Origin of the sequence: Herbaspirillum sp. BH-1, from assembly GCF_002870055.1 — a bacterium.
Lineage (GTDB): Bacteria > Pseudomonadota > Gammaproteobacteria > Burkholderiales > Burkholderiaceae_D > Herbaspirillum > Herbaspirillum frisingense.
Genome location: NZ_PKOI01000030.1, coordinates 1 through 40481, shown reverse-complemented (window position 1 = coordinate 40481; position 40481 = coordinate 1). Strand labels below are relative to the sequence as shown.

Sequence of the window (40481 nt, the reverse complement as noted above, 5' to 3'; positions counted from 1 at the left end):
CATGAGGGCGTGGGTGTAGGGGTGGGCGGGGCGGTCGAAGAGGTCCTCCACGCTGCTCTGTTCCACCACCTGGCCGGCATACATCACTACCACCCGTTCGCACATCTCGGCCACCACGCCCAGGTCGTGGGTGATCAGCAGGATGGAGGTCTGCTGCTCGCGCTTGAGGTCGCGCATCAGGTCCAGGATCTGGGCCTGGATGGTCACGTCCAGGGCGGTGGTGGGTTCGTCGCAGATGAGCAGCTTGGGCTTGCACAGCAGTGCCATGGCGATCATCACGCGCTGGCGCATGCCGCCGGAGAGGCTGTGCGGGTATTCGTCCACCAGTTGCGCGGCCCGTGCCAGGCCCACGCGTTCCAGCATGGCCAGCACGCGGGCATCGATTTCCTGGCGCGCCAGGCCGGTGTGGATGCGCAGCATCTCGGCCAGTTGTTCGCCGATGCGGTGCAAGGGGTTCAGGGAAGTCATCGGTTCCTGGAAGATCATGGCGATCTCCTTGCCCCGGATGCCGCGCAGGGCCTCATCCTCGGCCTGCAGCAGGTCGCGCCCGTCGAAGCGGATCGCGCCTGACAGGCGGGCCTGGCTGGCCATGGGGAACAGGCGCAGGATGGACAGCGCGGTCACGCTCTTGCCGCAACCGGATTCGCCCAGCAGGCCGACCGTTTCGTCGCTGCCCAGCGAGAAGGAGACACCATCGACCGGCGCCACGCGCCGGCCATGGCTCAGGAATTCTATTTTCAGTTTGTCGATTTCCAGCATGGGTATTCCTTGGCGGCTCACTTGGTGACTCACTTGGTGATGCCATCAGCGGCTCAGTTTTGGATCAAAGACTTCGCGGATGCCGTCGCCCAGCAGGTTGAAGCCCAGCACCACCAGGAAGATCGCCAGCCCCGGCCACATGGCCAGCATCGGTGTGGTGTTCAGGTAGCCCTGGGCGATGTGCAGCATGGAGCCCCAGCTCGGGTCTTCCGGCTTGGCGCCCAGGCCCAGGTAGGACAGGCCGGCTTCGGCGATGATCGCGGTACCCATGGCGAAGGTGGCCTGGATCACCAGCGGTGCCAGCGAATTGGGCAGGATGTAGCGCCACATGATGCGCAGGTGGCCGGCGCCGATGGAGCGGGCCGCCATCACGTAGTCGAGGTTGCGGATGGTCATGGCCTGGCCGCGCGCCAGGCGCACGAAGGACGAGGTAAAGCCGATACCCACCGCCACCATGGCGTTGTAGAAGCCGCCACCCAGTGCGGCCGCCAGTGCCAGCGCCAGGATCAGGGAGGGGAAAGCCTGCAGTGCATCGACCACGCGCATGACGATGGCATCGACCGCGCCACGGTAGTAGCCGCTGACGATGCCGATGGGCACGCCCAGGGAAAACGCCAGCCCCACCGAGATCAGCGCCGCCTGCAGCGAGATGCGCGAGCCGAAGAGCATGCGGGTGTAGATGTCGCGGCCGAGGTCGTCGGTGCCCAGCCAGTGTTCGGCGCTGGGGCCGGCCAGCAGGTTGCCGTAGTCCTGGTCGAAGATGGGGTCGTAGTGCGCCAGCAGTGGCGCGGCCAGTGCCAGCACGATCAGCAGCCCGATGATGAGGGCGCCGATCAGCGCCAGCCGATTGCCGGCGAAGCGGCGCAGGGTGCGCCAGCGCGGCAGTTCGGGCAGGGCCTGGGAGGACGTCGTGTTGGTCGTGTTGGTGGAGGAGTTCATGGTCGGGCCTGGCAGGGTGGGCGGGGATGCATGGTGCTCATGATGCTCATCGTGATCATCGTGAAATACGCGGATCGATCACGCTGTAGAGCAGGTCCACGCCCAGGTTGACGATCACCACCATGACGGTGGCGGCCAGTACACCGGCCTGCACGGTCACGTAGTCGCGCTGGAAGATGGCGTCCACGATCATCTTGCCCATGCCGGGAATGCCGAAGATGCTCTCGGTGATCACCAGTCCACCGAGCATGCCCGAGACCATCAGACCGCTGGCGGTGAGCACCGGGATCATGGCGTTGCGCAGGGCGTGGCCCAGCACCACCTGCCAGTCGCGCAGGCCCTTGGAGAAGGCGGTGCGGATGTAATCCTCGTTGAGCACTTCCAGCAGGCTGCTGCGCACCATGCGCATGAGGATGGCCGATTCGCGCAGGCCGGTCACCACCATGGGCATGATCATGGCGATCAGGTTGGCGTGCCAGTCCACGCTCAGTGGCACGAAGCCCGAGGCCGGCAGCCAGCCCAGCTTGACCGCGAACAGGATGATGAACAGCATGCCCAGCCAGAAGTGTGGCACCGACATGCCGAACAGCGCGATCAGGGTGCCGATGGCATTGGCCCAGCCACGCGGTCGTGCGGCCGAGAGGATGCCGGCCGGCACGGCGATGATCACCGCTACCAGGAAGCTGCCGATGGCCAGTTCGATGGTCACCGGCAGGCGTTGCCACAGGGCGTCGGCCACCGGGGTGTTGTCGATGAAGGAGCGGCCCAGGTCGCCGTGCAGCACGGCCCACAGCCAGCGCCCGTACTGCACCAGCAGCGGATCGTCCAGGCCCAGTTTCAGGCGCAGGGCGGCCGCCGCTTCCGGCGTGGCTTCCATGCCGAGGATGGCGGCCACCGGATCGCCCGGTAGCACCGCCAGCAGGGAAAACACCACCATGCTCACCAGCAGCAGGGTGGGGAGGGACAGCAGGAGACGCTTGAGCAGCTTGGGCATGGCTTGTTTTCGAAACGACTTGAAACGACTTGAAACGACCTGAGACGACCTGAGACGACCTGAGACGACCTGAGACGACCTGCGATGGCGTGCGACTACTTGGACACGGTGGCAGTGCGGATCACGCCGTCGGGCACGTACTGGAAGCCCTTGACCGACTTGGCGATGCCGAACAGCACGTTGTCGTGCACGGTGTAGATGTAGGGCACTTCCTTGACCAGGATGGCCATGGCCTGGTCGTAGAAGCCCTTGCGCTTGGCCTGGTCGCCTTCCACCCGGGCCTGCTGCAGCAGGTCGTCCACTTCCTTGGCGCCGAAGTGGGAGTAGTTCAGCGAGCCATTGGTGGTGACGAAGTCATAGATGTTCTGGTCCGGATCGGGACGTCCGCTCCAGCCCACGAAGAGGCCTTCGAAATTGCCGGCCTTGCCGGCCTCGATCTGGGTGGCCAGCTCGGTCTTTTCCAGCGTGACGCTGATGCCGGCGGGGCGCAGCATGCCCTGGATCATCTGGCCGACCTGCAATTCATCCGGGGTGGTGGGCAGGGTCAGCTTGAAGCTGAAGCCGCCTTCCTTGCCGGCCGCCTTCAGCAGTGCCTTGGCACGCGCCACATCGACCTTGGGCGGGACATCGCTGGGGCCGTTGGCGAACTGCGCCTTGGAGAAGGGCGAGTGACCGGCGGCCACCGCGTTGTTATAGACCACCTTGGCGATGGCGTTGCGGTCGATCAGGATGTCCACGGCTTCGCGCACTTCCTTCTTGTCGAAGGGTGGCTTGCCGGTATTCATGTAGAAGCCGCGGAAGCCCAGCGAGGGCTTGTTGAGCACGGTGTAGCTGGCGTTGGCGGGGACGTTGGTGATTTCCTTGTAGGGGAAGCGATTGCTGATGTCCACCTGGCCGCTGCGCAGGTTGTTGAAGGCGACGTTGACGTCCGGCATGATCTTGTAGACCACCTCGTCCACCTTGGGCAGGCCGGCGCGCCAGTAGTCGGGATTCTTCTTCAGGGTGATGGTGGCGCCCTTGAGCCGACCTTCATAGCTGAAGGGGCCGGTACCGACCGGATGGTTGACGTAGTCGTCGCCGTATTTCTTCACGGCCGCCGGCGAGGACATCATGCCGGCCCGGTCGGTGAGGATGGAGAGGAAGGGCGCGAAGGGCGTGGAGAGATCCAGCTTGATGGTGTGCTCGTCCACCACCGTGATCTTGCTGACGTACTTCAGCTCGTTACGGCGCAAAGAGGTCTTTTCCTGGCCGCGCAGCAGGTTGAATTCCACCGCCTTGGCATCGAAGGGCGTGCCGTCCTGGAACTTCACGCCCTTGCGCAGAAAGAGGGTATAGGTCTTCTGATCCTCCGAGACGGTCCAGCGCTCCGCCAGCATCGGCACGATCTTGCCTTCGCCATCCAGGTCCACCAGCTTGTCGAAGATGCTCTGGTAGACGATGCGCTCATTGAGCATCGAGGACTGGGTCGGATCAAGCTTGCCGGGATCGGCGTCCAGGGAAATGTTCAGGGTCACTGCCAGGGCCGGCAGGGAACAGGCGGCAAGCACCGCCGAGGACATCGTGGACAACAGGAAACGGGAGACGCGCTGGTTCATTCGGTGTTCCTTTCAAGGGTCATCACGCACTGGTCGCAGCCGGCTGGCGTTCCCACGCCGCTCGGCGCAGGGGAATGTCGTCAGGCCATCGCGGCAGCTTAAGCGATGAGAACGGTGAGGGCAAGGACGGATACGTCAATGTATACAACAAAGAAGACATGCATGAACCGTGCCATGTCTGCCCGGATCGGGCGCAACTTGCGGGCTGCCTTGCAGCACTTGCCTGGTCGGCCGGAGAGGCCTCCGGGCGGTGCTTCGTGCCGTGATTCATGGCAGGGCGTAGTGAGGTTCGCCGCTGGAGCAATGCCCTGCGGCGGTGCGCGCGAGGCTATCGGATGTGGGCAGGTGATGGGGCAAGATCATGTTGCGGAATGACCTCGCAAGAGCGCATTAAAAGATTTTTCATTAAATCGCTTGCTATTTAATTTTGGCCTCGTTAAACTGCGTCCATGAATTCGAAAACAGACAAACGCAAGGCGGCCCCGCTACTGGATGCCCAGTTGTGTTTTGCGCTGTACTCGACTTCGCTGTCGATGAGCAAGCTCTATCGCAAGCTCTTGCGCAACATGGGCATCACCTATTCGCAGTATCTGGTGCTGATGGTGTTGTGGGAGCAGGACCAGTTGACGGTCTCCGAGATTGGCGAGCGCCTGGTGCTGGATTCGGCCACGCTCACGCCCTTGCTCAAGCGCATGGAAGCGCAGGGACTGCTGACCCGCGAACGGGCGGCCAGCGATGAGCGCCAGGTGGTCATTTCCCTGACGCCCGAAGGCGACGCACTGCGTGAGCAGGCCGTGGAGCTGCCGAGGGAAGTGTTGAGGGCGACCGAGTCCACCGCCGCCGAACTGATGGCGATGAAGGAAGAATTGATGGAGCTGCGCGCCCGCTTGCACAAGAACACGGGCGAGTGAGCGAGAGGGATGTAACGGCGATGCCGGCGTCCCTTTTTTAAGGTGGTATAAGTAGTGCGCTATATAATAGTGTGATAAATTAATTGCATCGGCAATCTCGGTGGTGATCGATGGTGATTGATGGTGAGCAAGGTATATCGCCCAGGTTTGCAGGCCACGCTGTTATACGCAGAGCCAATGGTTCTAATAAGTAGTTTGCTATTTAATAGTGATTTAGTTGTATGGGCTTTCCATGCAGTTTTCGACCCTTGGGGTCAGTGTTTAGAAGTAGCTGGTTGTTGTTCCCTCGTTGAAATTTCCCGGTGCAGATGCACCAATCCGACCATAGAAAAAGGAAGAAGATCATGAAATCGTTCAAGCAACTCGCCGCCGTCGCCGCCATCGGTCTGGTATTCGGCAATGCCTACGCAGCTGGTGACGCCGGTGTCGAGCCGACCACCCAGTCCTTCCTGCAAGCCCTGGAAGCGGGCGGTGGCAAGCCCCTGGAACAGCTCTCCCCGAAAGATGCACGTGCCGTGCTGGTGGGGGCGCAAGCCGGCGTGAAGCTGGAACTGCCCAAGGCGGATGTGTCGGAAAAGACCATCACCGCCGACGGCCAGGAAATCAAGCTGACCATCGTGCGTCCGGCCGGTTCGGCCAAGAAGACGCTGCCGGCCTTCATGTTCTTCCACGGCGGTGGCTGGGTGCTGGGCGACTTCCCGACCCACGAACGTCTGGTGCGTGACCTGGTGGCCAACTCCGGTGCCGTGGCCGTGTTCGTGAACTACACCCCGTCGCCGGAAGCCGGTTACGGTGCGGCGATCAACCAGGCCTACGCCGCCACCAAGTGGGTGGCCGCTCATGGCAAGGAAATCAACGTCGATGGCAAGCGCCTGGCCGTGGCCGGCAACAGCGTCGGCGGCAACATGGCCGCGGTCGTGGCCCTGATGGCCAAGGACAAGGGTGGCCCCGCACTGCGTTCGGAAGTGCTGATGTGGCCGGTGACCGATGCCAACTTCGAGACCGGTTCCTACAACCAGTTCGCCAATGGCTACTTCCTCACCAAGAACATGATGAAGTGGTTCTGGGACAGCTACACCACCGACGCCGCCAAGCGCAAGGAAATCTACGCTTCGCCGCTCAATGCTTCCCAGGCTGAGTTGACCGGCCTGCCGCCGACCCTGATCCAGACCGCCGAAAACGACGTGCTGCGTGACGAAGGCGAAGCCTACGGTCGCAAGCTGCAAGCCGCCGGTGTGGCTGTGACCAGCGTGCGCTACAACGGCATGATCCACGACTTCGGCCTGCTGAACGTGCTGGCCAAGGTACCTGCCGTGCAGACCGCAATGCGTCAGGCTGGCGAGGAACTGAAGTTCCGCCTGAAGTAATCGCCTGACCGGAAGTGCCGGACCGCTGCATCGGCCGCGGCCAGCTTCAAGCACAACGCCCCCGAACGACAGTGTCGTCCGGGGGCGTTGTGTTTTCCGTCGCCGCCGCGTTCAGCGCGGCATCAGGGGATCAGAACTCAGGGCTCAGGGCCGGGGACTTCAGGCCAGGACCTTGGTCAGCCAGGCGCCGATATCAGCCACTTCTTCGCCACACACCGAGTGCTGCATGGGGTAGTCATGCCATTCGACCTTGTGGCCCAGTTGCGTGAGCAGTTCGCGCGATTTGACGGCGCGTTCCAGCACCACCACCGGGTCCATGGTGCCATGCGCCATGAAGATCGGTGTGTCATGGTTGGCACCGTGGTGTTCGGCCTCGATGGTGGCTGCCAGCGGCAGGTAGCCGGACAGGCACATCAGACCGGCCAGTCGCTCCGGATGGCGCAGGCCGGTCTGCAGGGTCATGGCGCAACCTTGCGAGAAGCCGGCCAGCACGATGCGCTCGGCCGGGATACCACGCGCCTTTTCGTTGGCGATCAGCGCTTCGACGGCGGCCTGCGAGGCGCGCAGGCCGGGTTCGTCTTCGCGGCGCACCAGGTCGGGGGCGAAGATGTCGTACCAGGCGCGCATCACGTAGCCACCGTTGATGGTCACCGGCATGGTGGGCGCGGTGGGGAAGATGAAGCGGATCGGCGGGCAGCCGGAGAGGTCCAGCTCGCGCACGATGGGCACGAAGTCCGACCCGTCGGCACCCAGGCCGTGCAGCCAGATGACGGCAGCAGTCGGGTTGGGGGCGGTTTCGATCTGTATCGTTTCGAGTTGGGCGGCCATGGGTGAGGTTTCCTGATTGCTTGTGAGTTGACGGTTGGCGCTTGACGGCACAGAGCAGGCAGTGGATTTGTGTCTGCCGCCGGGGCGGCGCACAATACGGTGTTGTCCGTCGTCCAGTGTCGCTGCGAGCTAGTCATATTGCGATGGGCTCACATCATACGATGAACACCGCGCAAATGCTGCCGCGCCGAACGAGGATGCTTCCATGAATTGCCGACCATTGATCCGCCACCTGCTGGCCACCTGCGCCGCATTGCTGATGCTGGCGCCCGTGCAGGGGCATGCCGAGGCCGAGGGACGGCTGTTCCAGCCCGTGGGCGAAAACCTGATGATCGCGCCGCCGCCGGGTTGGCGGCTGGCCTACATGAATGGTGATCCGGAGGGCGATTACGTGGTCGACTTCCTGCCCGCCAACGAGGCGCACGATTCCTGGCGCGAGGGCTATATGGGCGTGCAGCGCCGCAGTTTTCCCGACGCCGGCCTGCTGGCCAACATCCGGGCGCGCAATGTGACCGTGCCGCAGGTGGCCCTGAGCGAGGTGATGCAGGGTGCCCAGCGCAATTGCCCGGGGCGCTTCGTGCCGATGTCGCAGAAGGATGGCAGCACCAACAATATCCCGCTGTCGGTCAGCGGTGGCTTCTGCGACCGCGTCGGTCCCTCGGCCCCGTATGGCGAGGGGACGGTGCTGGCGGTCTATCAGGGCAAGGAACGGCTGTTCGTGGTGCAGTTCAGCTGGCGGCCGCCGACCGAGAACGCACTGAAGCAATACCCTTACCGGATCAGCCCGGCGGGTCTGCAGCAGTTCCTGGATCTGCTGAACGCGGCCACGCTGTGCGGCGGGCCGGATGAAGGGAAGTGTCCGAACTAGCGTCTGTTCACACTGAATCTGCTTTCGCAGATTCAGTGTGAACATGCCCTAGGGTTTGGTCGCCGGCCGGATCGCCGACTTGGGGCGGAAGGCCTTGCAGACGGTGTCGTCGGTCTCGATGTAGGGGCCACCGATGAGGTCGATGCAGTAGGGGATGGCGGCGAAGATGCCCGGCACCTTGACCTTGCCATCGGCCTCCTTCAGGCCTTCCAGTGTTTCGCGGATGGACTTGGGCTGGCCCGGCAGGTTCAGCACCAGCGCAGCGTGGCGCTCGGTCTCGCGGATCACAGCCACCTGGCGCGACAGGATGGCAGTCGGCACGAACTGCAGGCTGATCTGCCGCATTTGCTCGCCGAAGCCCGGCATTTCCTTGGTGCCGATGGCCAGCGTGGCTTCGGGCGTGACGTCGCGGCGCGAGGGGCCGGTGCCGCCGGTGGTGAGCACCAGGTCGCAGGCGGCGACGTCGACCAGTTCCATCAGGGTCTGTTCGATCTGGGCGCGTTCGTCGGGGATCAGGCGGGTTTCGATCTGGAACGGGGTGGTCAGCGCGCTGCCCAGCCATTCCTGCAGGGCCGGGATGCCCTGGTCCTGGTAGACCCCGCCGGAGGCGCGGTCCGAGATCGAGACCAGTCCGACCCGCAGCACCTCGCGCTGGCCGGCCTGGGCTTCAACGCTCATCGTCGTCCTGCTGATCCTGGTCCTCGACCGCTTCGCCCTTGGCCAGGTTGGCCTGGGTCTGCAGCTGCTTGAGGATCTGGAAGATTTCGCGGTAGGCCTTGGGCGGCTTGTGCTCGGACTGTTCCTTGCGGGCATTGCGGATCAGCGTGCGCATGTGCTGCGCATCGACCTCGGGATGGCGGTCCAGCAGTTCGGTCAGGGCCTGGTCGTCGGCCAGCAGCTTTTCGCGGCGGCGCTCCAGTGCGTGCATGGCGGCGGTTTCGGCCTTGGAGGCGCCGTGCCAGCTGTCGATGGTCTTCTGGATGATGGCCAGTTCATCCGGCTCCAGTGTGCGCATCTTCTTGCCCACGTACTGCATCTGGCGGCGACGGCCTTCGTGGTCCTTGATCTGCTGGCATTCGAGGATGGCATCGCGCACGTCTTCCGGCATGGGGACGCGCTTGACGCGGTCGCGCGGTTCGGCGACCAGCGATTCGCCCAGTTTTTGCAGGGCATCCATCTCGCGCTTGAGTTGGGACTTGGAGGGGCGGTCGTATTCCTGTTCGAATTCGCTGGACTGGAATCCGACAGCGCCGCGGTTGGCATTGGGCATATCGTGACTTCGAGAAATAAAGCTTAACGACTGCTATGATAACCGTTTTACCCGCATTTCAGAGAAAACAGGCTCATGAGCGATACCCCATTTACGCACAGTCAGGATCAGTTGAAGCAATTGGCGCAGGATGTCCTGCGTTATGCCCGTGACAAGGGCGCCTCGGACGCCGCCGTCGATATCAGCGAAGGCAGTGGCCTGTCGGTAGCGGTGCGCAAGGGCAAGATCGAGACCATCGAGCAGAACAAGGACAAGGGCATCGGTGTCACGGTGTTCCTCGGAGAAGGCCGCCAGGTACGGCGCGGCAATGCCAGCACCTCGGATTTCTCGCAGCAGGCGCTGAAGGAAACGGTGGAAGCGGCCTACAACATCGCCCGCTTCACCTCCATCGATGACTGCGCCGGCCTGCCCGAGGCCGAGATGCTGGAAATGGCGCCGCGCGACCTGAAACTGTTTTCGCCATGGAACATTTCCACCGAAGAAGCTGTGGCGCTGGCCCAACGCTGTGAGGCAGCGGCGCTGGAGACCGATCCCCGCATCAGCAACAGCGAAGGGGCCGGGGTCTATGTGCAACACTCGCATTTCATCGCAGCCAACAGCCGTGGCTTCATGGGCGGCTACCCGTTCTCGCGCCACACCATCTCGGTGGCGCCCATTGCCGGCAAGGGCGCGGGCATGCAGCGCGACGACTGGTATTCCTCCAAGCGCGACCCCAAGCTGCTGGCCAAGCCGGAAGCCATCGGCCGCTACGCCGCCGAACGCGCGCTGGCGCGCCTGAATGCACGCAAGCTGAGCACCCGCAAGTGCCCGGTGCTGTTCGAGGCACCGCTGGCGGCCGGTTTGCTGGGCGCCTTCGTGCAGGCGGTCTCGGGTGGTGCGCTGTATCGCAAGTCCACCTTCCTGCTGGATTCGCTGGGCCAGCAGGTCTTCCCCGAGCACATCCAGATCCTGGAAGATCCGCACGTGATCGGTGCCGTGGGCTCGGCGCCCTTCGATGAAGAAGGCGTGCGCACCGTCAAGCGCGAAGTGGTCAAGGATGGCGTGGTGCAGGGCTATTTCCTGTCCACCTATTCGGCGCGCAAGCTGGGCATGCAGACCACCGGCAACTCCGGCGGATCGCACAACCTGACACTGCGCTCGGACCTGACCACCAAGGCCGACACCTTCAAGGGCATGTTGAAGAAGATGGGGACCGGCCTGCTGGTGACCGAGCTGATGGGGCAGGGCGTGAACTACGTCACCGGCGATTATTCGCGTGGCGCCTCCGGTTACTGGGTCGAGAACGGTGTCATCCAGTACCCGGTGGAGGAGATCACCATCGCCGGCAACATGAAGGACATGCTGCGCCAGATCGTCGCCGTGGGTAACGACACGCTGGTGCGCGGAACCAAGGAAACCGGTTCCATCCTGCTGGAAAACATGACCATCGCTGGCGACTGAGCCCGGTGCAAGCCGCAGCGCCCGTCAGGGTGTTGCGGTGCCACGGCCGCAGCCGCCCTGACCGGGAGGCAAGCCTTGGACGACATCCACATCCGGCGCGGCTATCTGCCAGGCGCCATCGGGCGGGTAGCCGAGCTGCACGCCGCCTATTACACCGAAAACTGGAGCTTCGGGGTCTACTTCGAAGCGCGCATCGCCACCGAGCTGGCCGCCTTCATGAGTCGCTACGACGACAGCCGCGACGGTTTCTGGACCGCCGCCGTTCACGGGCGCGTCGAGGGCTCGCTCACCATCGATGGCCAGCATGCACAGCAGCAGGGCGCCTGGCTACGCTGGTTCATCGCCTCCGAAAAACTGCGCGGGCGCGGCGTCGGCGATGCCCTGGTGGCCGAGGCGGTGCGCACTTGCGCCGAGCGGGATTATCCTTCCATCTACCTGTGGAGCTTCGAGGGACTGCACGCAGCAAATGCGTTATATGAACGACATGGCTTCGTGCTGGCCGAGCAGCGCATCGGCTCGCATTGGGGCGTGAAGCTCAACGAGCGGCGCTACGAGTTGCTGCTGTGAGGCTGCTGTGAGGCTGCGGTGAGGCGATCTGCAGGGCGCACGCTGCGGCGCTAGAATGGCGGATTGGCGCACCTGCGCAACTTCCGGATTGCATCCCTCGCCACATGGCCCAACACACCGCCGCCGCCCACTCCAGCGGCCAAGTCCTGCCGTTCCGTGAATCCCTGCTGGCCACGCTCGGTATCTGCTTCGTCATCATGCTGGTCGCGCTGGACCAGACCATCGTCGGCACCGCATTGCCCACCATCGTGGCCGAGCTGAAGGGCTTCGAACTCTATGCCTGGGTGGCGACGGCCTATCTGCTGACCTCGGTGATCACGGTGCCCATCTTCGGGCGGCTGGGTGACTATTTCGGCCGCAAGCCCTTCGTGATCGCATCCATCGTGGTCTTCGTCGGTGCCTCGGCCCTGTGCGGCATGGCCGACAGCATGTTGTTCCTGGTGCTGGCGCGCGGCCTGCAGGGCATCGGCGGGGGCATGCTGGTGGGGACCTGCTTTGCGTCGATTGCCGACCTGTTTCCCGATCCCCGCGTGCGGCTGCGCTGGCAGATCATCCTGTCGGCCTCGTTCGGCATCGCCACTGCCGTGGGGCCGTCGCTGGGCGGCTTCCTCACGCAGGGCCTGGGCTGGCGCTGGGTGTTCTACTGCAACCTGCCCATCGGCGTGATCTCGCTGTTCTTCGTCTGGCGCTTCGTGCCGCACATCCGGCATATGCAGCATGCGGGCAAGATGCGGCTGGACTGGCCGGGCGCGCTACTGATCTCGCTGTCGCTGGGCAGCCTGCAATTGCTGGTGGAGCTCTTGCCCAAGCGCGGCATCACCGGCGGCATGCTGGCCTTGCTGCTGCTCTCGGTGGCAGCGTTCTATGCCTTGTGGAAGTGGGAGCAGCGCGCCGCGCAACCCATCCTGCCCTTCGAGATGCTGCGTGACCGGGCGCTGGCCAGCCTGTTCCTGCTATCGGTGCTGGCCGGCTTTGCCATGTTCTCGCTGCTGATGTATGCGCCGCTGCTGTTCCAGGGCGGCTTCGGCCTGAGCCCGCGTGAGGCCGGCCTGCTGATCACGCCGCTGGTGGCCTGTATTACCGTGGCCAGCATCGTCAATGGCCGCATCATCACCCGCATTCCCAACCCCAACCTGATGATGAACCTGGGTTTCGCCCTGATCGCCGCCGCCTGCCTGGGGGTGGTGCTGTGCGACCGCAATACCGGCAACGGCTTCCTGCTGGCGGTGATGCTGGCCGGCGGTTTCGGGCTGGGGCTGGTCTTGCCCAACCTGACGGTGTTCGCCCAGCAGGCTGCGGCCCGCGAGCACCTGGGCATCGCCACCGCCTTGCTGCAGTCCCTGCGCATGATCGGCGGGATGCTGGGGACCGCCATCACCGGCACGCTGGTCAGCCAGATGTATGGTGCCGGCGTGCAGAAGGCGCTGGAGGGCGATCATGCCGCCCAGTGGCTCAAGGATTTCAGCGACCCGGAAGTGCTGGTCAACCACGACATCCAGTCGGTGCTGCTGGCCCAGCTGATGCAGGCCGGCCACAATGGCTCGGCCTTGCTGGATGCGGCCCGTGACGCGCTGGTCGGGGCCATCCACATGGGCATCGCCATTGCCATCGTGGCCGCGCTGGTGGGCCTGTGGATGGTGCGACGGGTGCCGCCGATCCGCTTCGATCAGGACAAGAAGGTGGAGCCTGTCATGTCGGAGTGATCCTCCCGGCGAAATGAACAACGGACTGCAATGTGAGTTGCAGTCCGTTTTTTCTTGCCCATGCAGATCGGTCGTCGGGCTTATTCGGCCTTCTTCACCACCGCATAACGTTCCAGCGTGCGCTCGCGCGCCTGGGCGTGGTCCACGATGGGACGCGGATAGTTCTGGCCCAGCGTCACGCCCGCATCCATGCGCTCGTCCGGCGTGGCTGTCCACGGCGCGTGGATGCGTTTGTCGGAGAGCTTGGCCAGCTGCGGCAGATAACGGCGGATGAACTTGCCGTCGGGGTCGAACTTCTCCGACTGCGTGACCGGGTTGAAGATGCGGAAATAGGGCTGGGCATCGCAGCCCGAGGACGAGGCCCATTGCCAGCCGCCGTTGTTGGCAGACAGGTCGAAGTCGTTGAGGTGGATGGCGAAATAGCGCTCACCCCAGCGCCAGTCGATGCCCAGGTCCTTGGTCAGGAAGCTGGCCACCACCATGCGCAGGCGGTTGTGCATGTAGCCGGTCTGGTTGATCTGGGCCATGGCCGCATCCACCAGCGGGTAGCCGGTGCGGCCTTCGCACCAGGCGGCGAACAGTTCTTCGGCATGCGGGCCCTGTTCCCAGCGGATGGCGTCGTACTCTGGCTTGAAGGCTTTTTCAGTCACACGCGGATGGTGGTGAAGGATCATGAAGTAGAAATCGCGCCAGGTCAGCTCCGACAGCCACACCGCCGCCCCGGCCGCCCCCTGGCCGGCGTGCATGGCCTGCATGGCCGCGCGCGCCAACGTGCGGATGGACACGGTGCCAAAGCGCAGGTGGACCGACAGGTAGGACGGCCCCTTCACCGCCGGGAAATCACGCGCCGTACCGTAGGCCCCGATACGCCCCAGGAAATCGTCCAGCAGCGCCTGGCCCCCGGACATGCCGGTGGGGATCTTCAGTTCCTGCAGATTGCTGGGCTCAAAACCGAGTTGCGCATGGGTGGGTAGGGTGTGGTCCAGTCTGGCAGGCGGTTTGGCCAGCGCTTTGAGGTATTTTTCCACCGGATAGGGTTTCAGGTAGAAGTCGCCACCGGCGGCTGCCAGCTTGGCCATCCAGGCGTTCTTGTAGGGCGTGAAGACCGAGAAGGGCTTGGCCGACTGGGTCAATACTTCATCTTTTTCGAAGATGACCTGATCCTTGTAGCTGAGCAGCAGTGCGCCTTGTTTCTTCAGTTGTCGCGCTACCAACTGGTCGCGCTCGATGGCGGCCGGCTCATAGTCGGCATTGGTGAAGACCGCCTGCACCTCCAGTTCGGCCGCCAGTTCGGTGATGCGCTGGGCGGCTGAACCATGCAGCACGATGAGACCACCACCGGCCTTGCGCAAGGCGGCATCCAGCTCTGCCACGCTGGCCAGCAGGAAGTCGATGCGACGGTCGCGGCTGACCCCTTCGGCCTCGAGGGCGTCCAGGATGTCGGTATCGAAGACGAAAGCGCACCAGACGTTGGCGCTCTGCGACAGCGCGTGATACAGGGCCGCATGGTCGGTGTGGCGCAGGTCGCGGCGGAACCAGACCAGGGAATTCTCGAATTGGGACATTGCGTTCGCAGAATGAGGGTTGATGAGGGTGGCGCCCGGGAAGAAAAGCTCGCTTTCCGAGGCTCGCTACTGATCGGTAGCGTCTGCCCCGGATGATAAAAGATTTCTGCCGATTTGACGCAAGGCATCTCAAGTGCGACATCACCTGACCGATAATGATTCATCCGCATGGGGATGCGGAAGCGGGGAGTGACGCGGTCGCAATGTCTGCGTCTCACACAATGGGAGATGGAAAAGCAATGAAGAATATGACAATCGGCGTCCGCCTGGGGTTGGCGTTTGCGGCGGTCCTGGTGTTGATGGCAATGATCACCGGCATCGGCATCTGGCGCCTGCAGGCCGTAGGCAAGCTCAACGACATGATGGTCAACGATGCACTGGTCAAGGAGCGGCTGGTCAATACCTTCTACAAGTCCATCGAGATCAACGTCGGGCGCATCGTGGCTGCGGCCAAGAATGCCGACCCGGAACAGCAGAAGTTCTACAAGCAGGAAATCGGCGCCACCATCAGCAAGAACAATGAGCTGGTCAAGCGCATGGAAGAACTGATCACCGATGACGCCGGGCGGGCCGGTCTGAATGAGATCAACGAGCGGCGCAAGGTGGTGCTGGCCGCCAACGCCGCCGTCTTCAAGGAAAAGGATGCCGGTAACGAGGAAGCCGCCCGCAAGGTGGTCGACGAGCAGCTGTTGCCCAGTACGCGGGTCTACCTGGCCGCCATCGAAAAGCTGGCGAACATGCAGACCGAGCGCATCCAGGGCCTGACGGTGGAGATCGATGGCCTGTTCCGGACGGCGCGCATCGTGATGGCGACCCTGGGGGTGATCGCCATCCTCCTGGGAGTGGTGCTGGCGCTGGCCATTACGCGCTCCATCACGGCACCGCTGAACAAGGCGGTTGACGTGGCCAGCCGCGTGGCCAAGGGCCAGCTGGACAATCAGATCGAGGTCAGCCGGGGTGACGAAACCGGCCAGCTGATGCGCGCCTTGAAGGAAATGAACGACAACCTGGTGGGCATCGTCAGTCGCGTGCGCCAGGGGACCGACACCATTGCCACGGCCTCCACCGAAATCGCCCATGGCAACCTGGACCTGTCCAACCGCACCGAACAGCAGGCCAGTTCGCTGGAGGAGACCGCCTCGGCCATGGAAGAACTGACTTCCACCGTGAAGCAGAATGCCGACAATGCGCGCCAGGCCAACCAGCTGGCGGTCTCCGCCTCGGAGGTGGCGGTGCAGGGTGGTTCGGTGGTGTCCGAAGTGGTGGCGACGATGGGGTCGATCAACGATTCCTCGCGCAAGATCGTGGACATCATCGCGGTGATCGATGGCATCGCCTTCCAGACCAACATCCTGGCCTTGAACGCTGCCGTCGAAGCGGCCCGCGCCGGCGAGCAGGGCCGCGGCTTTGCCGTGGTGGCGTCGGAAGTGCGTACACTGGCCCAGCGCTCGGCCAGTGCGGCCAAGGAAATCAAGGAATTGATCGGCGATTCGGTCGGCAAGGTCGAGGCCGGCAGCAAGCTGGTCGAGCAGGCCGGCACGACCATGGAGGAAGTGGTGGCCAGCGTGCGCCGGGTGACCGACATCGTGGGCGAGATCACGTCTGCCTCGCAGGAGCAGAGTGACGGCATCGAGCAGGTCAACCAGGCCATCAACCTGATGGACGAGGCGACCCAGCAGAATGCAGCGCTGGTGGAGCAGGCCGCCGCCGCAGCGCGCCAGATGCAGGAACAGGCCGCTGCCCTGAGCGAGACGGTGAGCGTGTTCCGGCTGCGCGGGTAGCTAGGGAAGGAGGGCAAAGCGCGCAGGCGCTTTGCTCGTGTGCCCCAAAACACAAAAGGCCGACTGACTTGCGTCAATCGACCTTTTTTGTTTGGTGCCCACGGAGGGACTCGAACCCCCACACCTCGCGGCACATGGACCTGAACCATGCGCGTCTACCAATTCCGCCACGTGGGCTGCGCTGTAAAGCGAAGAACGTAATTATAGAGGGTATTCGCTGGCTGTCAATACTTTTCTTGATCTCCTAGGTGTTTTTTCGTTGTAATACGAAAGCTTGACCCCCTTCTTCCTCCGTATTGCGGTTAGGTAAATGGCAGCAACTCCGTTACACTAGGGGCTTCCATCGGTCCGGGCGATGCTTGCCCCGGCATTTATAACAATTGCGCGAAACGAAACTTTTGAGCCAATTTCCCTATTCCATTCCCAGCCGGGAAGAGATCCTCGGCATCCTGCGCACTTCGTCCGGCGCGCAAAACGCTGCCGCACTGGCAGCCGCGCTCGGCGTCAAGCCTGAAGAAATGGATGGCCTGACGCGCCGCCTCAACGCCATGGAGCGTGACGGCCAGATCAAGCCGGATCGCGCCGGTCATTACAAACTGACCCATTCACCCGACTTCATCCTGGGCCGCGTTTCCAGCCACCGTGATGGTTTCGGTTTCCTGCTGCCCGATGATGGCAGCGCCGACCTGTTCCTGCCCGAGAAGGAAATGCAGAAGGTCATGCACGGGGACCGCGTCCAGGCCCGCATCGTCGGCACCGACCGTCGCGGCCGTCCGGAAGGGACTATCGTCGAAGTGGTGGAGCGCGCCAACAGCCACGTGATCGGTCGTCTGCTCAACGAGAACGGCGTATGGGTGGTCGCCCCCGAAGACAAGCGCATCGGCCATGACGTGCTGCTGGCCGGCTCGCCGGGCAAGGCCAAGGCCGGGCAGGTGGTCAGCGTCGAACTGACCGAGCATCCGTCACGCTATACCCAGCCCGTGGGCAAGATCGTCGAAATCCTCGGCGACATCGACGACCCCGGCATGGAAATCGAAATCGCCGTGCGCAAGTACGGCGTACCGCACGAATTCTCGGAAGCGGCCAAGAAGCTCTCGGCCAAGCTGCCCAGCGAAGTCAAGGCGGCCGATCTGAAGGACCGGGTCGATCTGCGCGATGTCCCGCTGGTCACCATCGACGGCGAAGATGCCCGCGACTTCGATGACGCGGTCTATTGCGAACCGGTCAAGATCGGTCGCACCAAGGGTTACCGCCTGATCGTGGCGATCGCCGACGTCAGCCATTACGTCAAGCCCAACGATGCCCTGGATACCGACGCGCTGGAGCGCAGCACTTCGGTCTATTTCCCGCGCCGGGTCATCCCGATGCTGCCGGAGAAGCTCTCCAACGGCCTGTGCTCGCTGAACCCCGATGTCGATCGCCTGACCCTGGTCTGCGACGCCGTGATCACCGCCAAGGGCGAGATCAAGGCCTACCAGTTCTATCCTGCCGTGATCCATTCGGCGGCCCGCCTGACCTATACCGAAGTGGCCTCGATCCTGGGCAATACCAAGGGCCCGGAGGCGGCGCGCCGGATCGGTCTGGTGCCGCACCTGACGCACCTCTACGAAGTCTTCCAGGCGCTGCTGACGGCGCGCCAGGCGCGTGGTGCCATCGACTTCGAGACCACCGAGACCTACATCGTCTGCAATGCCGCCGGCAAGATCGAGAAGATCCTGCCGCGCACCCGCAACGATGCGCACCGCCTGATCGAAGAGTGCATGCTGGCGGCCAACGTGTGCGCGGCCGACCTGTTGAAGTGTCACGATCACCCGGCGCTGTACCGTATCCACGCCGGCCCGACCAAGGAAAAGCTGACCCAGCTGCGGACCTTCCTCAAGCAGGTGGGCCTCACCCTGGGTGGGGGCGACACCCCCAGTGCGTCCGACTATGCGGAGCTGATGCCCAAGGTCAAGGCGCGTCCGGATGCGGTCCTGATCCAGACCATGCTGCTGCGCTCCATGCAGCAGGCGGTCTACAGCCCCGACAACATCGGTCACTTCGGCCTGTCCTACGAGTCCTACGCGCACTTCACCAGCCCGATCCGTCGCTATCCCGACCTGCTGACCCATCGTGCCATCAAGGCCGTGCTGCAGGGCAAGCGCTACGAGCCCAAGGGTATCGACAGCAGCGCGCTCAATACCTCGATCTCGCCGGCCGCCCGCAAGGCGCAGGCACTGCAGCGCGCCACCGACAAGGCCGCCGGCAAGAAGCCGCGTGGCGAAAGCGCCCTGGCGATCTGGGAAGCGCTGGGCCTGCACTGTTCGGCCAATGAACGTCGCGCCGACGAGGCCTCGCGTGACGTGGAAGCATGGCTGAAGTGCTACTTCATCCGCGACAAGCTGGGCGAGGAATTCACCGGCACCATCGCCGGCGTGGCCACCTTCGGCATCTTCGTGCAGCTCGATGCGCTCTATATCGAAGGCCTGGTGCACGTCACCGAACTGGGGGCCGACTACTTCCAGTACGACGAAGCGCGCCACGAACTGCGCGGCGAACGCACCGGCATCCGCTACCAGCTGACCGATCGCGTGACCGTGCAGGTCAGCCGGGTCGACCTGGATGCACGCAAGATCGATCTGTCGCTGGTCAACGAACCGGGCATCCGCACCCTGATCAAGAATGAAGCCAAGCGCGCCGAAAGTGCCGCGCGTGGCAAGTCTGGGTCGGCCAGGAATGCGGCCGGGAACGGCGCCGGCGGTGACGCCGGTCAACCGGCAACCCGCGCCAAGAAGGGCGCCGCGCCCAAGCCGGCCGCCGTGGCCGCCAAGGGCAAGGGTGCCAAGGGTGGTGCCCAGGCCAAGACCGGCGCCAGCCACGCCCGCGCCGGCGAAGCCGACCGCAAGCGCGCCGCCGCCAAGGGTTTCAACAAGGGCGGCAAGAAGAAGCGATGAGCATGTCCCCGGCCGCCAGCTGCCCAGGCAGCCTGCGACCGGGTTTGATGGAATGATTTGACCGCAAGACGAAAGACACAAGCAGGATTTATGAAGAGCAAAATGATTTTCGGCTTCCATGCCGTGACCTCCCGCATCCGCCACGAGGCTTCCTCGGTGGACGAGATCTACGTGGATGCCGAGCGCCGCGACCGCCGCATGCTGGATATGCTGCATGCGGCCAAGGAAGCCAATGTGCGCATCATCCAGGCCGACGACCAGCGTCTGTCGGCCATGGTCGGTACGCGCCGTCACCAGGGCGTGGTCGCCAAGGCCGCCACACTGTCGCTGGCGCGCACCCTGGATGAACTGCTGGACGCCGTGGTCGGTCCGCCGCTGCTGCTGATCCTGGACGGCATCACCGATCCGCACAACCTGGGCGCCTGCCTGCGCGTGGCCGACGGTGCCGGCGCGCACGCCGTGATCGCCCCCAAGGATCGCGCCGTGGGCCTCAACGCCACGGCCATGAAGGTCTCCAGCGGCGCCTCCGATACCGTGCCCTACATCACCGTCACCAACCTGGCGCGCACCATGCGCGACCTGAAGGAGCGCGGCGTCTGGATCATCGGTACCACGGACGACGCCGAGAAGGGCCTCTACGAGGGCGACTTCACCGGCCCAACCGCGCTGGTCATGGGTTCCGAAGGCGAGGGCATGCGTCGCCTGACCCGCGAGACCTGCGACGTGCTGGTCAACATCCCCATGTTCGGTTCGGTCGAGAGCCTGAACGTGTCGGTGGCATCGGGCGTGTGTCTGTACGAGGCGCGACGTCAGCGCTTGCCCAGGTAAGTCCGGTCATCCCCGCATGACAACATCGCCGGACTTTGCGTCCGGCGATTTTTTTTGTCGTTCCACCCCGCAGTTCGTTCAACGTTTCAGGAATCCACCATGTTCAGCCGACTCAGAGAAGACATCGCCAGCATCCGTGAGCGCGACCCCGCCGCACGCAATAGCTGGGAGGTGCTGACCTGTTATCCCGGCCTGCATGCGGTGATCCTGCATCGCTGGGCCAAGGCCTGCTGGCACGCCGACCTGAAGTGGCTGGGGCGCTTCATCTCGCAACTGGGGCGTACGTTCACCGGTATCGAGATCCATCCCGGCGCCACCATCGGCCGCCGCGTCTTCATCGACCACGGCATGGGCGTGGTCATCGGCGAGACCGCTGTGGTCGGTGACGATTCCACCATCTACCAGGGCGTGACCCTGGGCGGTACCTCGCTGTCCAAGGGCGCCAAGCGCCATCCCACCCTGGGACGCGGCGTCATCATCGGTGCCGGTGCCAAGGTCCTGGGTGGATTTACGGTGGGCGACGGCGCCAAGGTCGGCTCCAATGCGGTGGTGACCAAGGAAGTACCGGCCGGCGCCACGGCGGTCGGCAACCCGGCGCGCATCGTCGAGCGTAATCCCGCGGCGGTCGAGCGCGACCAGGCGACAGCCCGGCTGTTTGCGGCCTATGGCGTCATGCCCAATGGCGACGACCCGCTCTCCAAGGCGCTGCATGGCCTGATCAACCAGGTGGCGGCGCAGGAGCAGCAGCTCGAGGTGGTGCTGGCTGCCTTGAAGAGCGCGGGGATAGGGTGTCGACGACTGGAAGAAACAACGCACTTCGACGCCGCCCAGTTGAACCGGCTGGTGGATTGAAGTGAGGTCGGAGTCCGCAGCCGGGATCATGCCGGCTGCGGTGGGAGGCTGGGCAGGGGAGCGGTGATTCAGGCGATCTCGTCGCCCTGGGCATCATGCCGGTGCAGCACGCCGTCGGCGCTCAGGCTGATCCAGCCACCGCGCGGCGTCTCGACATCGTATTCCCAGTCCGGCAGGACGTAGCGCAGTCTGTGAATCTCACCGTCCTCCAGGCGATGCAGGGCGGGGCGGTGGGTGTGGCCGTGGATGAGCACGTCGCTGCCGGTCTGCGCGAAGAGCGCGGCGATGGCATCGGCATTCACATCCATGATCGCCATTTCCTTGTTCTGGTTGGCGTCCTGGCTGTTCTTGCGGATGCCTTCGATGATGGCCTTGCGCTGCGCCAGCGGCATCGCCAGGAATTGCTGTTGGTAGGCCGGCTGCCGCACCTGGGCGCGGAAGGCCATGTAGGCGAGGTCGTCCGTACACTGGGCGTCGCCGTGCGCCAGCGACAGGCGGCGACCGGCCAGGGTGACCACCGTCGGGTCGTCCAGCAGCGTCATCCCTGCGGCTTCCGCAAAGCCCTGGCCCACCAGGAAGTCACGGTTGCCGGCCATCCAGAACAGTTGCACGCCTTGCGCCTGCACGGCCTTCAGGGCATCGGCGATCTGCCGGTTGTAGGGCGTGACCAGATCGTCATCGCCGGCCCAGTACTCGAAGATGTCGCCCAGCAGGTAGAGCTGCTGCGTGCGCGTCGCCTGGTGCTGCAGGAAGGACAGGAAGGCCGCCGTGGTACGCGGCAGGGAGGCTTGCAGATGGAGGTCGGAAACAAAAAGCGCAACCGTCGGTTGCGCTTTTTGCATGAACTGGAAATCAGTCATGGTCGGGGTGAAGAGGGTCTGGCTCAGACCACTTCGGCCTTCTCGATCACCACGTCTTCCGCCGGGACGTCGGCGAACATGCCGGCGCGGGTGGTCTTGACGCCCTTGATCTTGTCGACCACTTCAGTGCCTTCGACGACCTTGCCGAAGACGCAGTAGCCCCAACCGTCCTGGCCCGGGAAATCCAGGAAGCTGTTGTTCTTGACGTTGATGAAGAACTGCGCCGAGGCCGAGTGCGGGGCGGCGGTGCGGGCCATGGCCAGGGTGTAGGGCTCGTTCTTGAGGCCATTCTTGGCTTCGTTCTCGATGGGTTCTTTGGTTTCCTTCTGCTTCATGCCGGGTTCGAAGCCGCCGCCCTGGATCATGAAACCGTCGATGACGCGGTGGAAGATGGTGCCGTTGTAGTGACCTGCATTGACGTAAGCCAGGAAGTTTTCAACGGTCTTCGGCGCTTTTTCCGCGTCCAGTTCGATTCGGATGTTGCCGTGGTTGGTGGTGAGCAGAACTGCCATGTTGAATCCTTTGCTTTAGGGTAAAAATAAAAAAACGAGGCGGGCAACGCTGGCCCGCCTGGCATGCCGGTGCGGTTCAGACCTACTTGACGATGCTGGCCGATTCGATCACCACCGGAGTGGTCGGGACATCACCGCCGCCGGTGCGCACCTGCTTGATCTTGTCGACCACGTCGGTGCCGGCGATCACCTTGCCGAACACCGCATAACCCCAACCATCCTGGCCCGGATAGTCCAGGAAGCGGTTGTTGGCGACGTTGATGAAGAATTGCGCGGTGGCCGAGTGCGGTGCCGAGGTGCGCGCCATGGCGATAGTATAAACCTCGTTCTTCAAACCGTTATTGGCCTCGTTCTTGATAGGGGCATCGGTGGGCTTTTCGCGCAGGTTCTGGTCCATGCCGCCGCCCTGGATCATGAAGCCGTTGATGACGCGGTGGAACACCGTGCCGTTGTACTGGCCCTTCTTGACGTACTTCAGGAAGTTGTCCACCGAAACCGGGGCTTTTTCCGGGTTCAGCTCGACGGTGATGTCGCCCATGCTGGTTTTCAGCAGCACGCGGGGCGCGTCAGCGGCCAGCACGGGAGAAGCCAGCGTAGCCGACAGGGACAGGGCTGCCGCTACGCGCAGCAGGTGACGACGAGAAATGATCATGCGTTGCCTTCGTAAATGATTTTCCATTGCGACCCTTCACGCACCCAGTACTGGCGCTTGCGGATCGCGTTCTTGCTCTTGCCGACGGCACTCTCCTGGGTGAAGGTGCTGACGATCATGTCTTCCGGTGTGCCGGGATAGCGGAACAGGCTGACATCGCGCAGTTTGACACTGGTATAGCGCGCGCCGTTCAGGCTCTTCTGCTGGCGGCCGAACCAGGTGCTCAGGTTTTCGCCCTGGGCCGAGCGGAATTCGGGGGAATAGTACGACAGGACCTTGTCGGCATCGGCGTTTTCCAGCGACTGGCCCCAGTCTTCCAGCATGGCGCTGGCGGCGTCACGCTGCCTGGCCCATTCGCTCTTGTCCACGAACTGCACGTGCTGGCTGATCACCACCACCGTCCGGCCGACCTCGGCGGTGGAATACAGGCTCTGCAGGTCGGGATTGGCCAGCACCACGCAGCCGTCGGAGGACAGCGGCGGGCGGCTGAAATTGTCCGAGGGCGTGCCGTGCAGCCAGATGCCATAACCGCTGCGGCCGTTGCGCTTATCCCATTCATTGGGGTAGGACAGGGGCAGGGCGCCAGTGCCATAGAAATCGGGCAGCTTGGGGCCGGGGATACGGTTGTTGACGTAGTACACGCCGATGGGGGTGCGCTGGTCGCCGGATTTGCTCTTGTTGGCCCCGAAACGACCCTGCGAGACGTAGTAGTCGGTCAGGTACTTCAGCTCGCCACCCTGGTTCTCATAGACGTACAGGCGCGAGCGGGTGGTGTCGACCACCAGCACGTTCTTCTGGTCGTCGCCGACCTGCAGCACGGCCTTGGGAATGAGATGTGGATCCGGCTTTTCCTGCAGCGAGCGGATGCGCACCATGGCCTCGTCGCGCAGTTCCTTGAGCTTGTCGGCCGGGCCGTCAGCCATGGCGCCGAAGTTGCGTACCGGTCGCGCATGCATCAGCAGCAGGTCGCCCCGTACCAGATGGCCCAGGCGGAAAGTGGGATAGGCCGCCACCAGGGCATCGGCCTTGACCTGGGCCTCGCGCAGGCGATTGGCGCCGAGATCCTTGTAGATATCGATCAGCAAGGCCTCCGGATCAGGCTTGGCCTCGGCCGCGCCGGCCGGACTGCTCTGCGGCGGAATGGAAGAAGAAGAGGCCACGCTGCCCATCGAAGGCAGAGCTGCCAGACACAACATCAGCAGGCGTCCCAGCATGCGCATGGAACGCCCTTGCAAAGCGCTAGCCACCAATTACCCTCCCGATCGTTCCTGTTTGATCAGCCATCGATTGCCCTGTTTGACGAATATCAGGGTCTTGCGGCTGTCCACCGTCAGCCGATCCGAATTATATATCTGGCGATAGCGCACGGTGGCGGTGTTGCCGCTGATGCTGACCGTGGCATTGCTGACCTTGACGCTGATGCGACCCTTGTCCTCGATGCGGGCGCGGCGTTCTTCGGCCCATTCCTTGCGGGACGCGCCCTTGGGGGTGTCGAAGTCGCTGGCGTAGTGGCCCAGGTAGCTGCGTACATCCTTGTCGCTCCAGGACTTGGCCCAGCCGTTGAGGGCCGCCAGGATCGCTGTCTTCTCCTGTTCGGCACCGGCTTCGGCCTTGGCCTTTTCCTTGTCGGCGCGGGCCTTGTCAGCCTTGGCCTTCTCGGCAGCGGCCAGCTTGTCGGCGCGCGCCTTCTCGGCGGCCGCCTGGGCGGCTTTTTCCTTCTCGGCGCGGGCGGCCTGTTCCTTGGCCAGCTTGTCGGCCTTGTCCTTTTCCTTCTGGGCCAGCAGTTCGGCCTGCTTTTGCTCGGCGGCAGCCTTGTCGGCAGCGGCCTTTTGCGCGCGAGACTGCTCGGCGGCCAGTTGTTCGGCACGCGCCTTGTCGGTGCGCGCCTTGTCTGCCGCGGCCTTGTCAGCGGCAGCCTTTTCCGCAGCTGCCTTATCCGAAGCGGCCTTGTCGGCAGCAGCCTTGTCCGCTGCGGCCTTGTCGGCCTGTGCCTTTTCCTTGTCGGCGGTGGCCTTGGCAATGGCAGTCTTTTCCGCTTCGGCCTTGTCGGCGGCCGCCTGCTGGGCCGCTTTTTCTACCGCCAGGGCCTTGGCGCGCTGCTGCTGTTCGGCGGCGCTGGCGTCGGCCTTGGCCTTGGCATCGCGCTGGGCGCTGGCCGCCGAGGCCAGGCGCGGCACGGTGCCACCGGTGGTGTTGCCGTTCAGCGAGCGCAGCAGGGTCAGCTTGGGTTGCGGCACGTTGGCGCCCGGGTCGATCTGCAGCGCCTTGTCATAGGCCTGGCTGGCCAGCTTGGCATAGACGTCGCCCAGGTTTTCCAGTGCCGTGGCATAGGTCGGGTTGGTGCGCATGGCCATGTCCAGCGCCGCACGGGCCTTGTCATACTGGCCGTCGGCCGCGTACAGCACGGCCAGGTTGTTGTAGGGCTCGGGCAGGTCGGGGAAATCCTCGGTCAGCTTGCTGAACACCGCGATGGCCTCGGCAGAACGGTTTTGTTCTGCTAAGATCAGCCCCTTCGTGAAACGCAGTTGCGCATCGCGCGGGTGTTTCGCCAGTACGGCATCGGTCTTGGTCAGTGCTTCGGCATACTGTCCTGCCCGCATCAGCTTGTTGATGTCAGACATTTCACTGGCATGCGCGAGCCCGGCAGGCACCCCGAACAGGGCGGCCACCAGGCTGGACAACACTGCTGTCTTGTGGGCAGTCTTGCTGATCAAACCGCGCAAACCATGAATGGATGTCTGTTCTTGTGATTCTGGGGCCATGGTTTTATCGATGCTATACTCGAAGAAATTCGAAGAAAGCTGGCATTTTATAACAAACAAGTAAGACAAAAAGAGGTTTGGCTACCGTGACCCGTTCATGTTGCAACTGCTGTTAGAACAATGATCCCCGGCAGGGGCATGCCAGCGCCAGGAGGCTTTCCGGCGCGGCCCCACGCAATCGCATGAACCCGGCGCCCCCAGCGGTCACGCCAACCCAAGAATTCCCATCCCATGAGCGAGCTCAAGATTTACAACACGCTAGCGCGTGATAAGCAGACCTTTTCCCCGATCGAACCCGGCAAGGTGCGCTTGTACGTGTGCGGCATGACCGTCTATGACTATTGCCATATCGGCCATGCACGGGTGCTGGTGGTGTTCGACATGGTGCAGCGCTGGCTGCGCGCCTCCGGTTACGACGTGACCTATGTGCGCAACATCACCGACATCGATGACAAGATCATCAAGCGTGCCCTGGAAAACGGCGAAACCATCAGCCAGCTGACCCATCGCTTCATCGACGCCATGAACGAGGATGCCGGCGCCCTGGGCGTGCAGCGTCCCGATCACGAGCCGCGCGCCACCCAGTACGTGCCGCAGATGCTGGACCTGATCGGCAAGCTGGAAAAGAACGGCCTGGCCTACAAGGCCAGCGATGGTGACGTCAATTACTCGGTGCGCGACTTCCCCGGCTACGGCAAGCTCTCCGGCAAGTCGCTGGACGACCTGCGCGCCGGCGAGCGCGTCGATGTCAACACCGGCAAGCGCGACCCGCTGGACTTCGTCCTGTGGAAGGCGGCCAAGCCGACCGAGCCCGACGAGGCCAAGTGGGATTCGCCCTGGGGCTGCGGCCGTCCGGGCTGGCACATCGAGTGCTCGGCCATGTCCAGCGACTTGCTGGGCGACCATTTCGACATCCACGGCGGCGGTCAGGACCTGCAGTTCCCCCACCACGAAAATGAAATCGCCCAGTCCGAAGGCGCGCACCAGCACACCTTCGTCAATTACTGGATGCACAACGGCTTCGTGCGCATCGACAACGAAAAGATGTCGAAGTCGCTCGGCAATTTCTTCACCATCCGTGACGTCCTGAAGCAATACGACCCGGAAGTGCTGCGCTTCTTCATCCTGCGCGCGCACTATCGCAGCCCGCTCAATTATTCGGATGCGCATCTGGACGACGCCCGCCAGGCCTTGACCCGTCTGTATACCGCATTGAAGGATGTGCCGCCCGAGGCCGGCGGCCTGGTCGCCGACGAAGCCCACGCCCAGCGCTTCGCCGATGCCCTCAACGACGACTTCAACACCCCGGTGGCGATCTCGGTGCTGTTCGAGCTGGCCAACGAGGTCAATCGCAGCCGCTCGCCGGCACAGGCGCGCCAGTTGAAGGCGCTGGCCGGCATCCTGGGCCTGCTGCAGCGCGCGCCGGGCGAATACCTCAAGGGCGGGGTCAGCGCAGCCGGTGGCCTGGACGAAGCGGCCATCGCAGCCCTGATCGACGCCCGCAAGGCGGCCAAGGCCGGCAAGAACTTTGCCGAAGCCGACCGCATCCGTGCCGAGCTGACCGACGCCGGCATCATTCTGGAAGACAAACCGGGCGGCCTGACCGAATGGCGGAGAGCTTGATTTGAATACCAACCGAAAAGCCAGCGAGCTCGATCCCAGCCTGATCGTCCCGGCCTACTGGGAAGAGGCCAAGGCCGAGCTGATGAAGCGCGACCGCATCATGCGCAAGCTCATCCCGCAGTTCGGGGACCTGCAATTGACGGTGCGGGGCGATGCCTTCACCACGCTGGCACGTTCGGTGATCGGCCAGCAGATTTCGACCAAGGCCGCCAATGCGGTCTGGCAGCGCTTCCTGGAAGCCTGCCCGCGCTGCACGCCGGGTCAGGTGATCCGTACCGGCCCCGAGGCGCTCGCTGCCTGCGGCCTGTCCAAGCGCAAGGCCGAATATATTCTCGATCTGGCGGCCCACTTCAAGGCCAAGACGGTACATCCCGACAAATGGGCGGAGATGGAAGACGAAGCCGTCATTGCCGAGATGATCCAGATCCGCGGGATTGGCCGCTGGACAGCCGAGATGTTTTTGATATTTAATCTGCTGCGCCCGAACGTGCTGCCGCTGGATGACCTGGGATTGCTCAAGGGCATCAGCGTCAGTTATTTCTCGGGCGAGCCTGTCTCGCGCAGCGATGCGCGCGAAGTCGCCGCGAACTGGGAACCGTGGCGCACCGTGGCCACCTGGTATCTGTGGCGCAGCCTGGATCCGCTGCCATCCGATTATTGATCCAAGGGGAAGAGGGCGCGGAGGCCTCTGGTGTATACTCCGCTCCTCTCAAGATTTAAGGCAAACCGATCCATCCGGGACCATCGCGCCGCAACCCGCACCGGGGCGGCCTCCCGCCGATGATCGGACTTGTTGAAAAGGAACACAATGAGTAAATCGACAACGACTTTTCTGGGCTTCGAGCAGGCCATCGCCGAGCTGGATGCCAAGATCGAAGAGTTGCGTTTTGTGCAGGACGACTCGGCCGTCGACATCTCCGAAGAGATCGAACGCCTGGTCAAGAAAAGCCAGCAACTGACCAAGGACATCTACGCCAAGCTGACCCCCTGGCAGGTATCGCAGATCGCGCGCCATCCGCAACGTCCCTACACCATGGACTACGTGCGCGAAATCTTCACCGACTTCCACGAACTGCACGGCGACCGCACCTTCGCTGACGACCAGTCCATCGTCGGCGGTCTGGCCCGTTTCAATGGCCAGGCCTGCATGGTGATCGGCCACCAGAAGGGGCGCGACACCAAGGAACGCGCCATGCGCAACTTCGGCATGCCCAAGCCCGAAGGCTATCGCAAGGCCATGCGCCTGATGAAGGTCGCCGAGAAGTTCGGCCTGCCCATCTTCACCTTCGTCGATACCCCCGGTGCCTTCCCTGGCATCGATGCCGAAGAGCGCGGCCAGTCCGAAGCCATCGGCCACAACCTGTACGTGATGGCCGAGCTGAAGGTGCCGCTGATCGCCACCATCATCGGTGAGGGTGGTTCCGGCGGCGCGCTGGCCATCGCCGTGGGCGACCAGGTGCTGATGCTGCAATATGCGACCTACTCGGTGATTTCGCCGGAAGGCTGCGCTTCCATCCTGTGGAAGACCGCCGACCGCGCTGCCGACGCCGCCGAGGCACTGGGCCTGACCGCCCATCGCCTCAAGGCCATCGGCCTGATCGACAAGATCGTCAACGAACCGCTGGGCGGCGCCCATCGCGACCCCAAGCAGATGGCCGGCCTGCTCAAGCGCGCACTGTCGGATTCGCTGCGCCAGTTCCAGGGCATGAAGACCAAGGACCTGCTGGCTGCCCGTCACGAAAAGCTGATGGCCTACGGCAAGTTCAAGGAATTGAATTCGGCGGAATAATTTCCCCACCGTTTCCGCTTCCCACGTTCAGGCGCCAGCGATTGCTTCGCTGGCGTTTGTCTTTTCAGCTGCCGCGTTTCCCATGTCCGATCATCCTTCCGCCTCCCACGACAAGACCCTGGCCAGCCTGATGCAGGCCCTGCAGGCCACGCTGGCGCTGGCCGGGTTCGATGCCCGTCGCGACACCCTGGCCGTGGCCTACAGCGCAGGGCTGGATTCCACCGCGCTGCTGCAGGTGGCCGCGCATTGGGCGCAGCAGGCGGGTGGCAGGCTGGTGGCCTTGCACGTCCATCATGGGCTCAGCCCTCATGCGGACGCCTGGCTGGCGCACGCACAGGGCTTTTGCGACGCGCGCGGTCTGGCCTTTCAGGCCGAGCGGGTACAACTGCAGCAGGTTGCCGACAGCGGCGTGGAAGAAGCGGCGCGCCTGGCGCGCTATGCCGCTCTGGGGCGCCTGTGTCGCCAGCAGGGCGCGCGCCTGCTGCTGACCGCGCATCACCTCGACGACCAGGCCGAAACCGTGCTGCTGCAACTGCTGCGCGGCAGCGGCCTGGCCGGTCTGTCCGGCATGGATCGCTGCAATGCTGCGCCAGCCTTGCTGGGGGATGCGGATACCCAGATGGCGCGGCCGTTGCTGGGTGTGACGCGGGCGCAGCTGGAGAGCGTCGCGCAGGCGCTGTCGCTGACCTGGATCGAGGATGAATCCAACCACGATCCGCGCTACGCCCGCAATGCCTTGCGTCATCAGGTGATGCCGGCGCTGGGGCAGGTCTTTCCCGGCTACCAGCAGCGACTGGCGCGCGCTGCGGGCCATGCCCAGGGCGCGCAGGAATTGCTGCGTGAAGTGGCCCAGGCGGACCTGGAGCAATGTCGGCAGGACGATCACCTGCGCATGCCGGCGCTGCGCCAGTTGAGCGAGCAGCGCTTCCTCAATCTGATGCGCCACTGGTTTGCGCTGCGCGGCATGCGCATGCCCTCGGCGGCCTGGATGCAGGAGATGCGCAGTCAACTGCTGCAGGCCGACGTCGAGGCGCAACTGTGTGTCTCGCATCCCGATGGCGAAGTACACCGCTATCGCGACCGCGTCTTCCTGGCCCCGCGCCGCAAGCCACCGGAAGAGGGCGAGTCCCTGCAATTGCGCTGGCAAGGCCAGGCCCAGGTGCATGTGCCGGCCTTCTACGGCACGCTGCATTTCGAGCCTGTTTCAGGTACCGAGGCTGATGCCGATGGCCGGGGCGGCTTCGATCCGGCCTGGCTGCAGTCGCAATCCCTGCTGGTCTGTGGTCGCAGCGGTGGCGAGCGTGTCAGGCTGGCACACAACCGGCCGGCGCGCAGCCTCAAGCAGCAATACCAGAGCGCCGATGTCCCCGCCTGGGAGCGCCCCTACCTGCCGCTGGTGTGGGCCGGCGACACCTTGCTCCTGGCCGCCGGCATCGGCATGGACTGCAGTCGCTTCGTCACACAGGGCGAACGTATCGCCTTGCGCTGGCAGCCTGACTGAATTCTTGGCTCCAATGATCTAAACAATATAAAAAAATACCGCACCCTGGCCTTTGGCGAGGGTGCGGCATCCCTGTCATCCCTGACATGGGTGGGCGTGGCTGAAGATCAACCGCGTCCGGTCTTGCTCCTTGCGGACGGCTTACTTCTTGGCGCCGTCGGTGGCCGGCTTGGCTTGCTCGCCGGTGGCTTCCTTCTTGTCAGTCTTGGCTTCGGCCTTCTTTTCCGACTTCTTGTGCTTGACGTGATGCTTGGCCTTGGGCGCAGCCTCGGTCTTGGCGGCTTCGGTCTTGGCCGGGGCGGCGGCCGGTGCTGCGGCAGCGCCGGTCTGGGCGAACACGGGCAGGGTCAGGGCCGACAACAGGGAGGCAACGATGATGGTCTTGGTGTTCATGATGGTGTCCTTTCAAGGAGACGAAAATCGGTTCGGATGGGGTGTGTCAGTGTTCGGTCGTACGGTGTACTGCAGGATTACTTGGTCTTGGCAGCAGCTGGTGCGGCGGCCGGTGCAGCCTCGGCTGCGGGCTTGGCTTCGCTGCCGGCGGCCTTCTTTTCGGCCTTCTTGTGCTTGGCGTGATGTTCGGACTTGGTCTTGGCCTTGGCCTTGGTCGTCGCCTCGGTCTTGCCTGCTTCCGCCTTGGCCGGTGCGGCCGTGGTCGCAGCTGGCGCGGCAGTGGCAGGTGCGGTGGCGCCGGTCTGGGCAAACACCGGCAGGGCCAGCGCGGTCAGCAGGGAAGCGACGATGACGGATTGGGTTTTCATGGCAATTTCCTTTAGAAAGTGGTTGTTACGCTCGGCGCTTGATTTTGCGTAATCGCTTCATCATTTCCTTGCGCCTTGCTTCCTATAACGAGCCGCCGACGTGCAGGACGACGTCAAAGTGTTTCAATTCATCGTGGATTTGTAAGCAATCGTTGCGGCTTTGCTTATAATGAGCACCTTCACTTTTTGCCTCACCGAGCGCCTCATGGACTACCAGACCTGGTTCACCTTCTTCGCCGCTGCATGCGTCATCGCCATCTCGCCCGGTTCGGGCGCGGTCCTGTCCATGAGCCACGGTCTCAATTACGGCGTGCGCCGCACCAGCGCCACCATCCTCGGGCTGGAGATCGCGCTGGTGGTGATCCTGGTCATCGCCGGGGCTGGCGTCGGTTCGCTGCTGGTGGCCTCCGAAACCGCCTTCAACGTCATCAAGGTGGCCGGTGCGCTGTATCTGATCTATCTCGGTTTTTCGCAATGGCGCGCGCCGGTGCCGACCGAGCAGCAGGGCGAAGCGCTGGACGCGGCCAATGCCGCCGCCCGCGCCAATCGTGGCCAGCTCTGGTGGCAACGTTGCATGACCGGTTTCCTGACCAATGCCACCAATCCCAAGGGCATCGTCTTCATGGTGGCCGTGCTGCCGCAGTTCATCGACCACCAGCGTCCCCTGTGGCTGCAACTGCTGGTGCTGGCGGTGACCATGGTGGTGGTGGACCTGGTGGTAATGCATGGCTACGCGTTCGCGGCCAGCCGCCTGCAGCGCTTCTTCCGCAGCCAGAAGGCGATCAAGGCGCAGAACCGTTTCTTCGGTGGCGTGCTGATGCTGGTGGGCGCGGGACTGTTCTTCTTCAAGCGCACCCAGCACTGAATCACGGGCGCAGGCTCACGCGCCCAACAAAAAACCCGCAAGTCGCAAACTTGCGGGTTTTTTTCATCCGGGCAGGCCGCTGAGGCCGATGGAATGGCCTGCGCCTGCCTTTTCCTTCACTTCAGCTTCATTTGTCCTTTTTCAAACACGACGACATGAAGGCCTTGCGCTCGTCACCCTTCTTGCCGGCGGCGTCGGCGTTGCACTGCTTCATCTTGTCCTGCTGGGTGGCCGGCTTGGGCTGCTCCTTCTTCAGGCAGGACGACATGAAGGCCTTGCGGTCGTCTCCTTTCTTGCCGGCAGCGGTGGCGTCCGCATTACATTGCTTCATCTTGTTCTGCTGGGCGTTTTCCGCCATGGCGGGACTTGCCACCAGCAGCGGAGCGGCCAGTGCGAAAGAGGTGATGGCGATGAGCAATTTTTTCATTGAATACTCCCTGGGCAGTGTGGATTCGTCTGTCTGAAAATTCAGACGGGAGCATTACAGCATGAAAGTTTGCGACTGCCTAGCGCACGCAGTTCAGGTCACCCTCCTGGCAACCGGCCAGGGCCTTGAGCTCATCGGCGCGCTGCCGGGTCTTGTCGGCCAGGCAGGTCTGCAGGGCCAGCGTGGCCGCCGAGCCGCCGGCGCTGGCGGAGCTCTCGAACCGGCAGGACAGGTCGCGGTATTTCAGCCAGGCCAGTTGCACTTCGCGCAGCTGGTTCTGCTGGGCCTTGCTCAGCTTCTCGCGGTAGGCCAGATAGGTGGCATTGAGGTCGCTGTCGTTCTGGGTCAGGGTCTGCGAGGCGCAGGCATTCATTTCGGCCTGGGTGGCGGCCTTGCTGCAATCGGCGGCGTAGCTGGCGCCGGCGCACAGGAACAGCAGGGCGCCCAGCAGGGGCAGGGGGGCTTTCATCGTCAGGAAACTCCGTCATGGTTACCGGATGCTCGGGATAGAATTGCATTTTGCCTGTCTTAGAAGACAGTGCAGGGTCACGGTTCTCCCAGGCGTGCAACGAAATTGCAACAAGCCGTATCCGACCCTGCCGACAAAGGAGAAACACATGGGATTGAGCTGGTTGTCTGCCATCAAGTTGATTCCCTGGGGCGATGTGGTCCAGGCCACCCCGGGCATCGTCAAGGGCGCACGTGACCTGTGGTCGCGCACCCGCAAGGCCAAGTCGGCAGTGGAGGCGCAGGAGGCCATGCCGGCCGCCAGCGATGCCGAACTATTCGCCCAGCGCATCCGGCAGCTGGAGGCCGAACAGCTGGAAGCCAGCCAGTTGATCAACACCCTGGCCGAGCAGAATGCGCAACTGGTCGCCACCATGGACCGCATGCGTTCGCGTCTGCGCATGTTGACCGCCGGTTGCGTGCTGCTGGCCGTGGGGCTGGTGGCGCTCTGGTTGCGTTGAGGCTGCAGGCGGCGTGGAATCGGTATTCCCGCGATGGTGCAGGTATGGCCTGCGCATTTTCTTCTTCCTTTCTTCTTCCTTTTTTCCTGGCGACTGAATGTTCCAACAAGCATTGCGCATGACCCTGCGCGACTGGCGTACCGGTGAACTCCGCTTCCTGCTGATCGCCCTGATCGTGGCGGTGGCGGCCCTGTCGTCGGTGGGTTTCTTCGTTGACCGCATGCGGGCCGGCATGGCCCGTGACGCCCACCAGTTGCTGGGGGCCGACCTGCTGGTGGCGGCCGACCAGCCGCTGCCGCCGCAATGGGTGCAACAGGCCGGCCAGCAGGGGCTGTTGCAGGCCCAGACCCAGGTCTTTCCCAGCATGGCGCAGGCGGGCGAGGGCGATGCGGCACGTTCGGTCCTCTCGTCCATCAAGGCTGTCACGCCAGGCTATCCGCTGCGCGGCCAGCTCAGACTGCGCGCCGCCGATGGCAGCGACCGGCCGGCCGAAGGCATTCCACAGCCGGGGACGGTGTGGGTGGACCCGCAGATCCTGTCGCAACTGGACGTCAAGCTGGGCGATACCATCAAGCTGGGCGACTTGCCGCTGAAGATCGCCGCCATCATCTCGGTGGAACCGGACCGCGGAAGCGCCTTCGTCAACTTCGCGCCGCGGGTGATGCTGGGCCAAGCCGATCTGGCCGCCACCCATCTGGTGCAGCTCGGCTCGCGGGTGACCTACCGGCTGCTGATCGCCGGCCCGGCCGTGGAGGTCCAGCGCTACCAGAAGCAGATCGAGCGCCAGATCGACGCCGAGAAGCTGCGCGGCGTGCGCCTGGAGTCATTGGAAAACGGTCGTCCCGAGATGCGCGCCACGCTGGACCGGGCCGAACAGTTCCTCTCGCTGGTGGGCCTGCTCTCGGCCATGCTGGCGGCGCTGGCGGTGGCCATGGCGGCGCGTCGCTTCATGCTGCGCCATCTGGATGCCTGCGCCATGCTGCGCTGTTTCGGCATGACCCAGGCGCAGGTGACGCGGCTGTACCTGACCGAATTCATCGTCATCGGCCTGGTCGCCAGCGTGATTGGCATGCTGGTCGGCTTTGCCGCGCATTTTGCGCTGCTGCAGTGGCTGGGCAGCTTCATGCCGACCGCCTTGCCGGCGCCGGGCTGGGCGCCGGCGGTGCAGGGCGTGGCCACCGGTCTGCTGTTGCTGGTCGGCTTTGCGCTGCCGCCCATCCTGCAGTTGCGCAATGTGCCGCATAACCGGGTGATCCGGCGCGACCAGGGCGCACCGCAGGCGATGACGGTGCTCACCTATGTGTTGGGGACGCTGGTCTTTTCGGGCTTGCTGTTGTGGCAGGCCGGTGACCTCAAGCTGGGCTTGCTGACCATTGCAGGCTTCCTCGGTGGCTTCGGCCTGTTCGCGCTGGTGGCCTGGCTGTGCCTGCGGGCGCTACGATCCATGCGCGGCCTGGTGGATCGCCAGAGCTGGCGCTTTGCCATCGACGGCCTGCAGCGTCGACCGGCAGCCGCCGTGATGCAGGTGGTGGCGCTCGGGCTGGGCCTGATGGCGCTGCTGCTGCTGACCGTCATCCGTGGCGACCTGGTAGGTGCCTGGCGCCAGGCCACCCCGGCCGACGCGCCCAATCGTTTCATCATCAACATCCAGCCCGACCAGCGCCAGGCGGTGCAGCAGGTGCTGCAGCAGGGCGGGGTGAAGGACGCCGCCCTGTATCCGATGATCCGCGGCCGCCTGGTGCAGATCAACGGACGCCCGGTCAACCCGGCGGATTACCAGGAAGATCGCGCCAAGCGCCTGGCCGATCGTGAATTCAACCTCTCCACCATGGCCGAGATCCCGCCCGGCAACGGCATCGTCGCCGGCCGCTGGTACGACGATCGCCAGCCGGAGGCCTCGGTGGAGCGCGGCCTGGCGCAGACCCTGGGCATCCAGTTGGGTGATCGCCTGCAATTCGACATCGCCGGCCAGTTGGTGGAGGCGCCGGTGACCAGCCTGCGCAAGCTGGAGTGGGGTTCCTTGCGGGTCAATTTCTTCGTGATCCTGAACCCGACCCTGATGCGCGATACCCCGCAGAGCTGGATCACGGCGGTGCATCTGGATCCGCAGCAGGAAGCCCTGGGCAATCGCCTGACCCGCGACTTCCCCAATCTCACCGTGGTCGATATCGGCAGCGTGCTGCGCCAGATCCAGGAGGTGGTGGGACAGGTGATTTCGGCGGTGGAGTTCCTGTTCCTCTTCACGCTCTGCTCGGGCGTGCTGGTGCTGTATGCGGCCCTGGCCGGTTCGCAGGACGAGCGGGTGCGCGAGGCCGGCCTGTTGCGCGCCCTGGGCGCCACGCGCCAGGAGCTGTCGCGGGCGCAGCGCATCGAAGTGCTGCTGGTGGGTTCGCTGGCGGGACTGCTGGCGGCCAGCGGTGCGGCCGGCATCGGCTGGGCGCTGGCGCATTACGTCTTCAATTTCGACTGGAGCTTCAGCCCGCTGGTGTGGGTGGCCGGCATGGGCTTGGGTGCAGCCTGCTCGGCGTTGGGCGGCTGGGCTGGACTGCGTCACGTGCTGCGTCGTCCGCCCCTGCAGACCTTGCGCGAAGCCTGAGCCGAGGCAGGTCAAACGCCCTGCAGATCGCAGCCGGCCGGCCCGACGATGGCAGGGCGGCTGCGGTATCATGGCGGTCTTATGCAAATCGAAGATCCCAACCAACCCACCACGTTCGAACTCATCGGCGGCGCTGAAAAACTGCGCGAGATGGTCGACCGCTTCTACGACCTGATGGACCTGGAGCCGGAGTTCGCCGGCATTCGCGCGCTGCATCCGCCTTCGCTGGAGGGCTCGCGCGAGAAGACCTACATGTTCCTCTCCGGCTGGACCGGCGGCCCCAGCCTGTACATGGAAAAATTCGGCCATCCGCGCCTGCGCGCACGCCACCTGCCTTTCCCCATCGGCATCTCCGAGCGCGACCAGTGGCTGCGCTGCATGACCTGGGCCATGCAGGACGTGGGCCTGCCCGACGAGCTGATGAAACGCCTGCTGACGGCGCTCTACCAGACCGCCGACTGGATGCGCAACAAGCCCGAGTAAGCCCCCATGAACACATTCGAAATGATCCTGGCCGGCCTGGTGGTGGTCGGCATTGTCTTGCAGGTACTGGTGCTGCTGCGTGGCGGCTCGCGCGACGATCCGGGTGCTGCCATCGAGGACATGCTGCTGCAACTGCAGCAGGAGCTGCAACGCCACCAGCAGAACACCGGCGAGCGCATCGAGCGCGAATTGCGCAGCCAGGTCCAGGCCAGCGCCCAGAGCACGCGCCAGGAGCTGGGCAGCAACTTTGCCCAGTTGCAGCAGACGCTGGCCACGCAGATGTCCAGCGTGGCCGGCCTGCAGAACCAGCAGATCGACGGCTTCGCACGGCAACTGGTGAAACTGAACGAAACCAACGCCCAGCAACTGGACAGCATGCGCCAGTCCATGACGCTGCAGGCACAGGTCAACCGCGAAGAGCAGGCGGTTTCGCTCAAGCGCTTCGGCGATACCCTGAACCAGCAACTGTCGGCACTGACCGAATCCAATGCCCAACGCATGGGCGAAGTGCGGGCCACGCTGGAAGCCCGCATCAAGGATCTGCAGAACGACAACGCGCTCAAGCTGGAAGAGATGCGCAAGACCGTGGACGAGAAGCTGCACGCCACGCTGGAACAGCGCCTGGGTGAATCCTTCAAGCTGGTCTCGGATCGCCTGGACAAGGTGCATCAGGGCCTGGGCGAGATGCAGCAGCTGGCCACCGGCGTGGGCGATCTCAAGCGCGTGCTGACCAACGTCAAGACCCGTGGCACCTGGGGTGAAGTGCAGCTGGAAATCCTGCTGGAACAGATGCTCACGCCCGAGCAGTACGCCAAGAACGTCGAGACCGTGCGCGGCACCGGCGAACGCGTGGAATTCGCCATCCGCCTGCCGGGAGCGAAGGAAGAGGGCGAGCCGGTGTGGATGCCCATCGACGCCAAATTCCCCAAGGAACAGTACGAACGCCTGGTCGATGCCGCCGAGCGCGCCGACGCCGATGGCGTGGCCAGCGCCGGCAAGGAGCTGGAGCGCGCCGTGCGCAACGAGGCCAAGACCATCGCCGAGAAATACCTCTCGCCCCCGCTGACGACCGATTTCGCGATCCTGTTCCTGCCCACCGAAGGCCTGTATGCCGAGGTGATGCGCCGACCGGGCCTGTCCGACGATCTGCAGCGTAGCTGCCGGGTGACCATCGCCGGGCCGTCGACGCTGTCGGCACTGTTGAACAGCCTGCAGATGGGCTTCCGCACGTTGGCGCTGGAGAAGCGGTCCTCCGAAGTGTGGCAGGTGCTGGGTGCGGTCAAGACCGAGTTCGGCAAGTTCGGCGAAGTGCTGGCCTCGACCAAGGCGGCGCTGGAACGCGCTGCCCGCAACATCGATCAGGCCGAGACCCGTACGCGCCAGATGAACCGCAAGCTCAAGTCGGTGGAGGCGCTGCCGGCGGAAAGTGCGCAGAAGCTGCTGGGGACGGCAGAGCTGGACCTGGGCGATACCGACGAGGCGGTCTGAGCGGCTGATGCTTCGGCCAGAAAACGAAAAAGCGCGGCCTTGGCCGCGCTTTTTTCATGCCGGGGCAGTTTCAGACCAGCCCGTCGAACAGCACCACCGAGACTTCTTCGCCGGCAGCCACGTCGCCGCGTTCATGCTCCAGTTCGAGGATGCAGTTGGCGTCCGACATCGAGCGCAGGATGCCCGAGCCCTGCATGCCGGTCAGGCGCACGCTCCAGCGGCCATCGGCGTCGGGCGCCAGGATGCCGCGCTGGTATTCGGTGCGACCGGCCTTCTTGCGGATGGGCGTGGCGGTCGTCACCCGCAGGCGTGGCAAGGGCCGGGACTCGGCACCGGCCAGCCGCAGCAGGGCGTCGCGCACGAAGAAGGAAAAACTGACGGTCACCGCCACCGGATTGCCGGGCAGGCCGAACAGGTAGGCATCCCGCCCACGCGAGCTGATGCGGCCAAAGGCCAGTGGCCGGCCGGGACGCATGGCGATCTTCCAGAACGTCATTTCACCCAGGCTAGCCATGATCTGCCTGGTGTAGTCGGCAGCACCCACCGACACGCCACCGGAGGTGATGACGGCGTCGGCCTCTTCGCAGGCACTGCGAAAGGCTGCCTCCAGCGCTACCGGATCGTCCGGCACCACGCCCATGTCCAGCACCTCGCAACCCAGGCGGGTCAGCATGCCGTGCAGGGTGTAGCGGTTGGAGTCATAGACGCAGCCTGCGTCCAGCGGCTCGCCCACCGAGCGCAGTTCGTCACCCGTGGAGAAGAAGGCCACGCGCAGGCGGCGCTGCACCGGAACCTCGGCGATGCCCAGTGAGGCCAGCAGGCCGATGTCGGAGGGCCGCAGGATGCGCCCGCGCGGCAGCGCCACGCTGCCTTGCATCAGGTCTTCACCGCGCAGGCGGCGGTTGTCGCCGGGCCGTACGCGCCCGGCCGGCAGGGTCACGCCCTGGTCGTCGGCGTCGGTGGTCAGTTCCTGCGGGATGACGGTGTCGCACCCGGCAGGCATGGGAGCGCCGGTCATGATGCGCACGCACTGGCCGCGTTGCACGCTGCCCTCGAAGCGCTGGCCGGCATGGACCGCGCCGACGATCTGCAGGCGCTGCGCCTGGCCGTCGGCGATGTCTTCGCCGCGCAGGGCGTAGCCATCCATGGCCGAGTTGTCGTGGGCCGGCACATCGATGCGGGAGATGATGTCCTGTGCCAGCACCCGCGAGAGTGCGCTGCGGATGGCCAGCTTTTCCACCGTCTCGATGGGGGTGATGAAGTCCTGGATCACGGCCTGGGCACGGGCCACGGTCATGGCGTGGGGGTCATAGCCGCTGATGCAGCTGACGATGTCGTTCAGGGAAGGATGGGTCATTGTTCTTCTTCGAGCCGTTGCAACTCCGGCGCGGTGTTGATGTTGCTGAAGGCGTGTTCTTCGGGGAATTCCACTTCCACGCAATGGAGGGTGGCGAACCAGCGGTCCATCTTGCGTTCACCCGTGGCCAGGAAGGCGTCCAGGGCGTCGCGGGTGCTCCTGGAGAGCAGGGCGCACACCGGATGGCGTTGCCGGCCCTGCGCGCCGGTGGTGACGGCGATGGCGGCCTCGGCGCCGGCCTCGGCAATGGCATCGGCCAGGTGCGCCACCAGGTCATAGGGGATCAGCGGTGCATCGCAGGGGGCGCAGGCCAGCCAGGGGGTGGTGCAGTGGGCCAGACCACTCTGCAGGCCCGCCAGTGGGCCGGGGAAGCCGGCTTGCAGATCGCTCCAGACCGGATAGCCGAAGCTGGCGTAGTGCAGTTGCGAGCGGTTGGCATTGACGGCCAGGGTGCCGACCTGCGGCGCCAGCCGCTCCAGCACGTGCTGGACCAGGGGCTTGCCATGCAGCGGTTGCAGGCCCTTGTCCACCCCGCCCATGCGCGTGCCGCGTCCGCCGGCCAGCACCAGGCCGGTGATGTGGCTGGCGCTCAGGGTGTTGGGGGTGGAAGAGGCCATGGCGGGTGAGGACTGGGGGC

At 64.2% G+C, this 40481-nt stretch carries 38 protein-coding genes, 1 tRNA gene and 1 pseudogene; 19 read left to right on the top strand and 21 right to left on the bottom strand.

The features are described 5' to 3' along the window. The 4 genes from HBH1_RS23700 to HBH1_RS23685 form a co-directional block, all read right to left on the bottom strand. On the bottom strand, nt 1–759 hold a 759-nt coding region (locus HBH1_RS23700), incomplete at its 3' end, for an ABC transporter ATP-binding protein (RefSeq protein ID WP_102664609.1). 45 nt (nt 760–804) lie between these two features. Next, complete coding sequence (locus HBH1_RS23695; RefSeq protein WP_006463583.1) at nt 805–1698, bottom strand: ABC transporter permease; 894 nt, start codon at nt 1696–1698, stop codon at nt 805–807. Between the two features lie 55 nt (nt 1699–1753). Continuing rightward, a complete protein-coding gene (locus HBH1_RS23690; protein ID WP_006463582.1) occupies nt 1754–2692 on the bottom strand; it encodes an ABC transporter permease in 939 nt (312 codons plus the stop codon). A gap of 95 nt (nt 2693–2787) precedes the next feature. Further along, a complete protein-coding gene (locus HBH1_RS23685; RefSeq protein WP_102664608.1) occupies nt 2788–4287 on the bottom strand; it encodes an ABC transporter substrate-binding protein in 1500 nt (499 codons plus the stop codon). Between the two features lie 449 nt (nt 4288–4736). On the opposite strand from HBH1_RS23685, the gene HBH1_RS23680 reads away from it, so the two are divergent. Continuing rightward, a complete protein-coding gene (locus tag HBH1_RS23680) occupies nt 4737–5198 on the top strand; it encodes a MarR family winged helix-turn-helix transcriptional regulator (protein ID WP_077238506.1) in 462 nt (153 codons plus the stop codon). A 45-nt stretch (nt 5199–5243) separates the two neighbouring features. Here the strand turns inward: HBH1_RS23680 and HBH1_RS25670 are convergent. Further along, a pseudogene (locus HBH1_RS25670) lies at nt 5244–5336 on the bottom strand (FaeA/PapI family transcriptional regulator); the annotation flags it as partial. Nucleotides 5337–5542: 206 nt separating this feature from the next. Between HBH1_RS25670 and HBH1_RS23675 the strand changes: the two are divergent. Then, nucleotides 5543–6565, top strand: a complete 1023-nt coding sequence (locus HBH1_RS23675; RefSeq protein WP_102664607.1) for an alpha/beta hydrolase — start codon at nt 5543–5545, stop codon at nt 6563–6565. Between the two features lie 159 nt (nt 6566–6724). Here the strand turns inward: HBH1_RS23675 and HBH1_RS23670 are convergent, their stop codons facing one another. Continuing rightward, complete coding sequence (locus HBH1_RS23670; protein ID WP_102664606.1) at nt 6725–7393, bottom strand: alpha/beta hydrolase; 669 nt, start codon at nt 7391–7393, stop codon at nt 6725–6727. Nucleotides 7394–7598: 205 nt separating this feature from the next. Between HBH1_RS23670 and HBH1_RS23665 the strand changes: the two genes are divergently transcribed. Then, nucleotides 7599–8261: a hypothetical protein gene (locus tag HBH1_RS23665; RefSeq protein WP_102664605.1), complete on the top strand. Its 663-nt coding sequence runs from the start codon at nt 7599–7601 to the stop codon at nt 8259–8261. 48 nt (nt 8262–8309) lie between these two features. Here HBH1_RS23665 and mog read toward each other — a convergent pair whose 3' ends face one another. Further along, the gene (mog, locus tag HBH1_RS23660) at nt 8310–8939 is read right to left on the bottom strand and encodes a molybdopterin adenylyltransferase (protein WP_102664604.1); all 630 of its coding nucleotides are present in this window, start codon (nt 8937–8939) and stop codon (nt 8310–8312) included. After that, nucleotides 8929–9531, bottom strand: a complete 603-nt coding sequence (gene yjgA / locus HBH1_RS23655) for a ribosome biogenesis factor YjgA (RefSeq protein WP_102664603.1) — start codon at nt 9529–9531, stop codon at nt 8929–8931. The genes mog and yjgA overlap by 11 nt, the downstream gene beginning before the upstream one ends. 75 nt (nt 9532–9606) lie before the next feature. Here yjgA and pmbA point away from each other — a divergent pair, with 75 nt between their 5' ends. From pmbA to HBH1_RS23640, 3 genes are all read left to right on the top strand, one after another. Further along, complete coding sequence (pmbA, locus tag HBH1_RS23650; RefSeq protein ID WP_006463574.1) at nt 9607–10971, top strand: metalloprotease PmbA; 1365 nt, start codon at nt 9607–9609, stop codon at nt 10969–10971. 75 nt (nt 10972–11046) lie between these two features. Further along, nucleotides 11047–11538, top strand: a complete 492-nt coding sequence (locus HBH1_RS23645; protein WP_006463573.1) for a GNAT family N-acetyltransferase — start codon at nt 11047–11049, stop codon at nt 11536–11538. Between the two features lie 104 nt (nt 11539–11642). Further along, nucleotides 11643–13241 (top strand): MDR family MFS transporter, encoded by a 1599-nt coding sequence (locus HBH1_RS23640; RefSeq protein WP_006463572.1) that lies wholly within the window; start codon nt 11643–11645, stop codon nt 13239–13241. An 80-nt stretch (nt 13242–13321) separates the two neighbouring features. Here the strand turns inward: HBH1_RS23640 and HBH1_RS23635 are convergent, their stop codons facing one another. Continuing rightward, a complete protein-coding gene (locus tag HBH1_RS23635; RefSeq protein ID WP_102664602.1) occupies nt 13322–14806 on the bottom strand; it encodes a cryptochrome/photolyase family protein in 1485 nt (494 codons plus the stop codon). A gap of 239 nt (nt 14807–15045) precedes the next feature. On the opposite strand from HBH1_RS23635, the gene HBH1_RS23630 reads away from it, so the two are divergent. Then, complete coding sequence (locus HBH1_RS23630; protein WP_102664601.1) at nt 15046–16587, top strand: methyl-accepting chemotaxis protein; 1542 nt, start codon at nt 15046–15048, stop codon at nt 16585–16587. A gap of 92 nt (nt 16588–16679) precedes the next feature. Here HBH1_RS23630 and HBH1_RS23625 read toward each other — a convergent pair. Continuing rightward, a tRNA-Leu gene (locus HBH1_RS23625) sits at nt 16680–16764 on the bottom strand. Between the two features lie 221 nt (nt 16765–16985). Here HBH1_RS23625 and rnr point away from each other — a divergent pair. The 3 genes from rnr to cysE all read left to right on the top strand — a co-directional run bounded on the left by rnr (nt 16986) and on the right by cysE (nt 21200). After that, nucleotides 16986–19520, top strand: a complete 2535-nt coding sequence (gene rnr, locus HBH1_RS23620) for a ribonuclease R (RefSeq protein ID WP_102664600.1) — start codon at nt 16986–16988, stop codon at nt 19518–19520. Nucleotides 19521–19610: 90 nt separating this feature from the next. Then, entirely contained in the window at nt 19611–20348 is a 738-nt protein-coding gene (rlmB, locus tag HBH1_RS23615) for a 23S rRNA (guanosine(2251)-2'-O)-methyltransferase RlmB (RefSeq protein ID WP_006463568.1), read from the top strand. Nucleotides 20349–20447: 99 nt separating this feature from the next. Next, entirely contained in the window at nt 20448–21200 is a 753-nt protein-coding gene (cysE, locus tag HBH1_RS23610) for a serine O-acetyltransferase (protein ID WP_102664599.1), read from the top strand. Between the two features lie 68 nt (nt 21201–21268). Here cysE and HBH1_RS23605 read toward each other — a convergent pair whose 3' ends face one another. The 5 genes from HBH1_RS23605 to HBH1_RS23585 all read right to left on the bottom strand — a co-directional run bounded on the left by HBH1_RS23605 (nt 21269) and on the right by HBH1_RS23585 (nt 25986). Beyond that, nucleotides 21269–22060 (bottom strand): UDP-2,3-diacylglucosamine diphosphatase, encoded by a 792-nt coding sequence (locus tag HBH1_RS23605; protein WP_102664598.1) that lies wholly within the window; start codon nt 22058–22060, stop codon nt 21269–21271. Between the two features lie 23 nt (nt 22061–22083). Beyond that, the gene (locus HBH1_RS23600) at nt 22084–22572 is read right to left on the bottom strand and encodes a peptidylprolyl isomerase (RefSeq protein WP_102664597.1); all 489 of its coding nucleotides are present in this window, start codon (nt 22570–22572) and stop codon (nt 22084–22086) included. An 82-nt stretch (nt 22573–22654) separates the two neighbouring features. Then, nucleotides 22655–23224 carry a peptidylprolyl isomerase gene (locus tag HBH1_RS23595; RefSeq protein ID WP_102664596.1) on the bottom strand — a complete coding sequence of 190 codons (570 nt, stop codon included), beginning with the start codon at nt 23222–23224 and terminating at the stop codon, nt 22655–22657. After that, the gene (locus tag HBH1_RS23590; RefSeq protein WP_051110912.1) at nt 23221–24438 is read right to left on the bottom strand and encodes a L,D-transpeptidase family protein; all 1218 of its coding nucleotides are present in this window, start codon (nt 24436–24438) and stop codon (nt 23221–23223) included. The genes HBH1_RS23595 and HBH1_RS23590 overlap by 4 nt, the downstream gene beginning before the upstream one ends. Nucleotides 24439–24474: 36 nt before the next feature. Further along, on the bottom strand, nt 24475–25986 hold the full coding sequence (locus HBH1_RS23585) for a YybH family protein (RefSeq protein WP_102664595.1): 1512 nt from the start codon (nt 25984–25986) through the stop codon (nt 24475–24477). Nucleotides 25987–26217: 231 nt separating this feature from the next. On the opposite strand from HBH1_RS23585, the gene cysS reads away from it, so the two are divergent. The 4 genes from cysS to tilS all read left to right on the top strand — a co-directional run bounded on the left by cysS (nt 26218) and on the right by tilS (nt 30899). Continuing rightward, on the top strand, nt 26218–27609 hold the full coding sequence (gene cysS / locus HBH1_RS23580; RefSeq protein ID WP_077238522.1) for a cysteine--tRNA ligase: 1392 nt from the start codon (nt 26218–26220) through the stop codon (nt 27607–27609). A gap of 1 nt (nt 27610) precedes the next feature. Further along, nucleotides 27611–28270, top strand: coding sequence for a DNA-3-methyladenine glycosylase family protein (locus tag HBH1_RS23575; RefSeq protein ID WP_006463560.1), 660 nt, complete (start codon nt 27611–27613; stop codon nt 28268–28270). Nucleotides 28271–28417: 147 nt separating this feature from the next. Beyond that, a complete protein-coding gene (locus HBH1_RS23570) occupies nt 28418–29398 on the top strand; it encodes an acetyl-CoA carboxylase carboxyltransferase subunit alpha (protein ID WP_006463559.1) in 981 nt (326 codons plus the stop codon). Between the two features lie 82 nt (nt 29399–29480). Further along, a complete protein-coding gene (tilS, locus tag HBH1_RS23565; protein ID WP_102664594.1) occupies nt 29481–30899 on the top strand; it encodes a tRNA lysidine(34) synthetase TilS in 1419 nt (472 codons plus the stop codon). Nucleotides 30900–31040: 141 nt separating this feature from the next. Here the strand turns inward: tilS and HBH1_RS23560 are convergent, their stop codons facing one another. Both HBH1_RS23560 and HBH1_RS23555 read right to left on the bottom strand, forming a co-directional pair. Further along, a complete protein-coding gene (locus tag HBH1_RS23560) occupies nt 31041–31292 on the bottom strand; it encodes a hypothetical protein (RefSeq protein ID WP_006463557.1) in 252 nt (83 codons plus the stop codon). A 77-nt stretch (nt 31293–31369) separates the two neighbouring features. Continuing rightward, nucleotides 31370–31660, bottom strand: coding sequence for a hypothetical protein (locus HBH1_RS23555; RefSeq protein WP_102664593.1), 291 nt, complete (start codon nt 31658–31660; stop codon nt 31370–31372). Nucleotides 31661–31865: 205 nt separating this feature from the next. Here HBH1_RS23555 and HBH1_RS23550 point away from each other — a divergent pair, with 205 nt between their 5' ends. Beyond that, nucleotides 31866–32525 carry a LysE family transporter gene (locus tag HBH1_RS23550; RefSeq protein ID WP_006463555.1) on the top strand — a complete coding sequence of 220 codons (660 nt, stop codon included), beginning with the start codon at nt 31866–31868 and terminating at the stop codon, nt 32523–32525. 127 nt (nt 32526–32652) lie between these two features. Here HBH1_RS23550 and HBH1_RS23545 read toward each other — a convergent pair whose 3' ends face one another. Next, a complete protein-coding gene (locus HBH1_RS23545) occupies nt 32653–32952 on the bottom strand; it encodes a PsiF family protein (protein WP_006463554.1) in 300 nt (99 codons plus the stop codon). Nucleotides 32953–33031: 79 nt separating this feature from the next. Then, on the bottom strand, nt 33032–33421 hold the full coding sequence (locus HBH1_RS23540) for a lysozyme inhibitor LprI family protein (RefSeq protein WP_102664592.1): 390 nt from the start codon (nt 33419–33421) through the stop codon (nt 33032–33034). A gap of 148 nt (nt 33422–33569) precedes the next feature. Here HBH1_RS23540 and HBH1_RS23535 point away from each other — a divergent pair, with 148 nt between their 5' ends. The 4 genes from HBH1_RS23535 to rmuC all read left to right on the top strand — a co-directional run bounded on the left by HBH1_RS23535 (nt 33570) and on the right by rmuC (nt 38487). Beyond that, nucleotides 33570–33920 carry a hypothetical protein gene (locus HBH1_RS23535; protein WP_077238524.1) on the top strand — a complete coding sequence of 117 codons (351 nt, stop codon included), beginning with the start codon at nt 33570–33572 and terminating at the stop codon, nt 33918–33920. 97 nt (nt 33921–34017) lie between these two features. Further along, the gene (locus HBH1_RS23530; protein ID WP_102664591.1) at nt 34018–36516 is read left to right on the top strand and encodes an ABC transporter permease; all 2499 of its coding nucleotides are present in this window, start codon (nt 34018–34020) and stop codon (nt 36514–36516) included. Nucleotides 36517–36597: 81 nt separating this feature from the next. Continuing rightward, nucleotides 36598–36999 carry a group II truncated hemoglobin gene (locus HBH1_RS23525; protein ID WP_006463550.1) on the top strand — a complete coding sequence of 134 codons (402 nt, stop codon included), beginning with the start codon at nt 36598–36600 and terminating at the stop codon, nt 36997–36999. 6 nt (nt 37000–37005) lie between these two features. After that, entirely contained in the window at nt 37006–38487 is a 1482-nt protein-coding gene (gene rmuC, locus HBH1_RS23520) for a DNA recombination protein RmuC (RefSeq protein WP_233207690.1), read from the top strand. Nucleotides 38488–38557: 70 nt separating this feature from the next. Here the strand turns inward: rmuC and glp are convergent, their stop codons facing one another. Further along, the gene (gene glp, locus HBH1_RS23515) at nt 38558–39844 is read right to left on the bottom strand and encodes a molybdopterin molybdotransferase MoeA (RefSeq protein ID WP_006463548.1); all 1287 of its coding nucleotides are present in this window, start codon (nt 39842–39844) and stop codon (nt 38558–38560) included. Then, nucleotides 39841–40461 carry a molybdenum cofactor guanylyltransferase MobA gene (gene mobA, locus HBH1_RS23510; RefSeq protein WP_102664589.1) on the bottom strand — a complete coding sequence of 207 codons (621 nt, stop codon included), beginning with the start codon at nt 40459–40461 and terminating at the stop codon, nt 39841–39843. Before mobA ends, glp begins: the two co-directional genes overlap by 4 nt. Between the last annotated feature and the right edge of the window lie 20 nt (nt 40462–40481).

Coding starts and splice junctions, on each gene's coding strand:
- HBH1_RS23545 (WP_006463554.1), bottom strand. CDS start 32,952: ATGAAAAAATTGCTCATCGCCATCACCTCTTTCGCACTGGCCGCTCCG.
- HBH1_RS23680 (WP_077238506.1), top strand. CDS start 4,737: ATGAATTCGAAAACAGACAAACGCAAGGCGGCCCCGCTACTGGATGCC.
- HBH1_RS23685 (WP_102664608.1), bottom strand. CDS start 4,287: ATGAACCAGCGCGTCTCCCGTTTCCTGTTGTCCACGATGTCCTCGGCG.
- mobA (WP_102664589.1), bottom strand. CDS start 40,461: ATGGCCTCTTCCACCCCCAACACCCTGAGCGCCAGCCACATCACCGGC.
- pmbA (WP_006463574.1), top strand. CDS start 9,607: ATGAGCGATACCCCATTTACGCACAGTCAGGATCAGTTGAAGCAATTG.
- HBH1_RS23585 (WP_102664595.1), bottom strand. CDS start 25,986: ATGGCCCCAGAATCACAAGAACAGACATCCATTCATGGTTTGCGCGGT.
- cysE (WP_102664599.1), top strand. CDS start 20,448: ATGTTCAGCCGACTCAGAGAAGACATCGCCAGCATCCGTGAGCGCGAC.
- glp (WP_006463548.1), bottom strand. CDS start 39,844: ATGACCCATCCTTCCCTGAACGACATCGTCAGCTGCATCAGCGGCTAT.
- HBH1_RS23605 (WP_102664598.1), bottom strand. CDS start 22,060: ATGACTGATTTCCAGTTCATGCAAAAAGCGCAACCGACGGTTGCGCTT.
- HBH1_RS23695 (WP_006463583.1), bottom strand. CDS start 1,698: ATGAACTCCTCCACCAACACGACCAACACGACGTCCTCCCAGGCCCTG.
- HBH1_RS23535 (WP_077238524.1), top strand. CDS start 33,570: ATGGGATTGAGCTGGTTGTCTGCCATCAAGTTGATTCCCTGGGGCGAT.
- HBH1_RS23640 (WP_006463572.1), top strand. CDS start 11,643: ATGGCCCAACACACCGCCGCCGCCCACTCCAGCGGCCAAGTCCTGCCG.
- HBH1_RS23540 (WP_102664592.1), bottom strand. CDS start 33,421: ATGAAAGCCCCCCTGCCCCTGCTGGGCGCCCTGCTGTTCCTGTGCGCC.
- rlmB (WP_006463568.1), top strand. CDS start 19,611: ATGAAGAGCAAAATGATTTTCGGCTTCCATGCCGTGACCTCCCGCATC.
- HBH1_RS23665 (WP_102664605.1), top strand. CDS start 7,599: ATGAATTGCCGACCATTGATCCGCCACCTGCTGGCCACCTGCGCCGCA.
- HBH1_RS23560 (WP_006463557.1), bottom strand. CDS start 31,292: ATGAACACCAAGACCATCATCGTTGCCTCCCTGTTGTCGGCCCTGACC.
- HBH1_RS23570 (WP_006463559.1), top strand. CDS start 28,418: ATGAGTAAATCGACAACGACTTTTCTGGGCTTCGAGCAGGCCATCGCC.
- cysS (WP_077238522.1), top strand. CDS start 26,218: ATGAGCGAGCTCAAGATTTACAACACGCTAGCGCGTGATAAGCAGACC.
- HBH1_RS23595 (WP_102664596.1), bottom strand. CDS start 23,224: ATGATCATTTCTCGTCGTCACCTGCTGCGCGTAGCGGCAGCCCTGTCC.
- HBH1_RS23600 (WP_102664597.1), bottom strand. CDS start 22,572: ATGGCAGTTCTGCTCACCACCAACCACGGCAACATCCGAATCGAACTG.
- HBH1_RS23675 (WP_102664607.1), top strand. CDS start 5,543: ATGAAATCGTTCAAGCAACTCGCCGCCGTCGCCGCCATCGGTCTGGTA.
- HBH1_RS23630 (WP_102664601.1), top strand. CDS start 15,046: ATGAAGAATATGACAATCGGCGTCCGCCTGGGGTTGGCGTTTGCGGCG.
- HBH1_RS23690 (WP_006463582.1), bottom strand. CDS start 2,692: ATGCCCAAGCTGCTCAAGCGTCTCCTGCTGTCCCTCCCCACCCTGCTG.
- rmuC (WP_233207690.1), top strand. CDS start 37,006: ATGAACACATTCGAAATGATCCTGGCCGGCCTGGTGGTGGTCGGCATT.
- HBH1_RS23635 (WP_102664602.1), bottom strand. CDS start 14,806: ATGTCCCAATTCGAGAATTCCCTGGTCTGGTTCCGCCGCGACCTGCGC.
- HBH1_RS23550 (WP_006463555.1), top strand. CDS start 31,866: ATGGACTACCAGACCTGGTTCACCTTCTTCGCCGCTGCATGCGTCATC.
- HBH1_RS23670 (WP_102664606.1), bottom strand. CDS start 7,393: ATGGCCGCCCAACTCGAAACGATACAGATCGAAACCGCCCCCAACCCG.
- HBH1_RS23525 (WP_006463550.1), top strand. CDS start 36,598: ATGCAAATCGAAGATCCCAACCAACCCACCACGTTCGAACTCATCGGC.
- mog (WP_102664604.1), bottom strand. CDS start 8,939: ATGAGCGTTGAAGCCCAGGCCGGCCAGCGCGAGGTGCTGCGGGTCGGA.
- HBH1_RS23590 (WP_051110912.1), bottom strand. CDS start 24,438: ATGCTGGGACGCCTGCTGATGTTGTGTCTGGCAGCTCTGCCTTCGATG.
- HBH1_RS23555 (WP_102664593.1), bottom strand. CDS start 31,660: ATGAAAACCCAATCCGTCATCGTCGCTTCCCTGCTGACCGCGCTGGCC.
- yjgA (WP_102664603.1), bottom strand. CDS start 9,531: ATGCCCAATGCCAACCGCGGCGCTGTCGGATTCCAGTCCAGCGAATTC.
- HBH1_RS23530 (WP_102664591.1), top strand. CDS start 34,018: ATGTTCCAACAAGCATTGCGCATGACCCTGCGCGACTGGCGTACCGGT.
- tilS (WP_102664594.1), top strand. CDS start 29,481: ATGTCCGATCATCCTTCCGCCTCCCACGACAAGACCCTGGCCAGCCTG.